The 57,671-nt window shown below is 39.8% G+C and carries 44 protein-coding genes, 1 rRNA gene and 1 pseudogene (1 of these 46 running past the window's edge); 25 read left to right on the top strand and 21 right to left on the bottom strand.

Going from position 1 to position 57,671, the window contains the following annotated elements; translation table 11 throughout:
• From A9970_RS17165 to A9970_RS17145, 5 genes are all read right to left on the bottom strand, one after another.
• Positions 1-1,231: the 5' portion of a S41 family peptidase gene (locus A9970_RS17165; protein WP_182983196.1), read on the bottom strand. It extends 131 nt beyond the left edge of the window; only the first 1,231 of its 1,362 coding nucleotides appear in the window; it begins with the start codon at positions 1,229-1,231; its stop codon lies beyond the left edge, outside the window.
• A 207-nt stretch (positions 1,232-1,438) separates the two neighbouring features.
• Positions 1,439-2,764, bottom strand: coding sequence for an OmpA family protein (locus A9970_RS17160; protein ID WP_182983195.1), 1,326 nt, complete (start codon positions 2,762-2,764; stop codon positions 1,439-1,441).
• Between the two features lie 145 nt (positions 2,765-2,909).
• Positions 2,910-4,253, bottom strand: coding sequence for an OmpA family protein (locus A9970_RS17155; RefSeq protein WP_120336541.1), 1,344 nt, complete (start codon positions 4,251-4,253; stop codon positions 2,910-2,912).
• Between the two features lie 90 nt (positions 4,254-4,343).
• Positions 4,344-5,186, bottom strand: coding sequence for a universal stress protein (locus A9970_RS17150; RefSeq protein WP_182983194.1), 843 nt, complete (start codon positions 5,184-5,186; stop codon positions 4,344-4,346).
• Between the two features lie 10 nt (positions 5,187-5,196).
• Positions 5,197-6,045: a universal stress protein gene (locus A9970_RS17145; RefSeq protein WP_182983193.1), complete on the bottom strand. Its 849-nt coding sequence runs from the start codon at positions 6,043-6,045 to the stop codon at positions 5,197-5,199.
• A 422-nt stretch (positions 6,046-6,467) separates the two neighbouring features.
• Here A9970_RS17145 and alaS point away from each other — a divergent pair, with 422 nt between their 5' ends.
• From alaS to A9970_RS17115, 6 genes are all read left to right on the top strand, one after another.
• Positions 6,468-9,083: an alanine--tRNA ligase gene (gene alaS / locus A9970_RS17140; RefSeq protein ID WP_182983192.1), complete on the top strand. Its 2,616-nt coding sequence runs from the start codon at positions 6,468-6,470 to the stop codon at positions 9,081-9,083.
• Between the two features lie 232 nt (positions 9,084-9,315).
• Complete coding sequence (locus A9970_RS17135; RefSeq protein WP_182983191.1) at positions 9,316-10,413, top strand: TlpA disulfide reductase family protein; 1,098 nt, start codon at positions 9,316-9,318, stop codon at positions 10,411-10,413.
• 103 nt (positions 10,414-10,516) lie between these two features.
• The gene (locus A9970_RS17130) at positions 10,517-11,212 is read left to right on the top strand and encodes a response regulator transcription factor (protein WP_182983190.1); all 696 of its coding nucleotides are present in this window, start codon (positions 10,517-10,519) and stop codon (positions 11,210-11,212) included.
• Positions 11,213-11,450: 238 nt separating this feature from the next.
• Positions 11,451-12,788 carry a dihydroorotase gene (locus tag A9970_RS17125; protein WP_182983189.1) on the top strand — a complete coding sequence of 446 codons (1,338 nt, stop codon included), beginning with the start codon at positions 11,451-11,453 and terminating at the stop codon, positions 12,786-12,788.
• Positions 12,789-12,797: 9 nt separating this feature from the next.
• Positions 12,798-13,853 (top strand): LD-carboxypeptidase, encoded by a 1,056-nt coding sequence (locus A9970_RS17120; protein WP_182983188.1) that lies wholly within the window; start codon positions 12,798-12,800, stop codon positions 13,851-13,853.
• A gap of 1 nt (position 13,854) precedes the next feature.
• A complete protein-coding gene (locus A9970_RS17115; protein WP_182983187.1) occupies positions 13,855-15,258 on the top strand; it encodes a M14 family zinc carboxypeptidase in 1,404 nt (467 codons plus the stop codon).
• Positions 15,259-15,331: 73 nt separating this feature from the next.
• On the opposite strand, the gene A9970_RS17110 is transcribed toward A9970_RS17115, so the two are convergent.
• From A9970_RS17110 to A9970_RS17095, 4 genes are all read right to left on the bottom strand, one after another.
• On the bottom strand, positions 15,332-16,801 hold the full coding sequence (locus A9970_RS17110) for a RagB/SusD family nutrient uptake outer membrane protein (protein WP_182983186.1): 1,470 nt from the start codon (positions 16,799-16,801) through the stop codon (positions 15,332-15,334).
• 17 nt (positions 16,802-16,818) lie between these two features.
• The gene (locus A9970_RS17105; protein ID WP_182983185.1) at positions 16,819-20,025 is read right to left on the bottom strand and encodes a TonB-dependent receptor; all 3,207 of its coding nucleotides are present in this window, start codon (positions 20,023-20,025) and stop codon (positions 16,819-16,821) included.
• Between the two features lie 122 nt (positions 20,026-20,147).
• Entirely contained in the window at positions 20,148-21,203 is a 1,056-nt protein-coding gene (locus A9970_RS17100) for a dipeptide epimerase (protein ID WP_182983184.1), read from the bottom strand.
• Positions 21,204-21,211: 8 nt separating this feature from the next.
• On the bottom strand, positions 21,212-22,438 hold the full coding sequence (locus A9970_RS17095) for an NlpC/P60 family protein (RefSeq protein ID WP_182983183.1): 1,227 nt from the start codon (positions 22,436-22,438) through the stop codon (positions 21,212-21,214).
• A 419-nt stretch (positions 22,439-22,857) separates the two neighbouring features.
• Between A9970_RS17095 and A9970_RS17090 the strand changes: the two genes are divergently transcribed.
• Complete coding sequence (locus tag A9970_RS17090) at positions 22,858-23,886, top strand: N(4)-(beta-N-acetylglucosaminyl)-L-asparaginase (RefSeq protein ID WP_182983182.1); 1,029 nt, start codon at positions 22,858-22,860, stop codon at positions 23,884-23,886.
• Between the two features lie 200 nt (positions 23,887-24,086).
• Complete coding sequence (msrA, locus tag A9970_RS17085) at positions 24,087-24,602, top strand: peptide-methionine (S)-S-oxide reductase MsrA (protein WP_182983181.1); 516 nt, start codon at positions 24,087-24,089, stop codon at positions 24,600-24,602.
• 86 nt (positions 24,603-24,688) lie between these two features.
• On the opposite strand, the gene A9970_RS17080 is transcribed toward msrA, so the two are convergent.
• From A9970_RS17080 to A9970_RS17060, 5 genes are all read right to left on the bottom strand, one after another.
• Positions 24,689-27,424: a DNA gyrase/topoisomerase IV subunit A gene (locus A9970_RS17080; RefSeq protein ID WP_182983180.1), complete on the bottom strand. Its 2,736-nt coding sequence runs from the start codon at positions 27,422-27,424 to the stop codon at positions 24,689-24,691.
• A gap of 143 nt (positions 27,425-27,567) precedes the next feature.
• Positions 27,568-28,116, bottom strand: a complete 549-nt coding sequence (locus A9970_RS17075; RefSeq protein ID WP_182983179.1) for a GNAT family N-acetyltransferase — start codon at positions 28,114-28,116, stop codon at positions 27,568-27,570.
• Positions 28,117-28,143: 27 nt separating this feature from the next.
• Positions 28,144-28,821, bottom strand: coding sequence for an ATP-binding cassette domain-containing protein (locus A9970_RS17070; RefSeq protein ID WP_182983178.1), 678 nt, complete (start codon positions 28,819-28,821; stop codon positions 28,144-28,146).
• The gene (locus A9970_RS17065) at positions 28,818-29,732 is read right to left on the bottom strand and encodes a hypothetical protein (RefSeq protein ID WP_182983177.1); all 915 of its coding nucleotides are present in this window, start codon (positions 29,730-29,732) and stop codon (positions 28,818-28,820) included. The genes A9970_RS17070 and A9970_RS17065 overlap by 4 nt, the downstream gene beginning before the upstream one ends.
• Before the next feature lie 442 nt (positions 29,733-30,174).
• Positions 30,175-31,347: an MFS transporter gene (locus A9970_RS17060; RefSeq protein WP_182983176.1), complete on the bottom strand. Its 1,173-nt coding sequence runs from the start codon at positions 31,345-31,347 to the stop codon at positions 30,175-30,177.
• Positions 31,348-31,561: 214 nt separating this feature from the next.
• On the opposite strand from A9970_RS17060, the pseudogene A9970_RS29070 reads away from it, so the two are divergent.
• Together A9970_RS29070 and A9970_RS17055 are read left to right on the top strand one after the other, a co-directional pair.
• Positions 31,562-31,660, top strand: a pseudogene (locus A9970_RS29070) (VOC family protein); the annotation flags it as partial.
• A gap of 13 nt (positions 31,661-31,673) precedes the next feature.
• On the top strand, positions 31,674-31,844 hold the full coding sequence (locus A9970_RS17055) for a hypothetical protein (RefSeq protein WP_200845612.1): 171 nt from the start codon (positions 31,674-31,676) through the stop codon (positions 31,842-31,844).
• Positions 31,845-31,863: 19 nt separating this feature from the next.
• Here the strand turns inward: A9970_RS17055 and A9970_RS17050 are convergent, their stop codons facing one another.
• Entirely contained in the window at positions 31,864-32,613 is a 750-nt protein-coding gene (locus A9970_RS17050) for an RNA methyltransferase (protein WP_120336524.1), read from the bottom strand.
• Positions 32,614-32,621: 8 nt separating this feature from the next.
• Between A9970_RS17050 and A9970_RS17045 the strand changes: the two genes are divergently transcribed.
• Positions 32,622-34,973 carry a BamA/TamA family outer membrane protein gene (locus A9970_RS17045; RefSeq protein WP_120336523.1) on the top strand — a complete coding sequence of 784 codons (2,352 nt, stop codon included), beginning with the start codon at positions 32,622-32,624 and terminating at the stop codon, positions 34,971-34,973.
• 67 nt (positions 34,974-35,040) lie between these two features.
• Here the strand turns inward: A9970_RS17045 and A9970_RS17040 are convergent, their stop codons facing one another.
• A complete protein-coding gene (locus tag A9970_RS17040) occupies positions 35,041-35,568 on the bottom strand; it encodes a hypothetical protein (RefSeq protein WP_120336522.1) in 528 nt (175 codons plus the stop codon).
• A gap of 315 nt (positions 35,569-35,883) precedes the next feature.
• Here A9970_RS17040 and A9970_RS17035 point away from each other — a divergent pair, with 315 nt between their 5' ends.
• A complete protein-coding gene (locus tag A9970_RS17035; RefSeq protein WP_182983175.1) occupies positions 35,884-36,897 on the top strand; it encodes a YhcG family protein in 1,014 nt (337 codons plus the stop codon).
• Positions 36,898-37,064: 167 nt separating this feature from the next.
• Positions 37,065-37,325 carry a hypothetical protein gene (locus A9970_RS17030; protein ID WP_075991712.1) on the top strand — a complete coding sequence of 87 codons (261 nt, stop codon included), beginning with the start codon at positions 37,065-37,067 and terminating at the stop codon, positions 37,323-37,325.
• A gap of 174 nt (positions 37,326-37,499) precedes the next feature.
• On the opposite strand, the gene A9970_RS17025 is transcribed toward A9970_RS17030, so the two are convergent.
• Positions 37,500-37,913, bottom strand: a complete 414-nt coding sequence (locus tag A9970_RS17025; RefSeq protein ID WP_112374214.1) for a hypothetical protein — start codon at positions 37,911-37,913, stop codon at positions 37,500-37,502.
• 67 nt (positions 37,914-37,980) lie between these two features.
• Complete coding sequence (locus tag A9970_RS17020) at positions 37,981-38,595, bottom strand: sprT domain-containing protein (protein WP_182983174.1); 615 nt, start codon at positions 38,593-38,595, stop codon at positions 37,981-37,983.
• A 302-nt stretch (positions 38,596-38,897) separates the two neighbouring features.
• On the opposite strand from A9970_RS17020, the gene recN reads away from it, so the two are divergent.
• The gene (gene recN, locus A9970_RS17015; protein WP_182983173.1) at positions 38,898-40,559 is read left to right on the top strand and encodes a DNA repair protein RecN; all 1,662 of its coding nucleotides are present in this window, start codon (positions 38,898-38,900) and stop codon (positions 40,557-40,559) included.
• 45 nt (positions 40,560-40,604) lie between these two features.
• On the opposite strand, the gene A9970_RS17010 is transcribed toward recN, so the two are convergent.
• Both A9970_RS17010 and A9970_RS17005 read right to left on the bottom strand, forming a co-directional pair.
• On the bottom strand, positions 40,605-41,024 hold the full coding sequence (locus tag A9970_RS17010; RefSeq protein ID WP_120336510.1) for a hypothetical protein: 420 nt from the start codon (positions 41,022-41,024) through the stop codon (positions 40,605-40,607).
• Between the two features lie 138 nt (positions 41,025-41,162).
• Complete coding sequence (locus A9970_RS17005; protein WP_153844969.1) at positions 41,163-43,688, bottom strand: ATP-dependent Clp protease ATP-binding subunit; 2,526 nt, start codon at positions 43,686-43,688, stop codon at positions 41,163-41,165.
• A gap of 185 nt (positions 43,689-43,873) precedes the next feature.
• Here A9970_RS17005 and ettA point away from each other — a divergent pair, with 185 nt between their 5' ends.
• The 9 genes from ettA to uxuA all read left to right on the top strand — a co-directional run bounded on the left by ettA (position 43,874) and on the right by uxuA (position 54,690).
• Positions 43,874-45,556 carry an energy-dependent translational throttle protein EttA gene (gene ettA / locus A9970_RS17000; protein ID WP_153844968.1) on the top strand — a complete coding sequence of 561 codons (1,683 nt, stop codon included), beginning with the start codon at positions 43,874-43,876 and terminating at the stop codon, positions 45,554-45,556.
• A gap of 9 nt (positions 45,557-45,565) precedes the next feature.
• Positions 45,566-46,750: a PAS domain-containing sensor histidine kinase gene (locus A9970_RS16995; RefSeq protein ID WP_182983172.1), complete on the top strand. Its 1,185-nt coding sequence runs from the start codon at positions 45,566-45,568 to the stop codon at positions 46,748-46,750.
• A gap of 42 nt (positions 46,751-46,792) precedes the next feature.
• Positions 46,793-47,860 (top strand): response regulator, encoded by a 1,068-nt coding sequence (locus A9970_RS16990; protein WP_182983171.1) that lies wholly within the window; start codon positions 46,793-46,795, stop codon positions 47,858-47,860.
• Between the two features lie 373 nt (positions 47,861-48,233).
• Positions 48,234-48,650 carry a lactate dehydrogenase gene (locus A9970_RS16985; RefSeq protein ID WP_088160734.1) on the top strand — a complete coding sequence of 139 codons (417 nt, stop codon included), beginning with the start codon at positions 48,234-48,236 and terminating at the stop codon, positions 48,648-48,650.
• A 1-nt stretch (position 48,651) separates the two neighbouring features.
• Complete coding sequence (gene hemN / locus A9970_RS16980; RefSeq protein ID WP_182983170.1) at positions 48,652-50,022, top strand: oxygen-independent coproporphyrinogen III oxidase; 1,371 nt, start codon at positions 48,652-48,654, stop codon at positions 50,020-50,022.
• 9 nt (positions 50,023-50,031) lie between these two features.
• Positions 50,032-52,425 (top strand): heavy metal translocating P-type ATPase metal-binding domain-containing protein, encoded by a 2,394-nt coding sequence (locus A9970_RS16975; protein ID WP_182983169.1) that lies wholly within the window; start codon positions 50,032-50,034, stop codon positions 52,423-52,425.
• Positions 52,426-52,430: 5 nt separating this feature from the next.
• Positions 52,431-52,619, top strand: coding sequence for a cbb3-type cytochrome oxidase assembly protein CcoS (gene ccoS, locus A9970_RS16970; protein ID WP_075991720.1), 189 nt, complete (start codon positions 52,431-52,433; stop codon positions 52,617-52,619).
• A gap of 79 nt (positions 52,620-52,698) precedes the next feature.
• A complete protein-coding gene (locus A9970_RS16965; RefSeq protein WP_088160737.1) occupies positions 52,699-53,517 on the top strand; it encodes an SDR family oxidoreductase in 819 nt (272 codons plus the stop codon).
• Between the two features lie 12 nt (positions 53,518-53,529).
• Positions 53,530-54,690, top strand: a complete 1,161-nt coding sequence (uxuA, locus tag A9970_RS16960; protein WP_182983168.1) for a mannonate dehydratase — start codon at positions 53,530-53,532, stop codon at positions 54,688-54,690.
• Positions 54,691-54,831: 141 nt separating this feature from the next.
• Here uxuA and A9970_RS16955 read toward each other — a convergent pair whose 3' ends face one another.
• Positions 54,832-55,854, bottom strand: coding sequence for a LacI family DNA-binding transcriptional regulator (locus tag A9970_RS16955; RefSeq protein ID WP_120336504.1), 1,023 nt, complete (start codon positions 55,852-55,854; stop codon positions 54,832-54,834).
• 75 nt (positions 55,855-55,929) lie between these two features.
• Here A9970_RS16955 and A9970_RS29065 point away from each other — a divergent pair, with 75 nt between their 5' ends.
• Together A9970_RS29065 and A9970_RS16945 are read left to right on the top strand one after the other, a co-directional pair.
• Positions 55,930-56,037, top strand: coding sequence for a sortase B protein-sorting domain-containing protein (locus A9970_RS29065; protein WP_159729815.1), 108 nt, complete (start codon positions 55,930-55,932; stop codon positions 56,035-56,037).
• A 792-nt stretch (positions 56,038-56,829) separates the two neighbouring features.
• Positions 56,830-57,671 (top strand): 16S ribosomal RNA (locus A9970_RS16945); the annotation flags it as partial.

Below are 57,671 nucleotides of genomic sequence, written 5' to 3'. Positions count from 1 at the left end.
TATCGCTAATTGTTCGTAACACTTCCCGGATCAATGGATCTCTGATGTCACCTATTGGGGCCAAAGGTAAAAAGGCAAACTCGTCGATCTTGGTAGAAGGAGTAATTCCGTTGCTATAATCTCCTTGTCCCATTTTATTGTATATTTTATAGATCATGGGAATCAAATGCCAAGCACGTTCAGTGCCATGAATTTCCTCAGGTGTAGATAGCGTGGTCGATGCCATATCTTTTCCATAGGTTTTATCGCCAACCTGTACAACCTGTACATAGGGATGTAATCCATTAATTAACATTTCGGACGCGGATGCCGTGTTTGGCCCTGTGAGCATATAAATTCTTTTTAAATGTAAACCTTGTTTTAGAACATCTTTTGCTGAAAATGAATAGCCATCGGGCTGACCTTGCAGTGCTGCTGCGAAGCTGTCTTCTCTATTTTTGATATTTTTGTTGCCTTGGTATTTGGCAAAAATGTCGTTTTCCTTGATGTCTGCCAATAAGAGTGCGCAAAATGAGGCGAAAGCAACCTGTCCACCGGGGTTATAACGTAAATCGACAATAAGTTCTTGTACCTGTTGGGACTTGAAATTTTGGACCTCTTCCAATAATGAATATGCCCCACTAAAGTCAAATTGACTTAAAAACATATAGCCTACCCTGGGGGAGGAGGAGATGAGTTTAGCGGTATAGAGGACGGGCTGCGAAATATAGGAAGAAGGCAGATGAAATATTTTGCCATCGTTTCGCGTCAAATGCATTGCCGGTAAAAGCAAGGATTTGCTTAGTAGCGATTTCAGGTTGCTGTGGCCGATGGGCTCGTTGTTGATGTGGCTTATGCTGTCTCCTCGTTTGAGTCCCATTAAATCTCCTTCGCTGAAGGGAACAATCTGGGTGATCAGTTGGATGGTTTTACCGGTTGTTTGGAGTTGTACCATATCGAACCCAAAAGTGTTCGTCAGGGTATTGCCATAGGTGTCGCTGTTAAGTGTCTGTAATATGCTGGAATAATGGTCATCTGGAAATAAGATGCTTTTGAAAAATAGGTCTGGAGATTGTTGGTAATCATTTGTTTGTGTGATTTGATCGTTCCAGTAATAATAGTGCCGCATTTGTGCCATTGTCCATTCATTGATCGCTTCATTTGATCCTGGTTCCTTCAATGGTGGATCTTTTTCACAAGAGGAAAAGATTAACGAAAAGAAAGCCAACACAAGAGCATGGGGTCTACGCATTTTTTAAATTTTGCTTTATTAAAAATACGTATTATGTTGTTTGTTTGGAAGTTATCTTTTTGTTGCTCAAATGTTTATTTACTTTAAATAGGGGGAGCTTTTTACGTTTACATTACCAAAGAATAAGATTTCGATAAGAAAAGGAGTAATAAAAAAGGCATCACCGTAAAGTGATGCCTTTGGCTTGTATAAATCAAAGAATATCGATTAATAAAGAGTGAACTCTACGCGACGGTTTTGTTGACGACCATCGGCGGTTTTGTTCGATGCGATCGGTTGGTCAGGGCCATAACCTATCGCTTCAATACGTGATGCATTAGCACCTTGAGATACTAAATAGGCTTTTACCGATTCAGCGCGTTCTTTTGATAAACGCATGTTCAATTCACGTGAACCTGTATTGTCCGTATGACCTGCTAATTTTAAGCTGAAGTTTTTCTCGATCAATAATTCCGCTACTTTATTCAATGTAGCATATGAAGTTGGACGGATGGTTGCTTTTCCTAAATCGAACTCTAAATTTTTGATTGCGTCAGCAACAACTTTTCGGTCAGCTTCTGTTACAACAACCTTTTCAACCACTCTAGTTTCGTTTTTCACAACGATTGGACAACCTGCACCGTCTACTTGTACACCTGAAGGTGTGCCAGGACATTTGTCATACTTATTAGCTACACCATCACCATCATCATCTTTCAGGTCACTGTTTAGTCCGTCTAATTGATTTTGTAGCGCTTGGTTTTTAGCATTTAAAGCATCATTTTGCGCCTTAAGATCATCATATTTTACCGTGTAGTCATTCACTAAAGTAGCGACTGGATTTGAATTGTTCAAAGCTGGTTTGCTACTGCTACCCAATGCAAATTCTAAACCACCATGGATGTAAGTAAACAAGTCATTCTTATATTGACCACCTTGAATACCGTCAAAGTTTTGGTTAACCCAATTTAACTGATAACCCAACTCGAAGTTGATCCCTTTCGCAACAGCAAATTTGAAACCCATGTCCAATGGTACATATATTTTAGAAATACCATCGGCTTCTTGAGAAGTAGAACCTGTTGTCAACGTTGTTTTGCTGTTCATCACACCAACACCAATTGACGCATAAGGTTTGATGAAACTGTTAAAGAATCTCCAGTTGGTATTGGCCGCTTGGAACTCTCCTGACAATGCAGCAGACCAAGGTGTTTTCGCTTCAAAAGATTGTGTTCCATCTTTAAATGCTCCACCTGTTTTACCACCGAAGTAGCTCGCTTTAATGCCAAAAGAAGGAGATATTTGTTTCTTGATATAAGCACTATATCCCAAGTTCCATGCTAAGTCATCGTATCCTTCGCGATTAAAACCAGCAATGTTAGTTTGGTTTGTCACTCCGGCACCGACACCAATAGACCATGTTCTGTATTGTGTAGCTGGTCCAAATGGAGTTGTTCCCTCAATGGATGATACCTTCGCATTTTGAGCAATTGCATTATTGGCAAATAAGCCCGCTGATGCTAGAGCAAGTACTAATTGTAATTTTAGTTTCATATAATTTGTGTTTGTATAAACCGATGCAAAAGTAATAAGTTAAAAATTAAATTCACTATAGGTTTGTAGTTGAAATATGACATTTGGTAAATAAAAAGGTGTTCCTGTTTAAAAACACCTTTTTACTAGTGTAATTTGTTAGTTATTAATAAAGTGTAAATTCAACACGGCGATTCTGTTGACGACCCGCTGCATTTTTATTAGATGCAATTGGTTGGTCTGGACCATATCCAGTTGCTTCGATACGCGACGCATTAGCACCCTGAGATACTAAATATGCTTTTACAGACTCAGCACGCTCTTTTGATAAACGCATATTTAATTCACGTGAACCTGTATTGTCGGTGTGACCTGCGAGTTTTAAACTAAAATTCTTCTCGATCAATAATGCAGCAACTTTATTCAATGTTGCATACGAAGTGGAGCGAATAGTTGCTTTACCTAAATCGAATTCTAAGTTCTTGATAGCTTCAGCAACAACTTTTCGATCTGCCTCAGTAACCACTACTTTTTCAACAACTTTAGTTTCGTTTTTCACAACAATTGGACAACCCGATCCGTCAACCTGAACACCTGAAGGTGTACCCGGACATTTATCATATTTGTTGGCAACACCGTCACCGTCGTCATCTTTTAGATCATTGTTTAGACCATCTAATTGACCTTGCAAAGCTTGGTTTTTAGCATTCAATGCATCATTTTGAGCTTTCAGATCATCGTATTTTACTGTATAGTCATTCACAAGGGTTGCGACAGGATTTGAATTATTCAATGCAGGCTTGCTGCTGCTGCCTAAGGCGAATTCTAAGCCGGCATGTGCGTAAGTAAATAAGTCATTTTTGTATTGTTGCGGCGGAGTTGTGTTGTAGCGGTTGTCAAATCGTTGGTTTGCCCAATTCAATTGATAGCCCAATTCAAAGTTAATGCCTTTGGCAACAGCGAATTTTAAACCGAAATCTGCCGGTACAAAGATTTTGGAATAAGAATCTCCATATTCGCCTTTGTTACCGCCAGCGATTGCAGCAGTTTCAGCATTCATTACCCCAACACCAATCGATGCATAAGGTTTGATAAAGCTGTTGAAAAATCTCCAATTCGTGTTGGCTGCTAAAAACTCACCAGATAAGGCAACCGACCAAGGTGTTTTGGTTTCGAATCCAGTTTGCTTATCACTGTTATCATAGCCAGCTGTCTTTCCGCCAAAATAAGTTGCTTTCAATCCGAATGATGGTGAGATTTGTTTCTTGATATAAGCACTATATCCTAAATTCCAGTCTAATTTGTCATAACCACCATTGTTAAACTTGGCGATATTCTGCAAGCTTGTTACACCGGCCCCTACACCGATAGACCAGGTTCTATATTGTGTTGCCGAGCCTAATGGAGTTGTGCCTTCGATTGATGCTTCTTTTGTGCTTTGCGCAAAGGATGCGGTGGATAAAATTCCTGCCGCAACAAGTAATCCTGATTTTTTAAGGCTAATTTTCATAATGCGTGTTTGTAAAATTATCTACTATAATACTGTTGTTAAATTAACTCACTGAACACTCTTGCAATAAATTTGCCAAAAATTATTTGGTTACTCTACACGCCCAAAAAAGTTTGGCACCTCAATTTCAAAAGCCAGATGCTTAACAATATTTTCTGTAAAAATGTTTTGGAAAAAAGTTTTTCTGCTTTTTGTGATCAAAATAACATCGACATCTTCATCCCGGATAATGGTATGGATACCGTTAGCAATATTCTCTCGTGAACCTGCAAAATAACTTGGCGATTTGATGATATAGGAAATATCCTCGATACCAGTTTCAGCGATGATTTGTTCAATCCAATTTTCAAGCTTTTCTCCTAATATATTGATTTCTAGTTCGTTTTTATTGATATGGATAAGTTGTAAATGGAAATTTTTCCCATACAATGGTATCGCTTGTTTAAGCACTTCAAGTTCACCGGGTTTGAAATTTGTCAATAAAGCAATGTTGTCATTTTTGAATTTTATCGCGTTTTTTGGGATAGCTAGAACAGGGATCTTCGACTCTTTAATGACATCATATGTATTGCTTCCAATCAATACAGATTCAAGTCCGGTCACTCCTTTTGTACCCATAATCACCGTTTGATAGATCTCTTTTATCTCTTGTTTATCCAGTGTTTCAGCTAAAATACCGTTAGCAAATAAGGTAGAAATTTTAAGCGAAGGATATTCCTGTAGAAGTTCAGCTACAAGTTTTTCCATCTGATAGCGAGCTTCTCCCTCGGTGGGGTCTACTAAATGCTTCGCATTTGCAAATTTGTTGATATGTGAAGTGAACGAATGAAATAGTGTGATTTCATTATTAGATATCGCAGCAATCTGAGCGGCATAAAATGCGGCAACTCGTGCGTTTTCAGAATAATCTACTGGTATTAATAGTTTAGACATGGCAATAAGGTTATGCTTTAGTAAAAAATATTGGAACTAAGGGATGACTAAATAATGCTTTTGCAACGGAACGCGTAAATACACGTTCAAAGAACGATTTTCTCGATCGTGTCACCAATAATATGTTGATCTTTTCCTCATGGATCATCTCATTAATGACTTCCGGAACTGTATCTAAGTCCTCAATGTCGCCTTGTATTGAATCCACTTCTATAGCAATATTGGTCACACCAATATATTTTTTGATCTTATATTTCCATACTTCAAGCTTGTCTTCGATTCTGCTTTCTGATGAATGATCGTAGTGAACATGCATTAGTTTTAGTTCAAAGTCTTTGCCGATAATGTTGACAAAATCCTGCACGGTCTGTACCTCTTCTTCTTTAAAATTAGACAATAAGCCAACTTTGTCGATAGGTGTAAAGGACGCTTCAGTTGGAATGGCCAAGACAGGTATTTTGGCTTTTTTGCTAATGACATAGGTCGTGCTGCCAATAAGTTGGCTATCGTCATTGGTGATGCCTTTAGTCCCCATGATGACAAAATCAAATCGACTAGGAATGGCGAGCTCCGGTAGCGTTTCTGTAATCATACCGCGCTCACATTGTGTTGTTATTTCAAGCGTAGGATGCTTTAATTTTATTGATTCTGCCAGATTTTTGATAAGGATATCAGCTTTGAATGTTGGAGAATTAGTCTCATTACGGCTGTTTTCTTCCTCAAATACTGCAGAAGCTGAAGTATAATTGTGGTAAAGATGGAGAGAATACCCCTTTTCAAGAGCAAGGTCCACTGCGTAATTTACAGCATTATTAGAATGAGCCGAAAAATCTACCGGTAGTAGAATGTTTTTTTTCATTAGAAGGAATTTAATCAACAAAATCTAATCTTATTTATTTTGCATTTAGGGAATGTGCGTGAAAGTGTACTTGATTCCCTATTTTACTATCAAATGTAATAAAACAAATGTAATTGTGAATGACCTTAAGTCAAATAGTTTTTGTTGTTTTACGTGTTGAATTTGACGAGCTTTAGACAAATATGAATAACGAATAACACTTTTAAAATGTTGTATTTAATATCAGTTTGTGATTTCTGTCACATCTAAAATAAGTGTACCCTAATTGTCTGTATGTTATCTCCTGATTTTTTTGTTTGAAAAGTCAATATTGAAGTTTTGGTCGTTTAGAGAAAACAGTCGTTTCAAGGTCAATATATGGAATTCTACATTGCATAACCTACCAATTTTGAGTAAGTTTGCACATATTTTTAGATAATTAAATGACAAGTAGAGAAATTCGTCAAGCCTTTCTGGACTTTTTTAAAAGTAAAGGGCATCAGATAGTACCTTCAGCACCAGTAGTTGTAAAAAATGACCCGACATTAATGTTTACCAATGCGGGGATGAATCAATTCAAAGATTTGTTTCTTGGTGAAGCACCCATCAAATTTCCGCGTGTTGCCGATACGCAACGTTGTTTGCGTGTTTCTGGCAAGCACAATGATTTGGAAGAAGTCGGGATTGATACCTACCACCATACATTGTTTGAGATGTTAGGAAATTGGAGCTTTGGTGATTACTTTAAGAAAGAAGCTATTGCTTGGGCTTGGGAGCTGTTGACAGAAGTATATAAATTAGACAAAGATCGTTTATACGTCACTATTTTTGAGGGGGATGCAAAAGAAGGCCTAGAACGTGATATGGAAGCTTTCGATTTCTGGAAAGAATGGATTGGTGAAGATAGAATTCTCCTTGGTAACAAAAAAGATAATTTCTGGGAAATGGGCGAGACAGGACCTTGTGGACCTTGTTCCGAAATCCATTTCGATATGCGTAGTACGGAAGAGCGCGTACAGACTTCAGGGCAGAGTTTGGTCAACGCAGACCACCCTCAAGTAATTGAGATCTGGAACCTTGTCTTCATGCAATTTAATCGATTGAAAGATGGTTCACTTCAGTCGCTACCAGCTAAACATGTGGATACGGGAATGGGCTTTGAACGTTTGGTGCGATGTATACAGGGTAAGACCTCCAATTATGATACAGATGTATTTACGCCTACCATTGATTTTATTGCTGAGAAATCAGGTATAAAATACGGTATAGATGAAAAGTCTGATATTGCCATGCGGGTAGTGTCTGATCATATTCGTGCGGTCAGTTTTGCAATTTCCGATGGTCAACTGCCATCCAATAATAAAGCCGGCTACGTGATCCGTCGTATTTTACGTCGCGCAGTACGTTATGGGTATACCTTTTTAGGCTTTAAGACTCCTTTTATCAATGAACTTGTGCCTGTATTGGCCGCTCAGTTCGCCGGAGTATTTGACGAATTGGTTCAACAGCAGGATTTTGTGCAGAAAGTAATCTTAGAAGAGGAAGTTTCATTCTTAAGAACGTTGTCTACGGGCGTCCAACGTTTTGAAAATTATGTGGAGGACCATACCATAATCAATGGGGATTTTGCTTTCGAATTATACGATACTTATGGATTCCCGATCGATTTGACGGAATTGCTAGCGCGCGAAAAAGGTTTAACAGTTGATATGGAAGGTTTCAACCAAGCACTTCAAATTCAGAAAGATCGTTCTCGTGCGGCCACTGCTATAGATACGAGTGATTGGGTTGTGGTAAATGATGAAGAGGGATTTGAATTTGTAGGCTATGATGCATTGACTGCTGTTACTGAAGTTATTAAATACCGTAAAGTTGTTGCGAAAAATAAAGAGCAATTCCAATTGGTGCTTTCTGTTAGTCCTTTTTATGCTGAAGGTGGTGGCCAGGTAGGCGACTCTGGAGAATTGGTCTCCGAAGAAACTGGAGAAAAGATTTATATCACAGATACGAAAAAGGAAAACGGTCTATTTGTACATTTTACAAACAAATTGCCGCTGGAATTGAAAGGAACATTTGTTGCACAGGTCGATAAAGCCAAAAGAATCGATACCGAAAATAATCACTCCGCAACCCATTTGTTGCACGCTGCCTTAAAGCAGGTGTTGGGAAGTCACGTGAATCAAAAGGGATCGTTGGTCAACGCTGATATTTTGCGCTTTGATATCTCTCATTTTGCAAAAATGGCAGAAGAAGAGATCAAACAGGTGGAAGATATTGTCAATGCCAAAATTCGTGAAAATATTCCATTGAAGGAGGAACGAAATGTACCTTATCAACAAGCATTGGATTCGGGCGTAACAGCACTATTTGGTGAGAAGTATGGTGATTTTGTTCGTGTAATCACCTTCGAAGATCAATATTCTAAAGAATTGTGTGGTGGTACACATGTCAGTGCAACTGGTCAAATAGGGTTTTTCAAAATCGTTTCGGAATCTGCTGTAGCAGCTGGTGTACGTCGTATAGAAGCAATTACTGGAACTCGTTCTGCAGCTGTTATCCGTGAACATTTCGAATTGGTTCACCACCTGAAAGAGCTCATGAATAATCCGAAGGATTTTGTTTCTGCACTGGGTAAAATCATCGATGAGAATGGCGCTTTGAAAAAAGAGGTAGAGAAAAGTATTACAGAAAAATCCTTAGCGTTAAAGTCAGATCTGGAAGCAAAGATCCAGCAGGTCGGCGAGATTAATTTCTTGTCCACAATTGTCGATCTACCGAGTGCAGAGGCGGTGAAAACCTTGGCTTATGCCGTGAAGGGTGCCGTTAATAACTTGTTCCTGGTGATCGGTGCTGAATTTGATGGTAAGCCAAGTTTGACTGTTGTCATATCAGACGAATTGGCCAAAGAAAAAGGGTTGAACGCAAGTAATATTGTGCGTGATTTGGCTAAGGATATCCAAGGTGGTGGCGGTGGTCAGCCGTTCTTCGCAACAGCTGGAGGTAAGAACCCAGCCGGATTAAAAGGTGCAATTGAGCGAGCAATAGATTTCTTGAAATAAATTTTAGGGGTAGTTGAACAGGCTACTTAGCTAAACTAGGATGTAAATAGATGATTTTATTTCCTAAATATACAATACGAAGCCATCAGATTTATTCGACTTCTTCCTTGGAAGATCCGAATAAATCTGATAGTTTTCACGATTCTTTAAGCTGCGACATGTAGCGTGAATCAAACAGAGCAAAGCCATTTGCGTAATTGGGAATAGGTACTTAACAAATAAAAATAAACGGATGAAAAAGGCAGTTTTTTTAGCAGTAGGGATCGTTGGTTTGATGATGGGTTGCCAAAATAAAGAACAGTTTACCATCGCTGGAAATGTCGAAAATCCTGGCAATATCAAAGTTATTTCATTGTATGAAGGCGATACCAAGCTGGATTCTATGTTTTTTGGCGATAATAACAAATTTCAGTTTGTACGACCTGCTAGCCAATCCAGATTGTTGTCCTTGCGTGTCGGTAAAAATCGGTACGATTTAATTGCTTCTCCGGGAGAAACGATTACATTTAAGACAGATTTGCATAAAGATGTAAATGATTACCAGGTTGATGGTTCTGAATTGTCAAAGACTATACAGCCTTTTGCCAAAGAGCGAAATTATCGCGATTATCTACAGGACTCATTGCAGACGGTGTTTTCAAAGCTAACGGCCAATTCCACAGCAGCTGAGATCGAAAAGATTCGTGCTGAATATAAATCAAAGTTTGCAGAAGAATTGCGTGCATATACAAAAAAAGCAGTCGATTTCTCGAATAAACATAATGATCTTGCAGGTTTTTATGCAATCTCGACCTTAGATCCTGAAGTAGCCGAAAATGAAATCATTACCTATGCGGATAGAATAAAAAATGAATTCACGGAGAACAGATACGTGACACAGTTTAAAGAGGAGACCCAAAAACTGAAAAAAATGGCAATTGGGCAACCTGCTCCTGAGTTGACTTCTTTTACACCATCAAACAAAGAAGTTAAATTATCGAGTTTTAAAGGGAAATATACCTTGGTGGATTTTTGGGCTTCATGGTGTATGCCCTGTCGCCAGGAAAACCCTAATCTCGTTAGATTGTACAATACCTATCATGGTAAAGGCTTTGATATACTCTCCGTTTCATTTGATGATAATCCTGGTTCCTGGATGCGTGCTATTGAAGATGACAAATTAACTTGGACACATGTGTCAGATTTGAAGGCTTGGAGCTCACCGGTTGTCATTGATTACCGTGTGAAAGCCCTACCTACCTCGTATATTCTTGACCCGAACGGTATTATTATTGCCAAGAACCTCCGTGGAGAAGAGTTAGAGGCATTTTTGAAGAAAACAATTAAGTAATCAATGTGTTATTGTTAAATATTATATTACTTAATAATTTGGTAACATTAGATTAACTGATTGTTATCATTTTGTTTATAATTTAGCAAAAAAAATAAGACAAATGAGTTCTTCGAAACAAAAGATTTTAATTGTTGATGACGAAAAGGATATCTTGGATTTAATTGCATTCAACTTAAATCGTGAAGGTTATCAGGTCTCTACAGCGCAAAATGGGGAAGAGGCAATCAACGTTGCCAAACAAGTAAATCCTGATCTTATCATCTTGGATGTGATGATGCCAAAGATGGATGGAATTGAAGCTTGTCGTATCATGCGCGCAATGCCTGAATTCAAAAGTACGTTCATGGTATTTTTGACTGCTAGAAGCGAAGAGTATTCGGAGATCGCAGGATTTCATGTCGGTGCAGACGATTATATTGCAAAGCCAATTAAGCCGCGTGCTTTAATGAGCCGCATCAATGCTATCTTAAGAAGAAATGCTTCCGAAGAGTCAGATTCCTCTGTTCAGGATAAAATTGAAATTGCCGACTTGGTCATTGATCGAGATTCTTTCTTGGTGTACAAAGGAGAACAAAAGATCGTTCTAGCAAAGAAAGAGTTTGAGCTATTGTATTTATTGGCATCAAAACCGAACAAGGTGTTTACACGCGAACAGATCTTAAAGAGTATTTGGGAAGATTCTGTTGTGGTAACCAATCGTACAATTGACGTCCATATCCGCAAGCTGCGCGAAAAGATAGGTGACGATTATGTAACCACTGTAAAAGGAGTAGGATACAAATTCGATAAAGAATAAAAAAAGAGGCTTTAGCCTCTTTTTTTATGCGATTAACTTTCCGGAGTTTAGATTCAATGCGATTCGTTTTGCGCCAAATCTGGACAAATACGAGTAGGATATTTCAAATTTGACATAAGAGGAAGGCGAGAATTTAAGGAAGAAATTGTCGTCGTTATAGGGAACTCTTTATCGAGATAACTTGATATCACCACAACAAATCTTTACTTTTGACCTAAAGCAAAGTAAAAATTTCAACATGTCATCTATTCTTATAAAATCTGCGCAACTTGTCAATGAAGGTAAAGTTGAGGTTGCTGACGTATATATCAGCAATGGTCGAATCGAAATGATTGCTCAGGAAATTAATCATCCTGCTGATCAGGAAATAAATGCTGAGGGGCTACACTTGCTACCTGGACTTATTGATGACCAGGTTCACTTTAGAGAACCCGGTTTAACTTATAAAGCGGATATATGGCATGAGAGTCGCGCCGCAGTTGCCGGTGGGACAACTTCTTTCATGGAAATGCCTAATACTGTTCCTAATACGTTGACCCAGCAATTGCTTCAAGATAAATATGATATTGCGGCAAAAAATGCGCTGGCCAATTATTCATTCTTTATGGGGGCAGCTAATGATAATCTTGAGGAGGTGCTTAAAACGAATCCAAGAAATGTCTGTGGTATAAAAGTTTTTATGGGCTCCTCTACTGGCAATATGCTGGTTGATAATGAAAAAGCGTTGGAAGGTATCTTTGCGAATGCTCCGACTTTGGTGGCTACGCATTGTGAAGATGAGGCGACGATAAAGGCGAATCTGGCCCTATTTAAGGAAAAATATGGTGAGGATGGATTAAAAATTGAGATGCATCCCTTAATTCGTTCTGAGGAAGCTTGCTATTTGTCCTCGTCAAAAGCTGTCGCACTGGCAAAAAAGCACAATACACGCCTGCATATACTTCATATATCAACCGCCAAAGAAATTGCATTATTTAATAATGATATTCCACTAAAGGATAAAAAAATAACGGCTGAAGCCTGTATTCATCACCTTTGGTTTTCTGATCAGGATTATGCCTCAAAAGGTAACTTTATCAAATGGAATCCAGCTGTAAAAACAACCAATGACCGCGATCAGATTTTAAAAGCTGTACTGGATGGGCATATCGATGTGATTGCGACAGATCACGCTCCACATACAATTGAAGAAAAATCTCAGCCCTATGCTTCAGCACCAAGCGGAGGACCTCTCGTACAGCATGCGTTGCAAGCTTTGTTAGATATGGTCAAAGCAGGAAAAATGACCCTGGAACAATTGGTGCAAAAATCTGCACACAATACAGCTACATTGTTCCAAATCGAAGATAGAGGGTACATTCGTGAGGGATATTGGGCAGACCTTGTATTGGTCGATCTGAACAAACCTTATACGGTATCGAAAGCGAATATTCTATCAAAGTGTGGCTGGTCGCCTTTTGAAGGACACACATTTAGTTCAACGATTGAACATACTTTCGTATCGGGTAAACTTGCTTTCTCCAATGGACAACTTATTGAGAAAGGTGCCGGTGAACGTCTGTTGTTCAACCGATAGTATTTAGCAATGGAAAAAAGAGCCTTTCTAAAATCGATTGCTTTAAGCGTGTTGTCTATTCCTGTACTGGGAATGGGGAAGCCAACCAGAGATAAAGCCGAATTGTACGGTCAAGCTGCTTTGCTTGCAACGAGGTTAAAACCGGGTGATATCATAGGTTTAATAACGCCTGCAGGTGTATTGGATGATGAAGAATCAATTAGTATTGCACGTGAGATATTTGAGACCTTAGGTTTTAAAGTAAAAGAAGGTAAACATATACGCAGCCGCTACGGTAATTTGGCCGGTACAGATCAGGAGCGTATAGCAGACATTCACGATATGTTTGCAGACAAGACCGTCAAAGCGATTGTTTGCATCAGAGGAGGTTCGGGTACATCACGTCTTTTAGATCGATTAGATTACAGGCTGATCGCCAATAACCCCAAAATTTTATTGGGATATTCAGATATAACAGCATTAATTTTGGCATTATATGCCAAGACAGGACTTATAACGTTTCATGGTGCAGTGGGTATCAGTACCTGGACTAAGAAGCTTGCAGAGGCTTTCAATGCCCAGTTTGTAGCCAATCAGCCAGCAATATTTGAAAACCCCAAGTCTAAAGGTGATAGCATTGTACAGACCAAAGACCGAATTGCCACAATTCATCCTGGTATAGTAGATGGGGTATTGCTGGGAGGAAATATGACCGTGTTGACCGGCTTATGTGGTTCACCTTATCTGCCAGATTTTAAAGATAAAATTCTTTTTCTTGAAGAGGTCGACGAAGATATGGAACGTGTTGACCGTATGTTCTGTCAATTGAAAAATGCCGGTGTATTAGCTGTGATTAAGGGCTTTATTTTTGGCAAGTGCACCAATTGTAAACCATCTGGTGGATATGGATCCGTAACACTTGACCAACTGTTCAATGATTATATCAAACCGTTAAAAATACCCGCTTATACAGGGGCTGTTGTTGGGCATATTGCCGAACAATTTATTTTACCAGTAGGAGCAAAAGTCCGTGTAGATGCTTCGCAAGGAACGATTGCTTTAATGGAGCCTGCATTAAAAGATTAATATGAAATTAGTAAAAATTGATTTCATCAAAGCCTTTTCTTTATATGAAGAAAAGGCTTTGATGTATAGAAGATTTAAACATGCTGATATTTTGCCGTTATTAGAAAATATCAGAAGCTCTGGACGTTTTGCTGTAGCGGAAATTGGCAAGTCTACCGAAGATCGTTCGATCTTTCGACTACAATACGGACAAGGGCCAATCAAGATACTTTTATGGTCACAAATGCATGGTGATGAACCTACGGCGACAATGGCCTTGTTTGATCTATTTAATTTTTTCAACGGAAAAGATGATGGTCTAGATGCCTTTAGAGATGACATAGCATCAAAAATGACCTTATATTTTATTCCGATGCTAAATCCTGATGGAACCGAACGGTTTCAGCGTAGGACAGCCATGGATGTGGATATGAACAGAGATGCAAGGGCAACAGCAACAGTGGAAGGAGCCTTATTGAAGGCGCAAGCCATGTTGCTAAAACCTGATTTTGCCTTTAACCTGCATAACCAAAACAATTACTACAATATTCCCGGAACAAATACGCCAGTAACAATTTCCTTATTGGCACCTGCCTATGACTATGCACGGAGTATCAATGAAACTCGGGGAGATGCGATGCGGGTGATTGTTGGAATAAACAAAATCCTTCAGGAATTTGTTCCAAGGGCAGTTGCAAAGTATGACGATGAGCATACACCGCGCGGTTTCGGTGATAATTTTCAAAAATGGGGCGCCAGGACGATTTTAATTGAATCAGGAGCTTATGTTGGTGATACCGAAAAAATGCTGGTCCGAAAATGTAATTTCGTGGCTTTGTTAAAAGCATTTGAGGAAATTGCTGACCAATCCTTTAAACAGCATTCGATTACCGATTACGATGCAATTCCCTTCAATGATGAAAAGCTCCATGATGTGTTGCTGAGAAATTTGACCATTGAGCGGAGTGGAAAACCATTACTTGTCGATGTTGCCATCCGGCAAAATGAAAAGACAATAGGATCAGACTATTACGTAGAGGGTATTGTTGAAGATATTGGCGATTTGCAAGATTTTTATGGATATGTAGATATTGATGTTGCAGGAACGGAGTTTGCCCCAGCCAAGATGTATATGGAGCCATTTGCTTCGTTGGCAGATTTAGATGATACCATCGTGATGGGATTACTTGAAAAAGGCTATGCCGCTGTTATTATTGAAAATGTGATCCCGGGAGAATTTTTGCATAACCTTCCAATTCGTGTATTAACTAAAAAAGCTATAGAATTTTCACAACAATTAGCTTTGGGAAATCAGGCTGATTTCTTTCTTCGGAAAGAGGGAAAGATTATTTGCGCTATAATTAATGGCTATATGATCGATTTGACAAAACCAAGGCAACAGCAGTATAAAGATCAGATATGTTAGGAATGCGCAATATAGCTCAAAAAAGAAAAAAGGTCACAGCATAGGCTGTGACCTTTTTTCTTTTTTGAGACTACTAGTAGCCGGTATTCTGTTGATTTGCTATAGCTGGGTTTGCATTCATCTCATCTAGTGAAATAGGAAGAATGGTTTTAAAGAAGGTTCTATCGATCGTTTTTTGCCTATTTGTTGTGCTTATATTTCCTAAATCATCATCAAAAGTTATCGATTTGTTCCAGCGCATCATATCAAAGAAGCGATGACCTTCTCCAAGGAGCTCTTTGCTTCTCTCATCGGCAATCATTTCTAAAGTAATCGTGCCTGAGGTTGCGACATCTAATTTTGGAGAACGCTGGCGTATTGCATTCAGGTAATTTGCTGCAAGGGCCTTGTCAGGAGATGATTTTAATAGAGCAGCTTCAGCAGCGATAAGATATACTTCGGACAAACGGATGACCTTAATATTGACAGCGGTACTATTTGCTGTTGAATTTTTATCACCAGCAAGCGTGGTGCTACCACTATATTTATAGACCGCTCCTAAATGGGTGGTGCCGACTTCATCGTACGCCATAACACCCCATCTGACATCTGTCTCGTCTTTCTTAAGTTTGGCCAAGAATGGATCTGCAGCTATAAAGTTTCCCAATATGGCTGTACTGCCATGTCCTTTTCTGCGGAACATCGCACCCAGTGAACTAGTCCCTGCATCAGCTTCATTCGGATAGACACCCAATTCTAGAATAGATTCAGTTCCAAACATACCTGTCCAAGATCTTACCCAGTTTTCATTGCTATACAATGTGTAGACTTTGGAGTCTATGACCTCTTGTGCTGATTTTAAGGAGTTATCATAATCATTCATATAGAGATACACACGAGCTTGCAGTGCTTTATTGGCGAAAAAATTGAAATATCCATCCGATTTGGATTTTGGCAATAAGCTTTCTGCATCCTTTAGATCCTGTACTATTTGTTTGTAGTTTTCCTCAACGGAGATACGTTTTTCCTGCGCGCTATATTCGAGTACTTTCGTCACATTAGGGATACCAAGGGCAGATTTTTCCATGTTGTAGGGTTTTCCGTACAACCTGACAAGATCAAAATTGATGAGGGCTCTTGCGGTCAATGCTTGTCCTTTATACGTATTAAAATTTTCTGTCGAACCGGCAGCGATTAGTTTATCGATATTTGTCAAAAGATTATTGATCTGCACGAGTGTATGAAACCCTTGTGTCCAGATGCCTGAATAGGGATTAGAAGAGGCCGAATGATTAAATACATAAAGATAGTCATAACCGCGGCCCTGGGATGCAATCGTAAAGTCACCCCCTTTGGCATCAGCATAGAGCGGGAAATTTCGTCCATAGTAGGCGACATTTGCCATTTTACTCATTAATCCATTCATAATAACCTTTGCGTCAGCAGCAGTTTGGATGGAGGTATTGGAGTCCCCCATATTGGTCGGTGTGACATCCAAAAAATTGCTACAAGAGCTGATTGCTAATGATATTGTTATGCACGAGGCAATAAAAAGCTTTTTCATAATACTGTTTTTTTTCGTTAAAAACTAAATTCAACACCGAAAGTGTACGTTTTTGCCAATGGTGTTTCCCAGCCCCGCGTACCAAATTGGTTAACTTCTGGATCCATATACTTGTATTTCGAAACAGTCAATAAATTGCTTCCATTGAAAAATACCCTTGCATTGGAGATGCCAGCTCGTTTTAAAAATTCATTTGGTAATCTATAGCTCAACGAAATGTTCTTTAATCTAAGATATGACGCATCAAATAGTTGTCTACTGCTGATCTGGTTCACATCTTCCAGATCTCTTCCGGTAACCATTGGGTAAGTTCCATCCGTATTTGAAGGTGACCAGCTATTTTCTGTAAAATAAGCGGCATGAATTCGTTCCCAATAATAGCCGTCATCGGCAACATCTTTGGATGTCGCATCATAAAGTTTGCCGCCAATTTTATAAGCAAAGTTCAATCCCAATGAAAAGTTTTTATAATCGATGTCAGAATTTATACCGCCATATAGTTTAGGATTAGCATTTCCGATGATGGTTTGTTTAGCTTTTTTGTAATCATAACTTGCAGCTTTTCCGTTGAACAAAAAATCGCCATCAGTACCATCGTTAGTATACCAGACATTTTTGCCGTTGGTTTGATCGGTACCAGCCCATTCCAACCCAAAGAAAGATAAAGACGATTCTCCTTCACGATAAATAAATCGAGCTCTATCGTCTCCACCTGTGGGATCATACCAGACGATATCTCGTCCACCATATAGTTTTGTAATCTTGGATTTGATAATTGCGGTATTTGCACTTAATGTCCATTTCCAATTTTCATTTTTAACAATATCTGAGCCCAGTTCAATCTCTATACCTTTATTGTTCATTTCGCCAACATTTCGCAATATGGAGCCGAAACCAGTAATTGTGGAGATCGGAACATTCTGTAAAAGATCCTTCGAGTCTCTGTTAAAATATTCAATTGTACCGAATAGTTTATTGTGGAACAGACCAAATTCCAATGCGATGTTTGTGGAGTAATTTTTCTCCCAAGCGACGTCCGGATTGCCTAAATTATTAAGCCCACCACCTGGCTGCGTCATATATTTGTTGGAATAACTTGTTAAATTGCGCCAGGCAAAAAGATCCGTAGGTAATGTTCCATTTACCCCATAGGAACCTCTAATTCTTAGGTTATTGATATCCTCAATCTCTTTAATAAAAGATTCCTTGGCCAAATTCCAGGAAGCAGCTAAAGACCAAAAGTTGCCCCAACGAGGACCTGGTGCCAAGCGGGATGAACCGTCCCTTCTAAAAGATGCCGAGGCAAAATAACGTTCATCGTAGTTATATTCCGCACGCGATAGTACAGACATCATATTATTGCCCCAAGAATAGGCCGACGCATCCAATATACCTGCAGTGGCGACTGTATGAAGTGATGAGGATGGTAAATCTTTACCTGTAGCACGGATAAAATCAGTCGTGTTTTTTTCAGCTTCGAAACCAGCTAATAACCCGATATTATGCAAGCCAAAACTCTTGTTGTAATTGGCGGTTGTGGATGATACCAATTTTTCAATGGACGTAGACACCTCTGTGACCCGGCCATTGTCTGCCATACCGTTATAATGTTTAGCACTGTAATAGATATGATCTTTGACTTCGGTTCTGTCATAGGAGAAAATAGTCTTCAATGTAAGTTCAGGCAACAGCTTTAATGATAAAGATTCTATAGCTGATAATTTGCTTGTTTTCGAAGAGTTTTCCCATTCCTTGTTGTAATACAATGGATTATAAGCGAGACTGCCATAACGAGCTGTATATTCGTTACCTGTTTTATAATCAGTTGGCCAATACATCTGCCATAATAAATTACTCGCTTGATACAGGTAATTTGTTCCTGTATTCCTGGTGTCATTCATCCCGATAAGCTTGTTTTTAGCGTAGTTGACGTTTGAACCAAATTCGAGATATTTCCCAATCTTTTGCGTTAAATTAATCCGACCATTGATTCTGTCGAAGTTATTCTCAATAATCCTGCTTTTGTCTTGCGTGTATCCTAAAGACGTATAGTAATTGGTTTTTTCTGTTGCTCCGCTTACCGAGATATCGTTGCTGTTGAATATCCCGGTTCTAAACAATGCTTTGTTCCAGTCATAATACTTACCATCTCGATTCTCTACACCATCTGTTTTTCCTGAGATATGTACATTTTCCCATTGTGAGGTTCCATCCGTGCTGAATTGATAGCCATGAATACCAAAACCATAAGAAGAAGTTGGTTTACCGTAATTTGCCGAATTTGGATTCCAGTCCAAAGAATTTAAGCGGAATAAGGTGTTTTTATTCGCCTGTTCAGCTGTTTGACCTGCTGCTATTCTAGAATCATATAATACACTATAAAGCATATTGATTTGATCCTGTACCGAAGCGGGTTCATTATTTTTTGTCGCCCATGAGGGACTAATGCCAATAGAGGACTTAACATTGATCTTCGGATCTCCGTTTTTTCCCTTTTTTGTGGTGATGATGATGACACCATTTGCCGCGCGGGACCCATAAAGGGATGAGGCAGCGGCATCTTTTAACACAGAAATAGATTCGATATCGCTCGGATTTAATGTGCTCATTACATTATTTGTATTGACAATATAATCGCCCATTTGTCCAACACTACCTGAAATCACCGGGACTCCGTCAATGACATAGAGCGGTTCATTCGACGCGTTCATGGAGCCTATGCCTCGAATGCGTATAGCTGAAGTTGCACCTGCCTGACCAGATCCATTTGACACTTGCAGACCTGCAACACGGCCAGTAAGTGCTTTTTCAAAAGAAGTGACAGGTTGTTTATCAATGGCATCTGATTTTACTTGTGCCGCCGAACCTGTATAGGTGCTCTTTTTAGCCGTTCCGTAAGCAATGACAATGACTTCGTCCAGTGCCTGTTCATCACTGTTGAGTGAAATACTAATGGTTTTTCGGCCATTGACCTGAATTTCTTGCCGGCTATAGCCGACGGCAGATATAGTTAATGTCGCATTGGCGTTTGTGTTTAAGGTAAACAGGCCATTTTCGTTTGTTGAGGTCCCTTGGCTAGCGCCTTTTACATTTATTGTAACTCCGCTAATTGGTTTTCCATTGCTGTCTGTGATTTTACCAGCAATTTGGATCTGTTGTGCATATAAAGACTGCATCGAACTACAGGCTATGAGACACAACGTTGTGAGCACATGTTGTTTCATAAAAGTGTGAATTGATTAATTTAGTTTGTTAATATTTTGGTGCCGTCGATGTTGGTCAAACTTGCGATAGCAATTCAGTGCAATCTTTTCTTTAAGAAAAAAACATTGCACTGAATATAGGGTTATTTTCTTACAATTCCAATCCCCGGACGGTCGGGGAGAAGGCAACTGCCATTTACCACGGTCATGCCGTCGTATATATCATTTCCGATCAATAAAGCACCATCTAAATCAGCCCAGTCTGTTAATGGTGCAAGTTGTGCAGCTGCACTGATTGCGCAGGAAGTTTCGGTCATGCAGCCGATCATAACTTTCATTTCCAAAGAACGAGCAAGTTCTGCCATTTGTTTAGCTTCACGCATGCCCGTGCATTTCATCAATTTGATGTTGATTCCCGAGTATACACCCTTTAATGCAGGAACATCCACAAGGCGTTGGCATCCTTCATCGGCAATAGTAGGGATAGGACTATGCTCAGTAAGCCAGGCGTTGTCGTCTATCTGCTCCTTGGGCATCGGCTGTTCCAAGAAAGAAACATTTCTTTCTGCAAGCCAGTGTGCCATTTCCAAAGCCTCTTCACGTGTTTTCCAACCTTGATTGACGTCGGCACACAAAGGACGATCGGTAACCTGACGGATGGTGTCTATGATCATTTTATCCGTATCAAGACCCAGTTTCACCTTTAAAATTTTAAACTGATCAGCTTCGGCGACTTTTTGGCGGATCATTTCTTCTGTATCGATTCCGATGGTGTAGGACGTCGGTGGGATAAGGTTAGGATTCAATCCCCATATCTTATAATAGGGCTGATTCATAATTTTACCAAGGATATCATGTAGGGCAATATCAATGGACGCTTTTGCAGCCGTGTTTTTCAAAGCAAGCTGATCAATATAATGCAGGAGCTCTTCGGTTTGAAAAGGAGAGTTGAAGCCTGTCAGATCAATCTGATTGAGGAATGATAGGACACTTTCCTGAGATTCGCCTAGATAGGGTGGCATACTCGCTTCACCATAACCGATAATGCCATCATACTCTAGTTCGGTCAATACAACCGGTGTTGTGCTTCGGCTAAAGGAAGCTACTGTAAAGACATGGCGCAAAGTTAAAGTGTAAGGTCTAAACCTTAATTTAAAGGCCCCAAAATCTTTACTGATCCATTCAGATTGATTGCTCATCGTTATGTTTATTTATTGTTGTAATAATTGCTTTCAACGACTTTCTGTATTGCGCTATCGTGGGTCCCGAGGTAACGGCGTGCAGCAACCACAGTTCGGGTTTGGAAATCATCGTAGTTTGCAGCGTCCTTAAGCATACTGTTGATCCGGACTAATCCGGCAGCATGAATAAAGGTTCCATTGCCGATATAGAGTGCAACATGTGTTACACGTGCATTAGGATTGCTGTTTTTGCCTGCCGCAAAGAACAATAAGTCTGCCGGTTTTAGATTTTTGAGTGCTTTCTCAGGGTCGAAATGTCCTTCTTGATCTAAAATGTCGATTTTTTCACCTGCAAGTACTTGTTGCGATGCATCTCTCGGAATCACGAAGCCGTTCATAAAAAAGCTTGTTTTGGTAAAACCGCTACAGTCTACACCTTTCACCGATGTTCCCCCCCATAAATAGGGCAGGCCCAACATTGTTTTTGCACTGGCGATAATATTTTCCGCCGTAGGCTGGCGCGTTTCAAACCAATTTTTTAAGGTTAGACTTTCTGATTTTTTAATATAACCTAAACGTCCATCCGGATATGCTATTTCATAAAAGTTGCTTTTCTGTCCTTTTAACTGAAGAATGTCACCATATACGAGATCAGACACTCTTTGGCTTTTTTCATTGGGTTCAGAATATGATTTTCCAAACTCCGCTGTATAGATAACTTTTTCTGCTTGCCGCCAATTTGCCAGCATGGTTTTGTCCATCGCTTCAATGGACGAACTTGGTACCCATGCAATATAGCCATCCGGCGTGCGGACACGGTAGTCACCGCTCTTTTTTTGCAGAAGATCCACTTGCGTTCCCAATAAAACCTGGCTGGTTAGCTCCGCAGCATTATCTGGAAATGTGCGCATATTTGCAACGGAGAGCCTGATGACTCCAGAAGTTTTTTCGCCTACACTTGCATCAGGCAAGAGCTGTACTTGAATATTGGCTGATATATCTTTTGCCTTTTGCTCCAAAACGAACTTAGCATCTTTTTCAGTTGTTTCAAGCACATATTGGTTCTGTGCTATATCCGCTTTTTGGATTGCTACGATCTTGGTTCTTTTATCGGGAGCGAATTCACGTTTTACGTTTTCTTGCAACTCTTTGATCTTGAAATAAGTCGTGGAATCTAGCTGCTGCGCCTGACTGCTTTCAACACCTATAAGGCTTGCATAAGCTAAAATAGCGAATTTAAGAGTGTTTTTCATGCGAATTAGTTTGTTTCTAAAGATAGGATTAATTCATAATATAAGTCAATTTTTATTGTCGATTTTTAAGTGATTTTGATGTTATGTTGCTAAAAAACGAATGTTTGGGTTTAATTTTAATTAAATTATCTAATTGCTAAAACCATTTTGTAATATTGCTTATTGATTGTGAAGTCAATATCCTTCTTCAGTTTAACACGAAGCTGTAAAAATGTAGAACAGCATTTTTCAGCGTATATCGATGAAGTAGATTGGGGGCAGATGTGATGTAAGGTCGTGCAATACGCTAGAAAAGAAAGCGATGCTTTTGTGCAGTCAATGATGAAAATTTTTTGTATTCGGTAGACTGAAGGCAATTTTAATGATTGTTTTTGCCGGATTAATCAATAGCGATAGTTTTATAAAATATTAATAAGGAAATGAGTTCAAGACGTGATTTTATTAGGCAAGGTTTGATTGCTGCGACGGCAATGGGGACATTGACAGCCTTTGATGCGAAAGGATTGACGATTGCAGCAAGAGGTAGTGTTAAAAAATATCCTATTGTAATTTCAACTTGGGACTTTGGGATCGCAGCAAATAAAGCCGCTTGGGAAATATTGTCCAAAGGAGGCAAGGCATTGGATGCGGTAGAACAAGGTGTGCGTGTGCCCGAGGCCGATCTCAAAAATATGACAGTTGGTAAAGGTGGTTATCCAGATCGCGATGGTCATGTCACACTTGATGCTTGTATCATGGATGCGGATGGTAACTGCGGCGCTGTTGCTGGAATGGAAAAAATTGGACATCCAATATCAGTAGCACGGATGGTCATGGAAAAAACACCCCACGTGATGCTTGTGGGCGAAGGCGCATTGCAATTTGCGTTAGAAAATGGTTTTAAGGAAGAAAATCTACTGACCCCAGAAGGTGAAAAAGCGTGGAAGGAATGGTTGAAGGAAAAAAAATACAAACCTGTAGCCAATATTGAAAACCAATCTTTTGCAGCAGAACGTTTGCCAGGAAACCAATATAACCACGATACGATCGGTATGTTGGCATTGGATGCCAATGGCAATATTTCTGGGGCTTGTACAACCAGTGGTATGGCTTTCAAGATGCATGGTCGGGTAGGAGATAGCCCAATTATTGGAGCCGGACTTTATGTCGATAATGAAGTAGGCGGAGCTACATCTACCGGAGTTGGCGAAGAAGTCATACGGAATGTAGGTAGTTTCTTGGTTGTCGAATTGATGCGTCAGGGTTATTCTCCGGAAGATGCCTGTAAGGAAGCTGTTATGCGTATCGTGAAGAAGAAACCTGCAATTGCGAAGGAAATTCAAGTTGGATTCTTAGCAATAAATAAGAAAGGTGAATATGGTGCCTATGCGCTGCAACAAGGTTTTTCCTATGCAGTTTGTGACAGTAAACAACAAGATTTATTGATTAAAGGAAAACACTACTATTAATATTAAAATAGGGGTATATCAGTACGAGGGGTTAATTCTCAAGTGGTAAATGAAACGTAAACTGCCATTTTTCGCAATGATAGCAGGGTATATCATTGCCGATTAATAATTATATTTGTCTAAATATTTTGCGCTGTAGCTACTAAATCGGCTATAGTGTTTGAAAAAGTAAGATTAAAAATACGCAAGATTATAAAAGTATGAAAGCAACATTTGGAGGAGGATGTTTTTGGTGTACAGAAGTTATTTTCCAAAACACTGAAGGGGTAACATCGGTATTGCCTGGTTATATGGGAGGGCATGTAGATAAGCCAACTTATGAGCAGGTCTGTACGGGTACAACTGATCATGTTGAGGTTGTCGAGCTAGAATATGACGAAGAGCTGGTGAACTATGAAGACCTATTGAAAATCTTTTTTAAGACACATAACCCGACGACATTAAACCGTCAAGGTAACGATGTGGGTACGCAGTATAGATCAGTTGTTTTTTATCATAATGAAGAACAGGAGATCTTAGCGCAGAATTTTATCGACGAATTAGAAAATGAGGATGTTTATGAGGACACTATTGTCACAACGGTAGAACCAGCCGTGACATTTTGGTTAGCGGAAGATTATCATCATAATTATTTTAATGATCATCCTGAAAATCCATTTTGTTCAGTAGTCATTGCTCCAAAACTTCAAAAATTCCTAAAAGAATTTAAAGCTTAAAGGACAATAATTAAGGTGTTGTATACCACACAAAAAAAGGCTCGAATATTTATTCGAGCCTTTTTTTGTGTATTGAATGCGGCGAGTTAGAACATTTCCATCTGTCCTTTATCGTCGATTTGGATGTCATTTGGATTAGTGATTTCAAGTTTGATATCGTCATTTTTATCGGTTGACTCTACCTCCTTCTCCTTCACGGAACTGTCCACCGCTGTTGTGGTACTATCAACCGTTGTTTCTGTGCTATCAGTACTTGTTTCGGCTGCTCTTTCTTTACCTTTTTGACTTAAATCTTCATCCGCTGTTGTTAGCGCAACCGATTTTACCGTATGGAAAGACAGGCGGTTTCCTTGTGCTTTTATTCCTTTGACGTCAATAATTTCGGTCAAAGGTTGATCAAGAGTTTCTTCCGTTTGGGATTTGCCTTTTAAAATCTCCAATTTAACCATCGGTTCAGCCGCATTACTCATCAAGATCAGTTTAGATCCCGCATCTTCATTAATAAAGGAAATGTGTTTTCCAATAGGTTGATCGTCAAATTTAAAACGTTTGACAAAGTACGTTCCGCTCTTGCCGTCCTGATGCACAACTGTATAGATATGGTCTGGGTGGTATTTTTCGATCCGGATCATTTTCTCGTCGAAGTGGTTGCTCAGATCAAAGTTTGACAATTCGTAGCTGCCATCCGAAAGAACCACTAATATCTTGTCGTCGCCGTCAAACTCGCCAAGGTATTGGCCACGTTCATCTGCATTTAGACGTTTCATGATGGTATCGTACCATATTTTTCGTCCTGCCAGTGTGGAGACACCAGAGCTTTTAAAGCTGATTTTTTTGACGGGATATTTTGATACAATGTTTCCTTGTGAAGCACGGCCCTTGATTGCAATCTCGGCAAAGTCCATGTCAAAATTCAACTTGCGCAATTTTGTGTGCGGTTTAAGCTGTATATTAACGATCTCTGCTTCACCGTTTGGATTGGCTGTGAAATATAGGATTTTAGACCCTTTGGATCCTTTGGATACATCATATTCCTTATCCCGAGTGACACCTACCACAGAGAAACGTTTAATGTAACTGGTACCAGTTTCACCTTCTTTATAGATGGCGTTATAGATTGTACGTTCATCACCTTTTTTGAAAACAGCAACGTGGATAATTCCTTTTCCAACGAATACTTTATCCTGGATTTTACTGACAACATACTTGCCATCCTCGCGGAATACAATAATATCGTCGATATCCGAGCAGTCGCATACAAACTCATCTTTCTTCATGCCTGAGCCAATAAATCCTTCCTCACGATTGACATATAGCTTGGCATTTGCTAGGGCAACTTGGGTCGCTTCTACTTTATCGAATATACGCAGTTCGGTTTTACGCTCGCGGTCTTTACTATATTTTTCACGCAATTTCTCAAACCATGCAATGGCATATTCTGTCAATTGACGTAGATGACGCTTGACTTCCTTGATCTCATTTTCGAGTGTTTTCGTCATTTCGTCCGCTTTTTTAACGTCGAAACGTGTAATACTACTCATTGGTTTATCGATCAATTTTTTGTAATCTTCTGGACGTATCTCGCGATAAAACTGATCGAAGAAAGGTTCAAACAAGCGATTCAGAACCTGCACCACGACCTCAAAGTCACCGGCATTTTCATAATCCGGATGTTTGTACATCCCCTCTTGAATAAATATTTTTAATAAACTACTGAAGAAGATTTTTTCTTGAAGATCGTTTAAACGAATCTCCAATTCTCGTTTCAATAAATTTTTGGTGTTTATTGTGTTTTCCGTTAGAATGTCATTGACACTCATAAAGTGAGGTTTCTCATCCTTGATAACACAAGTGTTAGGTGAGATAGAGACTTCACAGGCTGTAAAGGCATATAAGGCATCAATCGTTACATCAGGAGAAATCCCCGGAGCCAAATGCACGATGATCTCTACATTTCCCGCTGTATTGTCCTCGATTTTTTTGATCTTAATTTTTCCCTTATCATTTGCTGTAACCACACTTTCAATCAGACCGCCGGTTGTCGTTCCAAATGGAATTTCCGTAATTGCGAGCGTCTTTTTGTCGCGTTCTTCGATTTTCGCACGTACACGGATTTTACCGCCACGTTGACCCTCATTATAATTTGAAACGTCGGCCATACCACCCGTAGGGAAATCTGGGAAGATATTCGGACGTTCACCGTGTAATACCTGAATTGATCCGTCAATTAGCTCAATGAAATTGTGCGGCATAATCTTGGTCGCTAGACCAACAGCAATCCCTTCGGCACCTTGAGCCAATAATAATGGGAATTTTACCGGAAGTGTGACAGGTTCGCGATTCCGTCCATCGTAACTTAATTGCCACTCAGTCGTTTCGGGATTGAAGACAACGTCATTTGCAAATTTGGATAACCTTCCCTCAATGTACCGTGGAGCAGCAGCAGAGTCACCCGTAACTGGGAAACCCCAGTTACCCTGACAGTCAATCAGGAGATCCTTTTGTCCCAATTGTACCATGGCATCACCGATAGAAGCATCACCATGTGGGTGATATTTCATCGTGTTACCAATGACGTTGGCAGCTTTATTATATCTTCCATCATCCATTTCCTTCAAGGAATGGAGGATACGACGTTGTACGGGTTTCAAACCGTCATTGATATGTGGTACGGCTCTGTCCAAGATAACATAGGATGCATAGTCCAAAAACCAGTTTTCGTATAGTCCTGATAAAGGTATCGTCTGACTTCCGTTTTCTGTTTTTCCTGATCCCAGTTCTTCTTGATTATCTTCCGTTGGGAAGTTCGTTTCGTCACTCATTTACTCAGCAATAGATTAAATTGTACAATACAGAAATGTTCGAAATAGTATTTTATTCGAACGTGTAAAAATACAAAACCATTTTGTTTTATCCCAGTGAAACTATGAAAAGTTAAAAAAATTAGTTTTTAAAACTAATATAATTAGTTTGTTGGTCGGTCAATGGCCAGATCATACCAATAACAGGGAATATTCCATAGGTCGAAATGAAATTCTTCAGTTACCTGAAATCCTGCCTTTTCCAAGACATGCCTTGACCCCAGGTTTCCCGTATGTGTGATGGCATGTACTTCAAAATGGGTCAGCTGTTCTCTGTAATATTGCATGCAGGCTAGTGCGGCTTCTGTCGCATAGCCTTTTCCCCAAGATTCCGTTCTGAAACGATAACCAAGGTCTAAAAATCCAATACGTCCGTTCTCCAGTTCGTCAATATATTTAAATCCTGTCCAGCCTATCCATTGATTGCTTGATTTCTCAATGACCCCTAGACGGCCTATACCGTATTTTTCATATTGTTGCTGAATATGCGCGATGGCCTTTTTCATTTCTTCAATGGATTGAATAGGTTCGTTATTCAGAAAGGTATGAACCTCCGGCTGTGAATCCATTGCGAAAAAATAAGCTGCATCATCCATCTGTATTGGGCGGATAATTAAACGATCAGTTTCCAGTATAGGCAAATGTTTTTCCATATTGTTTATCTCAAGTGTTACGGCATGCTAAAGCCACAATTTGTCGATATCTTTTTGTAGTATTTTTTCTTTCATTTCCTCCTCAAAGTCGCCGAACTGCTCTTTTTTTACAGATTTACTAATTCTGCCAGTTTCGAGTACCAAAATTTCATCGCAGGTATCTTTTAGCGTGGAAAAGATATGTGACGAAATTAGGATCGTTTTACCCATCGCTTTTAAGCGAAGAATAATCTCCGTAAGAATAATGCTGCTTTGTAGATCGATGCCATTAAAAGGTTCGTCAAGGATATAATAATTATTGTCCTGAAGTAAAGTAGCTGTCAGGGCTAGTTTCTTTTTCATTCCCGTGGAATAGGTGCTCGCATACTCCTTTAAGGGCAACTCGAAAATATTCCTTTCACTGAGGTTTTTGATCTGTTTACCCCGTGCATCTGCCAGCAAATAAATATACTCTTCCCCGGTGAGTTTTGAAAGGAAATACGGATCCGAGGTGAGGTAACCTAAATTGTTTTTCAGTGGTTCTAAATCAGATTTTAAACTTCCCGAGGCGGTTTCTAGTCCAGCAATACAACGAAACAGCGTTGTTTTTCCAGCGCCATTTTCACCGACGATACCATATACTTTTCCGCTATCAAAGAGGTAAGTAACCTCGTGGAGTACTTGATGCTGTCCAAAGGACTTATTGATATTCGTAAGCTCGATCATAAGTGATTTTTTAGATTGTTGATTGCTTTGATATAATAAAAAGGCAAGAGCGCTAGAATCAAAGGGTAAAAGCTAAAACAAAGTGCCAAAGCAAAACCTTCGGGGAAATTGATCTCCCGTGGGTAAGCGACGTATTTCAATGTGATTGCAAAAGGAAGTAAAAGTAATATTCCGCCCAATACAATACAGGCATTAAATAAATCCAATGGAAAGATGACAACATACAGAAAAAGAAGGGGCAGTACCAAAAGCAGACACTGTAAAATTCCCCTTTTAAACTTTTGCATCAGAAAGACTGTTGGTGTATGATGGTGATTCCAGAGGTAAAAAATAGGCTCCGGCAATTGATAATAGAAAACGCAGGTGAGCGCAATGCAAACGACGCAAAATAAAACAAGATTGGAATTGGCTACATAAAAACCGATTCCAGCCAATAGATACAATACAAGTAAAAGCAAGTAGCTCCGTCGGAATCCGATGATAAATTCAAAAGGTTTTTTTGCGAAAGGTGTCGGAATAGATTTTCCGAAAGCCCTAAACGTCAAAAATGCAAAAACAACTGCCAAAGTAACCAATAACAATGCATAGGGCCATTGACTGTGGAGTATAAGAATGACGAAGGACGGCAGCGTTAATAGCCCATTCTCAACTATTCTGATCTTATGAAAATCTCGTTTACTGTATGTGTTTTTGAGAAAATCATTTCTGTTTTTTTCTGTGAGCAGAAACAGCGCTTGAAAATTGCAAAGCAGTAGTGCATAACAACCAAAAAGCGGATATTGAACCAAAGCATAATAAGCAAAATAACATAATCCAAACAACAGGAGAAAGGCGAGCCAAACAGGCATTCCTGTAGCCCGAATATGCCGAGACAGTAAAGTATACTGAAGCTTTAAATAATTGCTTACCATGATAAATCAAACTTAGATAAATTACCTTTTATATGCAATATATCGCATACTATTTCTAAAACCTGTTACTTGGGTGCCTGTTCAGGCAGATCGTTGGTGGATTTTATTCCGATAAGCGTGTAGGGTTAATATTTTGAAGAAAGGGAGGCCACAAAGAAGCGATGATTTTTAGACGCAACAAAGGGATATTAAATGGAGTCCAGATTCTCCATTTAGACAATGCTTGTTCAGTGATTGTTCAGTGCTTGCTCAGTGTAGACTGAATCAGCACTGATTGATTACTGTTTAAACATTAAATAAAAATTGATTTTAGCTCCTTTTTTGTATACGTATGTGTCCGTTTTAATATTTATCTTGATTATCCCAGCAATAAGGCTATCGGGAAATCAACGATGCAATTCAACCCCAAAATCAAATAGCTATATTTTAAATCGAACTCAAACTAGTGGGCTTTGTGCCTTCTCTGCCAGCTCAGCATATAGGTCAGAGCAAGTAGCAAAACTATTGCATTGGCATACATAATGACTGGAATCCGGAGGATAACATCACTATAGTATAATCCAGCGAGCAGTGCGCCAAGCCCTATTCCAGCTTCAAGTGAGATATACATGGTTGCTACTGCCTTGCCTCGATGTTCAGGTAGGCTAAGGTCTATCGTCCAGGCATTGACGGCAGGGGAGAGTATACCTGTGCCCACACCGTAGATGCTTGCGCCGATCATCATTCCAATGAAACTATTGCCCATACCGATAGCAACGAGCGCAATAGCAATAATGACTATTCCGACAACAATGACTTTTGGTCTCCCGTAACGGTCCGAAACTTTGCCGGATACGAACCGTATCAATACCGATGCTATGGTGAAGGCCAGGAAAAATAGCCCTTTATTTTTAAGTCCCAGGTATTCACTCCAATCGGGAATTAAAGTTAGAATGACTCCATAAGCGGTATAAGATAAAAACGTGACGATTCCTGCTGGAAGGGCACGCCATTCAATAATATCCTTGCGGTTTATTTTGAGCATGGAAAGATTGAATTTTTCTTTTTTCGCCAGTGTTTCCTTCATGTTAATGACGATAAGAATGGAGAGAAGTGCCATGAAAGAAGAGCAATAAAACATAACATTGATACCAAAGGCCTCGAAAATGGCACTTCCAATCGCTGGACCCACAGCAGTTCCAACACTAAAAGCGAGTCCATGCATGCCAAGAGCCTCCCCCCATCTTTTTTGTGGAACTAGATCCGCGACATATGCAGAAGTTGAGGTGGGTTTAAAACCAGTGGAAAAACCATGTATCAATCGTAAGAATAGGAAGCCAGCGACTGATGTTAAAATGGGATAAAGAAAACCACAGACGAAACAGACGATGGATCCAATTGCCATGACCGGTACACGTCCCCACCGATCGGTCAATTTACCACTAAAAGGCCGCGAAATTCCAGCAGTCAAAGTAAACAACGCTATGATTAACCCTTTGTATTCTGCTCCGCCCAAACTGCTCAAATAATTGGGCAGTTCCGGAATAATCATATTGAAACTAGAAGAAAATAGGAGCGAGCTTAAGCAAAGTAAAATAAATTGAAACGTATAGATGGATTTCTGTTCAGCGGGCATGGTATAATTTTATCGTGTGTGAATATTCAAAAAAGAACATGGATAGCGGTATGGATCCGTCTTTCGATTGAACTGTTCAAATGTACAGTTTTTGGAGCGATTAAGCTTTTTCTTTTGACAAAAATTAATCGAATCTTTTGAACGAATAGAAAAATGACGCGACGGGGCTTTTTCTCTATTAAAATTGATATTTTTGATGAAGATCAGTGCTTAAATATGGAAGGGTATAGAAATCCAGGAATTTGAAATTCCTGTAACGGATATGGAAAGAGCTGTTCGGTTTTACAGCCAAACATTTAACTTTTCCTTTGAACGGGAAAAGTTTGATGGAAATCATTTATTTCCATGTAGAAAATGTGATCGATACAATCGGGAAAGCGCTAGCGCTTGGGGGAAAAGAGTTATATCCAGCCACCTTTCATACCGACTTGGGCTTTGCCGTCGCAGAGATTGAAGATTTGGAAGGAAACAGGATCGGATTACATCAAAAGCTCTAAGTATCAAATAGAATCTGTTTTAGGTCAGTTTTTGTCTGGAAATCTCACTACAGAAGATCGTTGTTGCTACGGCTACATTCAATGATTCGGCTTGCCCTAGGCGTGGTATAGTGACAGCTTGATCGATCAAAGGTATTATTTCGTCGCTGATGCCATTTCCTTCGTTACCCATAACAATTAGCCCCTCTTTAGCCCACACAGTCTGATAAATGGATTGACCATCAAGTAGGGCGCCATATACTTTCAATCCAGTAGCCGGAATAAAATCAGTTAAATCAGTATAGTGGATCTGCAGTCTTGCCAATGAGCCCATAGTTGCTTGCACTACTTTAGGATTGTAAGCGTCTACAGTGCCAATGGAACAGATAATATGTTCGATTCCAAACCACTCCGCCGTACGGATAATTGTCCCCAGATTGCCTGGATCCTGCACATCATCGAGTACGAGGCTAAACTTATTTTTTAAATCACTTGGTACAATTTTTTGCTGTAAAGGAAGTTTGACCAAAGCGAGTATACCTTGTGGCGATTTCAGTGCGCTAATCTTTTGGAATTCAGTTTCCGTTAGTTCATGGGATTTTATATTATGCGAGATTTTACCCACTTTTGTGTTGGCGTCGTCCGTGTAGAAAATAGACTCAACCTCATAACTTGATGAAATAAATTCCATCACGGATTTTATACCCTCAACGATAAACAGGCCGTGTTGTTTTCTATACTTTTTATTTTGTAGAGACGTTATTAGACTGATTTGCGCTTTTGACAACATTTTTATTGATGATTAAGTATACTCGTTTTATCGGATTTGCAAGTATAACGCTTTTAGTGTTATTTTTTGCATCATGCCGGTCTTCAAAATATCTTGACGATGACCAAGCTCTGGTTACAAAAGTACAGATTTCTGGTGTCACCCCTGCATTGAAAGAATCATCCGAAACGTATATTTCCAATCAAATAAGACCTAATTCAAGGGTAAATCTATTTATTTACAATACGTTCAATACTAAAAACGGACGCTATAAAACCAAGAAAATTAGGAATGTCGGCGAACCACCTCACTTGCTGGATTCGGCAATGGTAGATTTGTCTGCCAATCAAATCCGGCGTTTTCTATTTTCAAAAGGTTACTTTAAAGCTAAGGTCGAACCTACGATTTCAGTTTCCAAAAAGCGAGCACATATCGATTTTAAAGTAGATGAAGGTGTTCCTTATCAAGTTAGAAATATAGATCGAAAATTTGAGGATGAAGATATAAAGGCAATATTTGAACGGGAGGTACTTCCTAAAACTTCCGTAAAATCCAATACCCAGTACGATGCCGCAAAGTTGCTTGATGAGCGGGAGAAACTTTATGTTTCGATGCGTAACAATGGGTATTACGATTATGTAAGGCAATATATGCGTGCTGGGGTCGATTCAACTATCGATGGACCTTTGATCGACTTGAAAATTAATGTCGAAAATCCATCTGACTCTACGATACATAAAAAGTATCAAATAGACAGTGTTTATATGACGATAAGGAATTATGGAACAATGTCGAAGAAGGAGCCACGTCGTATCCTAGATTCTGCAAAACGCCTTTTATTTGTTGATGAAACGAATAGTTTCAGATGGAAACCTTTGGAACGTTATATGTATTTACGCTCAGGTCAGTACTATTCCTTGCGGGAGGAAAATAAATCCTATGACCGATTGTACGAGATGAATGGTTTTCGTTCTGTCAAAATGCAGTTTGTCAAAAAAGATTCCAATAAACTAGATGTGCACTATGATTTCGTTCCAAGACCTCGTATGGGAAACCAGATAGAGGGGGAGTATACTTTTAGTTCAGGTATGAGCGGATTTAATATTGGAAATACATTCTCACAACGTAATATCTTTGGTGGTTCGGAGCAATTGGAAGTGAAATTACGTTATGGCGTATTGTTTGATCCGCGTTTAGCAGGAGGGCTTTCCAGCAAAATATTCAATAACGATTTTCAAGCGGGCGTAAATTTAGTTATTCCTCGTCTGATGGTGCCCTTTCATATTAATCCAGGGGGGAAGTTTGGTTTGCCCAAAACGACCTACTCGATGACATTGCAGTTGTTCGATCAAGATAAAACCTATTCAAACCGCTATTTTATCACATCGCTGAATTACTCTTGGTATGAAACAGAAAATAAGTACCATAGTTTTACGCCTATCGTTTTGGAGTATCGGGATGGACGCTTGGATTCCAATTTTCGGAACAAGCTTGTACAGGAAGGCTACCAGCTGTATGTACGTAGCAACGATCGTCAGTATTTTGGTTTAGGAACACAATATACCTTTATCCTGAATGGCAAGAAATTGAATAGCAAGGAGGATTTTCAATATTTCAGAGGAACATTGGACGTGAGTGGAAACGTGCTGGACCTTATTAGCTCCTTGGCAAAATTGCCCAAGAATGCTGATGGTGAGAAAAAAATATTTGGTGTGCCCTTTCTTCAATACGCCAAGACAGAATTCGATTATCGTTTATACCGAAATCTTGGTGGAAATAGGCAGTTTGTCTTCCGTTTTAATCCAGGGATAGCGATTCCTTATGGTAATAACTCTAAACTGTTGATTTTTGAAAAGAGCTTTTATAGTGGGGGGATGAATGGTATACGCGCTTGGCAGGCGCGTACCCTCGGACCAGGTGCCTATAACCGGCAGAGTCTTAGTGAGGATTTGCGTTTAAACCTGCGTAATTTGGATCAGTTGGGGGAGATTAAGCTGGAAGCGAATGCGGAGTATCGATTCAGATTACTTAATAACTTTCTGGGCGCAAAGATGAATGGAGCGACATTTGTGGATATGGGAAATGTTTGGCGATTGAAGAAGGATGAAGAACTAAATCCGGGTGGAGAGTTTAAATTCAATAAATTCCTTGGGCAAGTCGCCATCGGTACCGGTTTCGGACTTCGTTTCGATTCGGACTATTTTGTGATTCGCTTAGATGCCGGGCTTAAACTAAAAGATCCACAATTCTCAGGTGCTGATCAATGGGTTATCAAGCACTTCTTTGATTCCAAGGAATTTAAGGCACAATATTATGAAACCCATAGACCCGACAGATACAATTTTATTCAATACAATTTTGGAATCGGTATGCCGTTCTAATGTACAATCGTTTTGTTATGATTTACTTTGATCACATCAATTGATGTGATTTCCCGAGATCGTGTTGTTAACCGATGAGATTTTTGAGACTTGAAAATATAGATTCAAAAATTTTACTCAAGTCTAAACCTTGTGAATGGTTGAATAAAAAGAAAACTATAGCCAGTGCGATCGCTGTCATAATCACTTTTTTAAACATGTAAGCTATTCCCAATACAATGGCCGGGATAATCAAAAACATTAATCCGCTAATGGCAAAAGGAGAGAGTCCGCTATCGCTCTTATAGATATAAAATAAGCGACCTTTGGAAGTTTGTTGATTCTTATGACTAAAGAATACAAATGTTGATGACTCAATTTTCTGATTAGGGACAGCGACACCCTCATGAAATTGTAGTGTTTGCGAGAAACCGTTGATTGTAAATAGGTAATTGCCATGGATGTTTTCATTGGTGTTTCCAAGTGAATCCAATGCAACTACAGCCAATTTTCCATTTTTGGAAAGGTTTTCTTTTACGATAAAGTTTTGGATATTTTGCTCTTGAGCAGCCGCCCAAAAAGGTATCAGTAATAGAAAAAATATAATCTTTTTCATCGTTTTATTTTTATTCAATTCGCTATTTCCCTTTTTAGGGCCTATTTCCGTAGCGTCAATATCGTTTGGAAGATCAATAGCATTAATATGCTGAATCCGATTTCCTTGAAATGAGACTGCAATTTTAGGGATTTTAATTTTCTTTTGAAAATCTTTAACTATACGAATGTTGAAACCTTTGTAAATAGGCTCGAGGGTTTTTCATTATTCCTCAGAAGAAGGTACTATCTCCTGCTTCAGTTAACCATCCTTTTATTTTCTTCTATGGGTAAATTGTAAGTGTTATCCTCGTTGGGCAAAGCATGCGAATTGATTATGTTGTCCGATCAAATTTTAGTATCCGATATAAAGGCAATTATTGTGCAGTCCAAAGAAAATGCTGTGCGTGCTGTCGATCATCAGCGAACGTTGATGTACTGGTATATTGGCAAGCGTATTTTCGAGCAGGAGCAGGAAGGCAAGGATCGAGCTGATTATGGAAAATACATCATTAAATATCTTTCAGCAGAGTTACAGCCTGAGTTTGGAAGTGGTTTTTCATCTAGACAGTTAAATTGGTACCGTCAGTTTTATCGCACATTTCCAATTGTGTCTACACTGTGGACGCAATTGAGCTGGAGCCAATACAAGCTACTTTTAAGTCTTAGGAGCGAAGAACAACGTGAGTTTTATATCGCCGAGACCATTAAGAATAACTGGACAGTCCGGCAGCTTGAGCGGCAGATCAATACGAATCTATACGAACGCCTGTTGCTTAGCAACGATAAAGAAAGTGTGTTGGCTGTAGCGAAAAAGGAAAAGATGCCTTCCGATGCGAAGGAGATTATCAAAGATCCGATGGTGCTGGAATTTTTGGGTTTGAAACGGGAAAGCGCTTACTATGAGAAAGATCTTGAGGGCGCCATTATTGCCCATCTTCAAGAGTTCTTATTAGAATTAGGGAATGGATTTTCATTTGTCGCTAGACAAAAACGTATTCATATCGAAGGCGATGAGTTTTTTGTTGATCTGGTCTTTTACAATCGTTTATTGCAAAGTTTTGTGATCATTGAAATTAAAACCCATAAATTAACGCATCAGGACATTGGTCAATTGCAGATGTATGTCAATTACTATGACCGTATTGAAAAGCTTCCGCATGAACATCCGACGGTTGGCATCTTGCTATGTGCGAGTAAAAATGACGCGGTCGTCAAATTTACGCTTCCTGAAGACCAAAAACAGATTGTTGCAAGTCAATACGACCTTTATCTACCGACAGAGCAACAGTTGCTGGATGAGGTGAATAAAGAGTTGAATAGTTTTGTAGGTAATAGTGACGCTGAGTAGAACTTTCAAGTGTTGATATGGCGCCATTTAAGGGAATTTTAAACGTGCTAAACCGAGTTAATTTATAAGTATTGGGGGATGAAAGCCCTGTGTTTCCGCTTTTTTCATTTTTATTTTTCTAACATAGATTATTTTGTACATTTGTATCGAATAAAATCGAAATTGAAATGGCAGAAACTGTACAACCAAGAGGTCCAAAGACAACTGATAATAATGCGAACCAAACTCATTACTACAAAACATTGGTAGTAGCGATCGCTTTAGGTTTAATAGGTACATTTATCCGTTTTGTACCGGATGTATGTGCGGCAATGGGTCAACAAACTTTTTTGTTTTCCGCGATAGCTAACATCTCCATGATCGTAGGTGCACTTATCGCATTCAAAACCGTTTTCGGAATTTTGGGATTTGGAAAAAACCGTGACTAATTAAAAGTCAACTAAGATATTTGAAAGCCCCAGTTTACTGGGGCTTTTTTATTTTAATCCTTTTTTCGAACTCAGTTCATCGTTGACGACCCCGTCCCGTTATGCTTCCATGATCTGCAAGGTACAAAAAAGGCCTCACGATCGTGAGGCCTTCTTTTGTATGATTATCGCCAACTACGCGAAAAGTGACCAAGTAGACCAAGGAATACGAGCAAGAATTAAAATCAAACCGATGATATAGAAAATAACAACCGTTTGGTTTGCTTTTTTTGCATTTTCAATCTTTTTAGCTTTAGAGTAACCAATTGTGATCAATACAATAGCAATGATCATGGTTAATGGGTGTTCGATGATTTTAAAACGTAATGTCGGATCTTTCATTACGGCGCCAGAGATCATCGATGGATACTTTAAATAAAAGAATAAGATCAATCCCACCAATAATTGAATATGCGATGCGATAAAACCCAATAAAGCAATTTTACGGTTGTACGGTTTGTTGCCTAAATAGTTTGATAGGGTGATCACGATCGATATCACCAGGGCTAGCAATAATACAATTGCTATAGTCGAGTGTAAGTGTAACATAAAAGCTCTCTTTAATTGTTTCCTAAGTTAGCAAAGATAAAAATATAATGAATGTATTTGTCAAAAATCATTGTTCTAGCAGAAATACCTCCGCTATTGGATTGAATAGGTATATGCGTTTGCTGTTCAATTCCATGCACTTATAGCGTTTTCTTATCTTTTCAATGCGTTGAAATGAACGACCATTTTTTAGTTTAAAGAAATGGCCATCCTCCAAAGCTTCCACCGTAAGGGCATTGGTTTTGATGGTATCGTATGATTTTAAGGTGCGAAACAGGTGAAGGTCCGTGCAGCTTGAAGCAGCGGGGTTTTCCATGTAGCGATGAATGGCACTGCTAATATCGATTGGAAAAATATTCAATTTAAGGAAGGGCTCCATCAGTTCCTTGAAATTATTTTTCCACTCGGTACCATGTGGCTTGACACGATGCTGGTGTTTATTCCAGGTTTGTAAATGGGCAAATTCATGGATCGTCGTAATCAGAAATGAATAGGAATTTAAGTCATGGTTGACTGAGATGCGATGCGGGCTTCCTCTAAACGGTGCACGGTAATCTCCTAGCTTGGTACTCCTTGAACGAGAGATCTTAAATAAGCAGCGGGTATGATTAATCCAGTTGGATATAATCGGAGCAGCTTCTTCGGGCATGTATTTTTTGAGCGTAGCACTATAATCTTGCATGCCATAAAAATAGGGATTTATTCATGTCAATAGTGCTAAATGAGAACATTCTTTTGTCAAAAATAAAATCGATTTACTAAAAATAGTAGTTTTTAATTTGGAAAAATGATATTATTTTTAGTATTTAGTACCTGAGAATATTAAAAGTGGGCATGTTATTAAAGCAGAGTAGCTGTTTTTTTAAATAAAATATATTGAAATCGCCTGAGTTTTAGGTAAATTACCTACAGAAAGGTTCATGAAACATAGGATCCGATTGAGGAACGGTATTTCCTCTAAACTGTAATTAGACCTTCAAGAATATGCTAGATACCTTACATATTAGAAATTATGCGCTCATCAACGAATTGGAAATCCAATTTGATAAAGGTTTGAATATGATTACCGGCGAAACCGGTGCCGGTAAATCTATTATCATGGGAGCATTATCGTTGATCTTAGGAAATAGGGCAGAGGGCAAGCATTTTTTCGACCCAACCAAGAAATGTGTGATTGAAGGGGAATTTAAAATTGGTTCTTACCAGTTACTTCGTTTTTTTGAGGAAAATGATCTCGATTACGCGGACCACACGATTATTCGAAGAGAAATAGCTCCCGATGGTAAATCCCGGGCATTTATTAACGATTCTCCTGTCACACTGTCTATCCTTAAAGCTTTAGGCGAGCAGTTGATTGATGTGCATTCTCAACATGCAACATTGCAGATTAATACAGAAGATTTTCAGTTTTTGGTAGTGGATAGTGTCGCAGGCTCTTTCGGATTGAAGCAAAGCTATCGAGAAAGCTTCTTCGCTTATAAGAAAGCCAAAAAAGAACTCGAAGAATTTAAAGATCTGGTAAAAAAAGCTGCAATAGAACAGGATTATTTTCAGTTTCAATTTGATGAACTTGACGCCGCCCGATTGGTAGCAGATGAACAGGGACAACTCGAACTACAACAGCGGCAGTTGGAAAATGCAGAAGATATCAAGCGTGCACTAACTGGGGCATCGCAGCTGTTGGAAAATGAAGATACGGCAGTTTTAAGCCGTCTAAAAGAGACGATGAGTCAGGTGGAAGGCATAGCTTCATTTCTGCCTGAGGCTGCAGATTTGGCTATACGATTAAAGAGCACATGGATTGAGCTGAAGGATGTCGCAGCAGAGCTGAGCTCTCTCGAGGAGGATACCCAAATCGACGAAGGTACTTTATTGGAAATCAATGAGCGCTTGAGCTTATTGTATTCCTTACAGAAAAAACATCATGTGGACTCCGTTGAGGAGCTGATCAAATTACGCGATGATCTTGAATCCAAACTGTTTGCTATAAATTCTTCGGATGAGCAATTGGAGCGACTGGAAAAAGAGGTTGTGGCTAAATTAGCCATTGCCCAGAAAAATGCAAAGGAACTATCAGCAGCCAGGAGAAAGGTACTGGAAATGATCGGAAAGGATGTGCAAGCTACTTTGTCAAATGTGGGTATGCCAAATGCATTGCTGCAAATTAGTCTTGATCCATTGAAGGAAGGGGATATGCGGGAATCGGGGATGGATTCAATACAGTTTTTATTTTCGGCCAATAAAGGACAGGTATTGCAATCCATTCATAAGGTTGCATCCGGAGGAGAGCTTTCTCGTGTTATGTTGGCCATTAAATCCTTAGTTGCTAAAACTTCTGCATTACCTACTATTATTTTTGATGAGATCGATACAGGAATCTCTGGAGAGGTTGCGCTACGCGTAGGAGAGGTGATGGAAAGTCTTGCTGAGAATATGCAGGTTATTGCTATTTCCCATTTGCCCCAAATTGCAGCTAAAGGTGCTGCGCATTATAAGGTATATAAGGAAGACAAAGCCAACCGAACCATATCTAACATTGTTCGTTTAGATCAAGAGGGGAGAGTCAAGGAAATCGCTCAGATGCTCAGTGGTACCAATCCCACAGATGCGGCACTGGAACATGCTGAGTTGTTGCTGAAAGGATAGTTATTAAATAAAAGGTCTTAGAGATTTTCTAAGACCTTTTTTCTATTAGTTCCCACCGTTATCGGCATCCGTTAATGTTACTTTTACTAACATATTGGTCGGACGGACTGGTTTATTGTCGCTACCCACATAATCAGCATAGAGATATACTTTACCAATTTTATACTCCACACGATAATTATAAGGGCCAATAGCTGAAGGAATGTTAATGAAATAATTTGGATCATTATCAAATGATACAGCTACTCCCACATGTCCGTAGTCGAAATATTTTGCATCTAGTTCGGGAAAGTCCAATTCATTTGAGAAAGAATATCCAGTTTTGTCAACTCCCCAAGAAGAAGACACCACCTTCGTATTAAAAGTTACTCCCGGTAAATAGTTTGTAACGTATTCTTTCTTACAAGAAGAAAATGAAACCAGGGCTGCGGTTCCAATTAATGCTGCTAATAAAAGTCTTTTCATATTGTTCGTGTTATTTGTGATATTTTTTTATTATAAGACGATAAAATAGTGCGAAAGTTTAACGCCAACTTTCTTTACAACAAAAAATGCACCATAAAGGTGCATTTTATTGAAATTATTTTTAAAGATAGCTGAAGCTTACTTCTCAGCTGTATCTTTTGAAGACTTAGAATCTGAGCTAGAAACCTCAATATCTTTGGTTTCAGGATTAATGCTCACGGTCAAAACTGAACCAGTTTGCACATTTCCTTTGAGGATCTCTTCTGCAATCGGATCTTCAAGATATTTTTGGATTGCTCGTTTTAATGGACGTGCACCAAAATTACTGTCATAACCTTTGTCTGCGATGAAATCTTTTGCCTCATCCGTTAAATTGATGGTATAACCCAAATCAGCGATACGTTTGAACAATGACCTTAACTCAATATCAATGATTTTGAAGATATTCTCTTTTGTCAATGAGTTGAACACAATCACATCATCAATACGGTTCAAAAATTCAGGAGCGAAAGCTCTTTTCAAAGCGGTTTCAATAACTCCACGTGAATGTGCATCGGATTGTTGTGATTTTGCTGCAGTGGTGAAACCAACACCCTGACCAAATTCCTTCAATTGGCGTGCACCAATATTTGAAGTCATAATGATTATGGTATTTCTGAAATCTACTTTACGGCCCAAACTATCTGTCAATTGGCCTTCGTCCAATACCTGTAACATGAGATTAAATACATCCGGGTGAGCTTTCTCAATCTCATCCAGTAAGATAACCGCATAAGGTTTACGACGTACTTTTTCAGTCAATTGACCACCTTCTTCATAACCAACATATCCTGGAGGCGCTCCAACAAGGCGAGATACCGCAAATTTCTCCATATACTCACTCATGTCAATTTGGATCAGTGCATCTTCTGTATCAAACATAAATCGCGCTAATTCTTTAGCCAGCTCTGTTTTACCGACCCCAGTAGGACCTAAGAAGATAAATGACCCGATTGGTTTTTTAGGATCCTTCAAGCCCGCACGTGTACGTTGAATAGCTTTCACCAATTTACCTACGGCGTCATCTTGACCAATGATTCTTCCCTTCATCAACTCGGCCATATTCAACAGTTTTTGACTGTCTGTTTGACTTACACGTTGTACAGGGATACCTGTCATCATGGCCACTACCTCAGCAACATTTTCTTCTGAAACAGTATAGCGTTTAGACTTCGTCTCTTCTTCCCAAGCGATTTTCTCTTTCTCGAGCTCTTCGATCAATTTTTTCTCCGTATCACGCAATTTGGCAGCCTCTTCGTATTTTTGACTACGAACGACTTTGTTCTTTTCCAATTTGACCTCTTCAATTTTATTCTCAATGTCAATAATGGACTGCGGTACATGAATATTGTTTAAGTGCACGCGAGAGCCTGCCTCATCCAAAGCATCAATAGCCTTATCTGGTAAGAATCTGTCTGTAATATAACGTGTTGTTAACGATACACAGGCTTCGATCGCTTCGGGAGTGTAGGTCACATTGTGGTGATCCTCATATTTCTCCTTGATACGATTCAATATCTCAACCGTTTCATCATGTGTTGCCGGCTCAATCGTTACACGTTGGAAACGACGGTCCAAAGCACCATCTTTTTCAATGTATTGACGATATTCGTCCAATGTCGTTGCACCAATACATTGGATTTCTCCTCTTGCCAAGGCTGGTTTGAACATATTGGAAGCATCTAATGATCCTGAAGCACCACCTGCACCAACGATGGTGTGAATCTCATCGATAAATAAGATGACATCTGGTGATTTCTCCAATTCATTCATGACTGCTTTCATACGTTCTTCAAATTGACCGCGATATTTCGTTCCGGCAACCAATGAAGCCAGATCCAATGTGACTACACGCTTATTGAATAGCACACGTGATACCTTGCGTTGGACAATACGAAGAGCAAGTCCCTCCGCAATAGCTGATTTACCAACTCCCGGTTCACCAATCAACAAAGGATTGTTCTTCTTGCGTCGGGATAAAATTTGAGATACACGCTCAATTTCTTTTTCGCGACCCACAATAGGATCCAATTTACCCTCTTCAGCAGCTTTGGTCAAATCACGGCCAAAGTTGTCCAATACCGGAGTTTTGGATTTGATATCCGAAACTTTTTTAGGTTGGATATATTGATCATCCTCAGCAAAATCATCGTCGCCGGTAGGAGAGCCCGGAGCCTCATCCTTGATGGTCGTTCTATTTTGCTCAACTTCAGATTTGAAGATGTCGTAAGTCACATTGTATTGTTGTAAAATCTGAGAAGCAATATTATCTTCATCTCGTAAGATAGCCAATAATAGATGCTCCGTTCCGATGATGTCCGATTTGAATATTTTAGCTTCCAAATAAGTGATCTTCAAAACTTTTTCAGCCTGTTTTGTTAATGGCATGTTGCCAATAGGAGCGCGTGAAACCGATGCCCCCTTCACTGCGTCCTCCACAGATTGACGTAGTGCTGTCGTGTCAATGCCTATGTTTTTAAGGATCTTTATTGCCATACCATCGCCTTCACGAATCAATCCGAGCAATAAATGCTCCGTTCCTATATAATCGTGACGCAATCTCAAAGCTTCCTCTCTACTGTACGATATGACATCCTTTACGCGCGGTGAAAATTTTGCTTCCATTGAATACCTTTCTGTTTTATATTAAGGATATATAAATGTAGTAAATTCTGCATTTCAAACCTTAAAATTATTTTAAATAATGTCATCAACAATTAAGCCATGACCGTTATACGTCCAAAATGTCAGTATAAAAGATTACATTTGTATGTTAATATAACAAGAGTTTTCGAATTTTTTTAAATTTTATGTCAGACGAGAAGATCATTTTTTCGATGGCGGGTGTCAACAAAATCTATCCGCCTCAAAAACAAGTTTTAAAAAATATCTATTTATCTTTTTTCTATGGTGCGAAGATCGGTGTGATCGGTTTAAACGGATCAGGTAAATCTTCCCTATTAAAAATTATCGCTGGATTGGATAAGTCTTACCAAGGCGAGGTGGTGTTCTCCCCAGGTTACTCTGTGGGTTATTTAGCACAAGAGCCTCAATTGGATCTTGAAAAGACTGTTCTTGAAGTCGTTCAGGAAGGTGTTGCTGAAATTACAGCCATCTTACAGGAATACGAAGAAATCAACGAAAAATTTGGCCTGCCGGAGGTTTATGAAAATGCCGATGAAATGGACAAATTGTTGGCAAGACAAGGAGAACTTCAAGATGTCATTGATGCCACTAACGCTTGGGAAATCGATTCGAAATTGGAAAGAGCAATGGATGCTTTACGTTGCCCCGAGCCAGATGCAAAGATTGTCAATTTGTCAGGTGGTGAGCGCAGACGTGTAGCATTATGTCGCTTATTGTTGCAGGAACCTGATGTATTGCTCTTAGATGAACCGACGAACCACTTGGATGCCGAGTCGATCGATTGGTTAGAACAACACTTAAAACAATATAAGGGAACCGTTATTGCCGTTACCCACGACCGTTATTTCTTGGATAATGTAGCTGGATGGATTCTTGAATTGGATCGCGGTGAGGGTATTCCTTGGAAGGGAAATTATTCTTCTTGGTTAGATCAAAAAGCAAAACGCTTGGCACAGGAAGAAAAACAGGAAACCAAACGTCAAAAAACCCTGGAACGCGAGCTGGAATGGGTGCGTATGGCGCCGAAAGCACGCCACGCCAAATCGAAAGCACGTTTGCATAACTATGATAAATTAGCTTCTGAGGAAACAAAAGAACGCGAAGAAAAATTGGAATTGTTTATTCCGCCGGGACCACGTTTAGGTAATTCGGTCATTGAGGCAACTAACATTTCCAAAGCATATGGCGATCGTATCTTGTTTGAAAATTTGAGTTTCATGTTGCCGCCTGCGGGTATCGTAGGGATTATTGGACCCAACGGTGCGGGGAAAACAACCTTATTCCGTCTGATTACAGGTCAGGAAACACCTGACACAGGTTCGTTCAAGGTCGGAGAAACAGTAAAATTGGGTTATGTGGACCAAATGCACCACGACCTCGATCCTGAAAAATCGGTTTGGGAAAATATTACGGGTGGCAGTGACAATATGATGCTGGGTAACCGCTCGGTAAACTCAAGAGCTTACGTTTCCAAATTTAATTTTAACGGTGCTGATCAACAAAAGAAAGTAGGTGTACTTTCCGGTGGAGAACGTAATCGTGTTCACTTGGCCATTACACTCAAAGAAGGGTCAAATGTACTCTTACTCGATGAGCCGACCAATGATATTGATGTAAATACCTTGCGGGCACTGGAAGAAGGCTTGGAGAATTTCGGTGGTTGTGCGGTTGTGATCTCCCACGATAGGTGGTTCCTGGATCGTATCTGTACCCATATCCTTGCCTTTGAAGGGGATTCGCAGGTTTATTTCTTCGAAGGTAACTACACTGAATATGAAGAAAACCGTAAAAAACGCATAGGTGACGTGACACCGCACCGTATTAAATACAAGAAACTGGTAAAATAAGCAACAATCATGGACGGTGGAAGGCTTTTAGCTGCTATAATAGATCACGCTATTGATGGAATAATTACCATAGACAACAGGGGGAATGTGGAAAGCATTAACCCTGCTGCCTTGGAATTATTCGGTTATCAGGCTGAAGAAGTGATCGGACACAATATCTCCATGTTAATGCCCGAGCCTGATCGTGGCAACCACGATGGTTATCTACATAATTACCAAACCACAGGTCACAAGAAAATTATCGGAATAGGCCGTGAAGTGATGGGCTTAAAGAAAAATGGAGAAACATTTCCATTTCGCTTGGCAGTCAGTGAGGTTTGGTTAAAAGATAAGAATATCTTTACCGGCTTTATTCACGATTTATCGCGTGAGAAGGCTGCCGAGGATATGCTCAAGCAACATGCAGCCGAACTTGAACATAAAGTGAGTGAGCGTACACGCGACCTGATCTCCTTGGTGTCCGAACTTGAAAAGGCTAAAGCAGAGGTTTCTAAATCCCTGGAAAAAGAAATTGAACTTAACCAGCTGAAATCACGGTTTGTGTCCATGGCCTCGCATGAGTTCCGGACACCTTTAAGCTCGGTTCAACTTTCGGCTTCTCTGATTGAAAAGTATTCCGAACGACCGGATGATAAGGCTAATATCATTAAACATACCAATAAAATTAAAAGTGCAGTTCAATTGCTCACAAGTATCCTGAACGACTTTCTGTCACTTGAAAAATTGGAAGCGGGTATTGTTGTGATGAATAAGCAGTACATCAATCTCGTTGAGTTGGCAGAAGAGATCACCGAAGAAATGCAATTGATCTGTAAGAAAAATCAGCATATTGTATACCAACACACCGGAGAAATTGGGCATTTCACCCTAGATCCAAATTTGTTAAAAAATGCTTTGGTCAACTTAATCTCCAACGCGATCAAATATTCCGGAGAAGATACCTTGATCGAATTCACAACCTGTATCGACGATGAAGGCTGCTTAATATCCGTGAAAGACAATGGTATTGGTATACCCGAGGAAGATCAGGTACATTTGTTTGAGCCTTTTTTTAGAGCACATAATACAGGTAATATCCCTGGTACAGGATTAGGTTTGAATATTGTAAAACGATACATCGAATTGATGGCGGGGCAGATGGAATTTGAATCGGAAGTACACAAAGGAACTTCATTCAGAGTAAGCTTTAAATAAAGGTGAACTTGCAGATTCGCATAACTGAATAAATAATTGCAGATGAGAAATAAAAAGACAATTCTAATTATTGAAGATAATATCGATATCCGAGAAGGGACTACCGAAATATTGGAGTTGACAGGAAGGTATGATGTCATTACAGCCGAAAATGGGCGCGTTGGGGTCGACCTGGCGACAAGACATATTCCTGATTTGATTCTCTGTGATATCATGATGCCTGAATTGGATGGTTACGGAGTCTTATTTATGTTAAGCAAAATTGAAAGTACAGCCAAAATTCCGTTCATTTTTCTGACTGCCAAAGCGGAACGCGCAGATATGCGCAAAGCGATGGAAATGGGAGCGGATGATTATTTGACGAAACCTTTTGATGATGTCGAATTGATGAATGCAATAGATGTTCGCCTCAAAAGACATGAGCAGCTTGCAGCAGATATCCCTCAGGAAGAAGATTTGAGTTTGAGCGCCGAAGAGCAGGTATTGTTGCTAAAGGAGCTAATTGCCAACTCACGTGTGAAAACAGTGAAGAAAAAACAGTCTATTTATGAAAAAGATGATTCGCCAACGTACGTCTATTTTGTGAAATCTGGTCAGGTGCGCAGCTTTAAGTCCTATAAAGATGGACGAGAGCTGTCTACAGGTATTTTTATTGAAGGCAATTACTTTGGTTATGCTTCGATTTTGTTGAATGATAATTATGAAGACTACGCCGAAGCTGTTGAACAAAGTGAAATTGTGTTGATTCCAAAGGATAGTTTTTTGGAGCTGTTATGGAAAAAACCTGCAATAGCCAGTAAATTTATTAAGCTCCTTTCTGTCGACTTACGTGAAAAAGAAGAGCAATTGCTCGGTTTTGCCTACCATTCTGTCCGTAAGCGTGTCGCCAATGCTTTGATTAGCGTTGCTGAAAAAAGTGGATTCAATAGCAATGAGGCTGATACATGCTCAATTGATGTGACACGAGACGGCCTAGCTTCAATTGCAGGGACAGCCAATGAAACTGTTTCCCGTATGCTCTCCGACTTTAAAGAAGAAAAACTGATTTCGAAAGAAAAAGGTAAAATATTTATCAATTCTATCAAGAACCTACGGGATGTGAAGCAGTAGGGATCAGAAGCGAAGATTTAACAATCAACTTACTAAAAAAGGCGGGTTCAGTTTTTCTGAACACGCCTTTTTTCTGATAGTCTATGTTTATTGATTTGTGTCTTTTCATTAAAGTATCAATGCGAGCTCGCTATGCCGTTTTATTGAACTTGTTTGGTTTCATTGGTTTCAATGAACAGGTTGTACCCGGTTACTGGCCAGAAAATAGCTTTCGGTTGACTTTTACAGCTGTTGGTGTTTGCGAAATCATGCAAGTTTTTGTGAATTGTGATAAATATCATTTTAAGGTGTGGTGCTATATCATCTTTTTGCCCATATGCATGATTTACTTTTGTTCTTAGGATAAACCTTAATTGGTGATTGTAGAATCAGAATGAAAGTAGTAGTATATAATGTAAGGTCATTTGAAAAAGAGTTTTGGGCATTGGCAAATGCCAAACAACATGATTTGACTTTGATTTCAAATGGATTAAATGCGGAGACACAGAATTACGCGCGTGGAAAAGATGCGGTAGTTATTTCCGTGAGCGATATTTTGGACGAGAGCATGCTACTTAATTTAAAAGGGTTAGGGATCAATAAGATTATGACCCGCAGTAAGGATACTGCTCATATCGATCTGGTAAAGGCTGGAGATTTGAATATTCAGATTGCCAATGCGCCATTTGAAGATCAAAGTCCAAAAGGACTGGCAGAGCAGACCGTCCGGAATCTCAACTTATGGGGATTAGAAAAATGTGTTGGTAAAGCCTGTTGTTGTCTAAACGACTGTGCTAAAAAAATAAAATAAAATGATTACATCGCAGGTTACAATGGAAGAATTGGTGCAAAAATATAATGTTGCCGCACCGCGCTATACAAGCTATCCTACTGTTCCCTTTTGGGATAATGAAGCATTTTCTCAGGCAGCATGGACCAATCAAGTCTATCAAACTTTCCAGCAGTCGAAAGAAAAAGGTATCAGCTTATATATACACCTTCCTTTTTGTGAAAGCCTCTGTACTTATTGTGGCTGCAATACGCGCATTACAAAAAACCATCGCGTTGAAGAACCTTATATTGCCTCTCTTTTGAAAGAATGGGAAATGTATGTCGCTTTATTTAAGGGAGAAAGACCTTTATTGGCAGAAATACATTTGGGTGGTGGCACTCCGACCTTCTTCCATCCGGATAATTTGAAGGTACTGATTGAGGGGATCCTTAAACACGCAGACCTGGCTCCAGGTAGTTCATTCTCCTTTGAAGCTCACCCAGCCAATACAACTGTCACGCATTTAGAAACCTTATTTGACTTGGGATTTCGGCGCCTGAGCCTGGGAATACAGGATTTTGACCCACTTGTGCAGTTTGTGATCAACCGGCATCAAACATCGGCAGAAGTGGAAGAAGTGATGCTGAATGCGCGGAAAATTGGATTTGAGTCCATTAATTTTGACCTGATTTATGGATTGCCCAAACAGACACTTGCGACCGTAGCAGATACCATTCAAAAGTCGATGCTGCTCGGTCCAGACCGGATCTCTTTCTATAGCTATGCCCACGTGCCTTGGATAAAACCAGGTCAACGGCATTATACTGAAGCAGATCTACCTAATGGCGCAGCCAAACTCGCCTTATATAACCTTGGAAAAAAAATGATTTTGGCCCATGGCTATGAAGATGTCGGTATGGATCATTTTGCGAAAAGAGAGGACGAGTTATTTGTGGCTTTTCAACAAGAAAGATTACATCGCAATTTTATGGGGTATGCCGATCGATTTAGTCCCTTGTTAATCGGTATTGGAGTCTCTTCGATCAGCGATGCCTGGGGGGCTTTTGCTCAAAATGTGAAGACCGTAGAAGAATACCATAAACTCATTGATGCAGGGGTATTGCCCGTTGTAAAAGGACATATACTCAACGAGGAGGATCTTCTTGTAAGGCGTTATATCCTCGATATGATGTGTAAAGGTAAAGTGCAGTTGCCGACAGGTGCGCCGTTGAATGAGCAGATTACCGACGAATTGTCTGAACTTGTTGCAGATGGTTTAGTCTCCATAACCGGCGACCTAATTCAATGTACTGCTATTGGACGCTCTTTTTTAAGAAATATCTGTATGGCCTTTGATCAGCGATTATTACGTTCAAAAGCACAAAATCAATTATTTAGTCAGGCAATTTAGAACGAAGGTATGGCAGAGCTAAGGGATGAAATACAACTTGCAGAAAAATGTTTCCATTGCGGCGATAAAATTGAGGAAACGGGCTATCAGCTCGATCATCACGATTTTTGCTGTCTGGGGTGTCAGACAGTCTATCAGGTGTTGAACGATAGTGGTATGCAGCAATATTATCGCTATAATCAGCACCCGGGTAAATCGAATAAATCCAAGCAAGAAGATTTTTCTTATCTGGATGAACCACAGATTGCCGGTAAATTAGTGGATTATAAAGATGATAAGATGACCATCATCACCTTTTATATTCCGGCTATTCACTGTAGCTCTTGTATCTGGTTGCTGGAAAATTTATATAAACTCAATCCCAATGTACTGCAGTCGCGCGTGGACTTTATGAAGAAACAGGCGAGCATTACATTCAATCACAATGAGCTGCCATTGAAAGACCTGGTTTATCTTTTGGTCAATATCGGTTATGACCCTAAAATCACCTTGCAGGATGTTGTAAAGGAAGGGAATAGAAATAATCTGAATCCTTTGGTCGCAAAAATTGCTGTTGCCGGTTTCTGTTTTGGAAATTCTATGTTATTCAGTTTCCCTGATTATTTTGGAATGGGGAGTTTTGAAAAGGAATATGCCAATTTCTTTGGTTATATAAACCTTGCTTTTGGTCTCCCTGTTTTATTGTATTGTGCGTCGGATTATTTCAAATCGGCCTATTGGAGTCTGAAACAAAAGCGTTTGAATCTGGATGTGCCATTAGCTCTGGGAATCCTCGTGTTATTTTTGCGTTCTGCATTTGAGGTAATCACACAGACAGGAGCTGGTTTTACGGATACACTCTGTAGTCTTGTGTTTTTTATATTGATCGGAAAATGGGTACAACAACGTACCTATTATCACATCTCATTTGAACGGGATTACCGGAGTTATTTTCCGGTGGCTGTAACAGTATTGACCGAATCGGGGGATAAACCTGTACAATTAGCTGACGTTCATATAGGTGATCGTATCTTGGTTCGGAACAATGAAATTATACCTGCCGATGCTATGCTTTTAAAAGGTGATGCTGCGATAGATTTTAGCTTTGTAACGGGAGAATCAAGCCCGGTCAGTAAGACCTTAGGCGAAATTATCTATGCCGGCGGGCGCCAGACGGGGGAAGCGATAGAACTTGAAGTGGTCAAACCGATTTCACAGTCCTATTTGACCAAATTATGGAATAATGAGAATTATAAAGATTATGACAAACATTTTCAGACTTTTGTCAACTTTATAAGTAAATATTTTACTGTTGTTTTATTGGCTATTGCACTATTGGCGGCCTTGTTTTGGGCGGTTGATGGGAGTGCAAGCAGGGCTTGGGGAGCTTTTACGGCGGTATTGATTATTGCATGTCCATGTGCGTTGGCGTTGAGCTCTCCATTTACCCTTTCTGCTGCGCTAAGTATTTTTGATCGAAATAAGTTCTATGTGAAAAATACGGCTGCTATTGAGCAGATGGCAACGATTGATACCCTGGTGTTCGATAAAACTGGCACAATATCGTCGCCTAAAGCAACCTCAATTTATTTTGAAGGTAGCCTTTCAGCAGTTGACAAAAAGCTACTGAATGCGGTATGTAGAAACTCTAGCCATCCATTGAGCCGTGAAATCGTCAAGTGGCTGAATGTCTCTTCTGCTATTTCGATACAGGATTTTAAGGAATTTCCGGGAAAGGGGATGCAGGCTAATGTAAGTGGCAAGGAAATTAAAATCGGTAGTGCTAACTTTTTGAATATCGGTAATATTAAAACAGATGGTTCTGTGGTTTTTATTCGTATAGGCGAGGAGTTAAAGGGGTATTTTACCATGGAGCAATCCTGGCGGGATGGCCTTTCGGCTTTGATTGAAGATTTTAAAGTCGAATACGACCTTCATTTAATCTCAGGGGATAACGATAGACGTCTGGATGCACTCCAGTTAATTTTTCCCTCGAATGCAAATTTGCTTTTTAATCAATCACCAATGGAAAAACTGGAAACCATTCAAAATTTTCAGGTAGCAGGAAAGCATGTCTGCATGATTGGTGATGGCCTTAATGATGCGGGGGCATTGCGTAAAGCAGATCTGGGTATCGCCGTGAGTGATGATATCAATAACTTCTCTCCCGGCTGTGATGCGATACTGGATGGGGAGTCATTTTCAAAAATGCCGGATTTCTTTGCTTTTAGCAAAGATGCGGTGAAAGTAATACATATGAGCTTTGGTATATCTCTTTTATATAATGTAATTGGATTGAGCTTTGCCGTGCAAGGTATTATGTCGCCGTTATTTGCCGCGATTCTAATGCCAATAAGTACGGTAACGATCATCTCCTTTACAAGTCTCATGACGAGGTGGTATGCCAAACGTCGTAAACTCTAGTTGTTATGGAAATAATGTATATTTTGATCGGTTGTAGTGTTTTGTTGGCTTTGGTTTTCCTATGTGCTTTTTTCTGGGCAAATAAAACCGGTCAGCATAATGATACCTATACACCTTCTATACGGATTCTGTTTGATGATGAAACGACAGAAGGGGAAGATAAAGAAGGTGACGTAACTAAAACGTTATCGTAATTAAATCAATTACTTTTTTTTGTAATTAAGGTTATTATCAATAAAATTGGGGGTAAATACCAATTTGAAATAAAAATACATGCATAATAATCCATTTTCATTAAAAGATAAGGTAGTTGTAATTACGGGAGGTACAGGGATTTTAGGCGAAGCATTTGTTGAGGCTTTGGCCGAGGCAGAAGCCAAAGTCGCAGTACTTGGACGTAATGGACAAATCGGAGCGGAGCGTGTCCAGCAGGTAGAGTCTGTTGGTGGCGAAGCTATATTTGTAGAAGTTGACATCATGAACGAACAGGATGTCACTCGGGCGAAAGATGAAGTTTTGCAAAAGTGGGGTAGGATAGACGCTTTAGTAAACGCCGTTGGAGGCAACATTCCAGGTGCAACAATTGGTGCCGATCAAGATTTATTTGCGAGCAATATTCAGGATACCATTAAAGCAATTGAGCTTAATTTGTATGGTACAATGATTCCTACGCATATTATTGGTCGTGTGATTGCTGAAAGCGGAAAAGGTGTCATCATCAATATATCTTCTCTTACAGCCAGTCGTCCTTTTACACGTGTTTTGGGCTATACTGTTGCAAAACACGGTATCGATGGGTATACAAAATGGATGGCCACCGAGCTCGCTCAGCGTTATGGCGATCAAGTTCGTGTCAATGCAATCGCTCCCGGCGTATTCTTAACCAAACAAAACAAAAACTTATTGATCAATCCAGACGGTACGTATAGCGACCGTACCAAACGTATTCTTAACGGAACTCCCTATAACCGCTTGGGCGACCCTCGTGAGTTAAAAGGAACTTTAATCTATCTATTGAGCGATGCATCGGCCTTTGTGACAGGGGAGACGGTTTTTGTCGATGGTGGTTTTAATGCATGGTGTGGTGTTTAATTAAACTTTAAGATGAGAAAATTAGAACAAACCTGGCGTTGGTATGGTCCCAATGACCCAGTATCTTTACAAGATATTAAACAGGCTGGAGCTACTGGTATTGTTACGGCATTACATCATATTCCACACGGTGAGGTATGGCCACTTGCCGATATTCAAGAAAGAAAACGCATTATAGAAGATGCTGGTCTTACCTGGTCTGTTGTGGAAAGTGTGACAGTACACGAGGAGATTAAGACAAAAGGTGCTAGAGTCGATGAATACCTCCAGAAATATAATGAGACTTTAACCAATCTCGCACAATGTGGCATCAAAACAATTTGTTATAATTTTATGCCGGTGCTTGACTGGACACGTACGCAATTGGACTTAACCATGGCGGATGGCTCAAAAGCATTGTATTTTGACTGGATTGATTTGGCACTTTTTGACATATTTATATTAAAACGAGACGCCGCTCGCACGGCCTATCCAGAGGATGTTGTTAAACGTGCGACTTTACGTTTTGATGAAATTTCCGAACAACAAAAAGAAGAATTGGCAAATGTTGTCTTAATGGGGATCCCCGGAGAGAAGAATGTGGAATTGGATGCCTTAAAAGCGAGCATTGATACGTATAAGCATATTGGGAAAGATGGTTTACGCAACAATTTGGTTTATTTCCTTCAGGGAATTGCGGCAACTTGTGAGGAGAATGGTATATGTATGACCATTCATCCCGATGATCCACCGTATCCTATTTTAGGTTTGCCCCGTATCGCTAGTAATGGTGAGGATTTCGATTATTTTTTAAATGCGGTTCCACAACGATTTAATGGTGTCTGCTTTTGTACAGGATCCTTGGGCGCCAGTCAGACAAACGATCTGCCGGCTATTTTAGAAAATATTAAAGGGCGGGTAAACTTTGTTCACTTACGGAATGTGAGGAAAGATGCGATCGGAAGCTTTTATGAGGCAGACCATTTGGATGGGGATGTCAATATGTATAAAATCATGAAAATCCTGGTTGCTGAAAATCAATTGCGATCTACAGCGATCCCATTCAGACCAGATCACGGCCATCAGATGCTGGATGATCTGAATAAAGTAACAAATCCAGGGTATTCTGCCATTGGAAGATTAAGAGGGCTTGCGGAATTACGGGGCCTAGAGTATGGTATTGTTGGTGAATGATACCAATAATTCGGGCGAAGATTAGAGATTATGACCTGTAATAGAGGTCTAGCATAAAGACAGTCGGGAAATAGGGGAGCTAACTTCTTATTTCCCGACTGTTTTGTTTTAAGTATGTCGACGAGACTATAATCAAAAGAATTATAAGGAAGATTTGCGAATGATGAGCTGTGTTGGAAGCTCAATTGTTTCAAATTCATGTATTGGTCTTGTTTGGTTAATGGTGGCGATTAATTTATTTGTCGCCAGTTCCCCAATTTCTGTTGCCGGTTGCACAACTGTGGATAGCGCTGGATTTAACGACGCTGCTATTTGTGTGTTTGAAAAACCAATAACAGCGACCTCGGAAGGGACTTGAATCTGAAGCTCAGCCAAAATACCCAGTGTTCGGGTTGTAATAACATCCGTAGCACCGAAAATCGCATCTATACTTTTATGTTCAAGATATTCTTTGCGCAAAATCTCTCGAATTGTTTCGTCTATATCGGTGGTATTATTAAAACTACATTCGATATAATGCCTATTATCAAAAGGAATCCCCGCATCTGATAAAGCAGATTTGAAGCCATTTAATCGTTCGGCTGCCACACCTAAGTTCTTTCCGGTGATATGCAAAATATTCTTTTTACCTTGTTCGATGAGATGCTTTGTGGCGTTATATGAACCCTGGAAATTATTGACACCTACCTTGAATGTGTCGAGCTGGTGATTGATACGATCAAAAATAACGACTGGGATCTGTGATTTTATCAATGCTTTTAGCTCTTCAATATTTGAATCGGAAGAAACCGGAGATATCATTAAGCCATCAATACCGCGCATGCGTAAGACGTCAATACAATTTTTTTCGATCCGTTCGTCTTCCCGGCTTTGCATGAAAATAACGTCATAGACAGTCTGTTGAGAGGCTATTTGAATTCCATCGAGGATTTGTGAAACGAATGTATTACTAATGTTGGATACAATAACCCCTATTGTATTGGATTTTCCTATTTTTAAGCTCCGTGCCAACTTATTTGGGTGGAAATTATGCTTTTTGGCATATTCCTGAACCATCTTTTTAGTCGCTTCACTTATTTCGTAGCTGTCTGATAATGCCTTGGAAACCGTCGAAACAGAAATATTGAGTGCCAACGCTATATCTTTCAGGGTAGTTCTGCTCATCGCTCTGGTGGTTATTTTAAGAAGATAAATCTACATAAAAAAATAGATAAATAGGTTTTTTATCTTGATAAGTGGATCAATGCTGCTATTATTTGGCTTTTCATATTGATATTTTCGCTTGTTTCAGCGGCAGTTTTGGCGAAGAGGAGAGATCTGTTGTTACGTTGCTTATGTTCAAATTGAATATCGATTTGTAATTAACAGCACTATAGCACCGCTTTAACAGGGGGGTAACAGGGGGGTAATAGGGGTTGTACCCCTGCTAACCCCCTGTTAACCCCCTGTTATCCCCCTGTAATACCCCTTTTAATTAGGAACAAAAGTTAAACGAAATTGATAATAGATCCAATACGAAGCCTGTCTCCATACGCTATATGATTACCTGGGGTTCTCCGAAGGCCCAATCTGGTGGCCGGATCAGCCATCCCACCCTTCCGATCACCTGTTTTACAAAAAGAATCTCGCACCGTTACAGGCAGTTAAGGGTGAATTGAAATAAATAATAAACAAAAGGCTTGGAAGTGATTGTTAAAACTCCCTATCTTTGCACCACTCCGCAAGGGAGGAACGGTTACTTCGAAAGAAGGAATCATGAAAAAAGAAGGGTTTAAGAGAAGTCTGGCAGGATTTAAAATCCCGTTCAGTTTATTTTAAACGCGGAAATCGAAAAAAGAGAAAAGAGAAAAAACTTCAAAAAGTTTTTGGAAGTTCAAAAAAGATTTCTACCTTTGCAGTCCCAACGGAAACGAAGGGAAAAACAAAAAAGATAAAGACGGCGCAATGCCATCGGAATATAGCGGATACGGAAGTTGAAGCGAGAAAAGTTCTTTAAGAAAACACAATCATGTAAGCGTGACGAGTAGACAAACGAAAGTCATGAACAAATTCAAGAATTCGTTCAATTCGATCCAAGATCAGAGATATAAAAAAAGAATTCTGATTATTATAAATAGTTGGAATCAAAAACTTCATTTTACAATGGAGAGTTTGATCCTGGCTCAGGATGAACGCTAGCGGCAGGCCTAATACATGCAAGTCGGACGGGATCCGTCGGAGAGCTTGCTCGAAGACGGTGAGAGTGGCGCACGGGTGCGTAACGCGTGAGCAACCTACCTCTGTCAGGGGGATAGCCTCTCGAAAGAGAGATTAACACCGCATAACATATGTGACCGGCATCGGTTAGCTATTAAATATTTATAGGATAGAGATGGGCTCGCGTGACATTAGCTAGTTGGTAGGGTAACGGCTTACCAAGGCGACGATGTCTAGGGGCTCTGAGAGGAGAATCCCCCACACTGGTACTGAGACACGGACCAGACTCCTACGGGAGGCAGCAGTAAGGAATATTGGTCAATGGGCGGAAGCCTGAACCAGCCATGCCGCGTGCAGGATGACTGCCCTATGGGTTGTAAACTGCTTTTGTCCAGGAATAAACCTTTCTACGTGTAGGAAGCTGAATGTACTGGAAGAATAAGGATCGGCTAACTCCGTGCCAGCAGCCGCGGTAATACGGAGGATCCGAGCGTTATCCGGATTTATTGGGTTTAAAGGGTGCGTAGGCGGCCTATTAAGTCAGGGGTGAAATACGGTGGCTCAACCATCGCAGTGCCTTTGATACTGATGGGCTTGAATCCATTTGAAGTGGGCGGAATAAGACAAGTAGCGGTGAAATGCATAGATATGTCTTAGAACTCCGATTGCGAAGGCAGCTCACTAAGCTGGTATTGACGCTGATGCACGAAAGCGTGGGGATCGAACAGGATTAGATACCCTGGTAGTCCACGCCCTAAACGATGATAACTCGATGTTGGCGATAG

This window comes from Sphingobacterium sp. UME9 (assembly GCF_014170215.1).
GTDB lineage: Bacteria > Bacteroidota > Bacteroidia > Sphingobacteriales > Sphingobacteriaceae > Sphingobacterium > Sphingobacterium paramultivorum.
Note: the sequence above shows the minus strand (reverse complement) of the source record. Positions and strands in the feature narration are given on the sequence as shown.

Coding starts and splice junctions, on each gene's coding strand:
- ccoS (WP_075991720.1), top strand. CDS start 52,431: ATGGAAATAATGTATATTTTGATCGGTTGTAGTGTTTTGTTGGCTTTG.
- A9970_RS17105 (WP_182983185.1), bottom strand. CDS start 20,025: ATGAAACAACATGTGCTCACAACGTTGTGTCTCATAGCCTGTAGTTCG.
- recN (WP_182983173.1), top strand. CDS start 38,898: ATGCTAGATACCTTACATATTAGAAATTATGCGCTCATCAACGAATTG.
- A9970_RS16975 (WP_182983169.1), top strand. CDS start 50,032: ATGGCAGAGCTAAGGGATGAAATACAACTTGCAGAAAAATGTTTCCAT.
- A9970_RS17045 (WP_120336523.1), top strand. CDS start 32,622: ATGATTAAGTATACTCGTTTTATCGGATTTGCAAGTATAACGCTTTTA.
- A9970_RS17020 (WP_182983174.1), bottom strand. CDS start 38,595: ATGCAAGATTATAGTGCTACGCTCAAAAAATACATGCCCGAAGAAGCT.
- hemN (WP_182983170.1), top strand. CDS start 48,652: ATGATTACATCGCAGGTTACAATGGAAGAATTGGTGCAAAAATATAAT.
- A9970_RS17055 (WP_200845612.1), top strand. CDS start 31,674: ATGGAAATCATTTATTTCCATGTAGAAAATGTGATCGATACAATCGGG.
- A9970_RS17035 (WP_182983175.1), top strand. CDS start 35,884: ATGTTGTCCGATCAAATTTTAGTATCCGATATAAAGGCAATTATTGTG.
- A9970_RS17060 (WP_182983176.1), bottom strand. CDS start 31,347: ATGCCCGCTGAACAGAAATCCATCTATACGTTTCAATTTATTTTACTT.
- uxuA (WP_182983168.1), top strand. CDS start 53,530: ATGAGAAAATTAGAACAAACCTGGCGTTGGTATGGTCCCAATGACCCA.
- A9970_RS17110 (WP_182983186.1), bottom strand. CDS start 16,801: ATGAAAAAGCTTTTTATTGCCTCGTGCATAACAATATCATTAGCAATC.
- A9970_RS17075 (WP_182983179.1), bottom strand. CDS start 28,116: ATGGAAAAACATTTGCCTATACTGGAAACTGATCGTTTAATTATCCGC.
- A9970_RS17115 (WP_182983187.1), top strand. CDS start 13,855: ATGAAATTAGTAAAAATTGATTTCATCAAAGCCTTTTCTTTATATGAA.
- A9970_RS17005 (WP_153844969.1), bottom strand. CDS start 43,688: ATGGAAGCAAAATTTTCACCGCGCGTAAAGGATGTCATATCGTACAGT.
- A9970_RS16990 (WP_182983171.1), top strand. CDS start 46,793: ATGAGAAATAAAAAGACAATTCTAATTATTGAAGATAATATCGATATC.
- A9970_RS17155 (WP_120336541.1), bottom strand. CDS start 4,253: ATGAAAATTAGCCTTAAAAAATCAGGATTACTTGTTGCGGCAGGAATT.
- A9970_RS17150 (WP_182983194.1), bottom strand. CDS start 5,186: ATGTCTAAACTATTAATACCAGTAGATTATTCTGAAAACGCACGAGTT.
- A9970_RS17090 (WP_182983182.1), top strand. CDS start 22,858: ATGAGTTCAAGACGTGATTTTATTAGGCAAGGTTTGATTGCTGCGACG.
- ettA (WP_153844968.1), top strand. CDS start 43,874: ATGTCAGACGAGAAGATCATTTTTTCGATGGCGGGTGTCAACAAAATC.
- A9970_RS17080 (WP_182983180.1), bottom strand. CDS start 27,424: ATGAGTGACGAAACGAACTTCCCAACGGAAGATAATCAAGAAGAACTG.
- A9970_RS17030 (WP_075991712.1), top strand. CDS start 37,065: ATGGCAGAAACTGTACAACCAAGAGGTCCAAAGACAACTGATAATAAT.
- A9970_RS17160 (WP_182983195.1), bottom strand. CDS start 2,764: ATGAAACTAAAATTACAATTAGTACTTGCTCTAGCATCAGCGGGCTTA.
- A9970_RS17135 (WP_182983191.1), top strand. CDS start 9,316: ATGAAAAAGGCAGTTTTTTTAGCAGTAGGGATCGTTGGTTTGATGATG.
- A9970_RS17040 (WP_120336522.1), bottom strand. CDS start 35,568: ATGAAAAAGATTATATTTTTTCTATTACTGATACCTTTTTGGGCGGCT.
- A9970_RS16995 (WP_182983172.1), top strand. CDS start 45,566: ATGGACGGTGGAAGGCTTTTAGCTGCTATAATAGATCACGCTATTGAT.
- A9970_RS17070 (WP_182983178.1), bottom strand. CDS start 28,821: ATGATCGAGCTTACGAATATCAATAAGTCCTTTGGACAGCATCAAGTA.
- A9970_RS17065 (WP_182983177.1), bottom strand. CDS start 29,732: ATGGTAAGCAATTATTTAAAGCTTCAGTATACTTTACTGTCTCGGCAT.
- A9970_RS17010 (WP_120336510.1), bottom strand. CDS start 41,024: ATGAAAAGACTTTTATTAGCAGCATTAATTGGAACCGCAGCCCTGGTT.
- msrA (WP_182983181.1), top strand. CDS start 24,087: ATGAAAGCAACATTTGGAGGAGGATGTTTTTGGTGTACAGAAGTTATT.
- A9970_RS16965 (WP_088160737.1), top strand. CDS start 52,699: ATGCATAATAATCCATTTTCATTAAAAGATAAGGTAGTTGTAATTACG.
- A9970_RS17120 (WP_182983188.1), top strand. CDS start 12,798: ATGGAAAAAAGAGCCTTTCTAAAATCGATTGCTTTAAGCGTGTTGTCT.
- A9970_RS16985 (WP_088160734.1), top strand. CDS start 48,234: ATGAAAGTAGTAGTATATAATGTAAGGTCATTTGAAAAAGAGTTTTGG.
- A9970_RS17130 (WP_182983190.1), top strand. CDS start 10,517: ATGAGTTCTTCGAAACAAAAGATTTTAATTGTTGATGACGAAAAGGAT.
- A9970_RS17095 (WP_182983183.1), bottom strand. CDS start 22,438: ATGAAAAACACTCTTAAATTCGCTATTTTAGCTTATGCAAGCCTTATA.
- A9970_RS17050 (WP_120336524.1), bottom strand. CDS start 32,613: ATGTTGTCAAAAGCGCAAATCAGTCTAATAACGTCTCTACAAAATAAA.
- A9970_RS17125 (WP_182983189.1), top strand. CDS start 11,451: ATGTCATCTATTCTTATAAAATCTGCGCAACTTGTCAATGAAGGTAAA.
- A9970_RS16955 (WP_120336504.1), bottom strand. CDS start 55,854: ATGAGCAGAACTACCCTGAAAGATATAGCGTTGGCACTCAATATTTCT.
- A9970_RS17100 (WP_182983184.1), bottom strand. CDS start 21,203: ATGAGCAATCAATCTGAATGGATCAGTAAAGATTTTGGGGCCTTTAAA.
- alaS (WP_182983192.1), top strand. CDS start 6,468: ATGACAAGTAGAGAAATTCGTCAAGCCTTTCTGGACTTTTTTAAAAGT.
- A9970_RS17145 (WP_182983193.1), bottom strand. CDS start 6,045: ATGAAAAAAAACATTCTACTACCGGTAGATTTTTCGGCTCATTCTAAT.
- A9970_RS17025 (WP_112374214.1), bottom strand. CDS start 37,913: ATGTTACACTTACACTCGACTATAGCAATTGTATTATTGCTAGCCCTG.